The organism is Gimesia sp. (genome assembly GCF_040219335.1).
In the GTDB taxonomy this organism is placed as follows: Bacteria; Planctomycetota; Planctomycetia; order Planctomycetales; family Planctomycetaceae; genus Gimesia.
On record NZ_JAVJSQ010000026.1, the window covers coordinates 173,015 to 230,685 of the forward strand.

General features: G+C 54.5%; 54 protein-coding genes (2 of these 54 running past the window's edge). 28 read left to right on the top strand and 26 right to left on the bottom strand.

Annotation, left to right across the window (positions count from 1 at the left end; translation table 11 throughout):
* A protein-coding gene (locus RID21_RS20700) for a mechanosensitive ion channel domain-containing protein (RefSeq protein ID WP_350192154.1) crosses the window boundary here: on the top strand, positions 1-1,177 show its 3' portion. 263 nt of this gene lie to the left of the window's left edge; the window shows 1,177 of its 1,440 coding nt (coding positions 264-1,440); its start codon lies beyond the left edge, outside the window; the stop codon is at positions 1,175-1,177.
* A 25-nt stretch (positions 1,178-1,202) separates the two neighbouring features.
* Here the strand turns inward: RID21_RS20700 and RID21_RS20705 are convergent, their stop codons facing one another.
* The 4 genes from RID21_RS20705 to RID21_RS20720 all read right to left on the bottom strand — a co-directional run bounded on the left by RID21_RS20705 (position 1,203) and on the right by RID21_RS20720 (position 4,452).
* Entirely contained in the window at positions 1,203-1,409 is a 207-nt protein-coding gene (locus RID21_RS20705) for a hypothetical protein (RefSeq protein WP_155365700.1), read from the bottom strand.
* A 95-nt stretch (positions 1,410-1,504) separates the two neighbouring features.
* Positions 1,505-1,771, bottom strand: a complete 267-nt coding sequence (locus RID21_RS20710) for a hypothetical protein (protein ID WP_350192156.1) — start codon at positions 1,769-1,771, stop codon at positions 1,505-1,507.
* A gap of 18 nt (positions 1,772-1,789) precedes the next feature.
* The gene (locus RID21_RS20715) at positions 1,790-3,151 is read right to left on the bottom strand and encodes an NAD(P)/FAD-dependent oxidoreductase (RefSeq protein WP_350192158.1); all 1,362 of its coding nucleotides are present in this window, start codon (positions 3,149-3,151) and stop codon (positions 1,790-1,792) included.
* Between the two features lie 68 nt (positions 3,152-3,219).
* Entirely contained in the window at positions 3,220-4,452 is a 1,233-nt protein-coding gene (locus RID21_RS20720; RefSeq protein WP_350192272.1) for a hypothetical protein, read from the bottom strand.
* Between the two features lie 345 nt (positions 4,453-4,797).
* Between RID21_RS20720 and RID21_RS20725 the strand changes: the two genes are divergently transcribed.
* Positions 4,798-6,252, top strand: a complete 1,455-nt coding sequence (locus RID21_RS20725) for a sulfatase-like hydrolase/transferase (protein WP_350192160.1) — start codon at positions 4,798-4,800, stop codon at positions 6,250-6,252.
* A 10-nt stretch (positions 6,253-6,262) separates the two neighbouring features.
* Here RID21_RS20725 and RID21_RS20730 read toward each other — a convergent pair whose 3' ends face one another.
* Entirely contained in the window at positions 6,263-6,931 is a 669-nt protein-coding gene (locus tag RID21_RS20730) for an RraA family protein (protein ID WP_350192162.1), read from the bottom strand.
* Between the two features lie 7 nt (positions 6,932-6,938).
* Positions 6,939-7,697: an IclR family transcriptional regulator gene (locus tag RID21_RS20735; protein WP_350192164.1), complete on the bottom strand. Its 759-nt coding sequence runs from the start codon at positions 7,695-7,697 to the stop codon at positions 6,939-6,941.
* A 157-nt stretch (positions 7,698-7,854) separates the two neighbouring features.
* Between RID21_RS20735 and RID21_RS20740 the strand changes: the two genes are divergently transcribed.
* A complete protein-coding gene (locus RID21_RS20740; RefSeq protein WP_350192166.1) occupies positions 7,855-9,327 on the top strand; it encodes a M81 family metallopeptidase in 1,473 nt (490 codons plus the stop codon).
* A gap of 29 nt (positions 9,328-9,356) precedes the next feature.
* Complete coding sequence (locus RID21_RS20745; protein ID WP_145190350.1) at positions 9,357-10,574, top strand: mandelate racemase/muconate lactonizing enzyme family protein; 1,218 nt, start codon at positions 9,357-9,359, stop codon at positions 10,572-10,574.
* Positions 10,575-10,590: 16 nt separating this feature from the next.
* Here RID21_RS20745 and RID21_RS20750 read toward each other — a convergent pair whose 3' ends face one another.
* A complete protein-coding gene (locus RID21_RS20750) occupies positions 10,591-12,288 on the bottom strand; it encodes a formate--tetrahydrofolate ligase (protein WP_350192168.1) in 1,698 nt (565 codons plus the stop codon).
* Between the two features lie 217 nt (positions 12,289-12,505).
* Here RID21_RS20750 and RID21_RS20755 point away from each other — a divergent pair, with 217 nt between their 5' ends.
* Together RID21_RS20755 and RID21_RS20760 are read left to right on the top strand one after the other, a co-directional pair.
* On the top strand, positions 12,506-13,471 hold the full coding sequence (locus RID21_RS20755; RefSeq protein ID WP_350192170.1) for a mannonate dehydratase: 966 nt from the start codon (positions 12,506-12,508) through the stop codon (positions 13,469-13,471).
* A gap of 278 nt (positions 13,472-13,749) precedes the next feature.
* Complete coding sequence (locus RID21_RS20760; protein WP_145043301.1) at positions 13,750-14,133, top strand: hypothetical protein; 384 nt, start codon at positions 13,750-13,752, stop codon at positions 14,131-14,133.
* Between the two features lie 102 nt (positions 14,134-14,235).
* On the opposite strand, the gene RID21_RS20765 is transcribed toward RID21_RS20760, so the two are convergent.
* The gene (locus RID21_RS20765) at positions 14,236-15,543 is read right to left on the bottom strand and encodes a Gfo/Idh/MocA family protein (RefSeq protein ID WP_350192172.1); all 1,308 of its coding nucleotides are present in this window, start codon (positions 15,541-15,543) and stop codon (positions 14,236-14,238) included.
* Between the two features lie 177 nt (positions 15,544-15,720).
* The gene (locus RID21_RS20770; RefSeq protein ID WP_350192174.1) at positions 15,721-17,451 is read right to left on the bottom strand and encodes a response regulator; all 1,731 of its coding nucleotides are present in this window, start codon (positions 17,449-17,451) and stop codon (positions 15,721-15,723) included.
* Between the two features lie 416 nt (positions 17,452-17,867).
* Between RID21_RS20770 and RID21_RS20775 the strand changes: the two genes are divergently transcribed.
* From RID21_RS20775 to RID21_RS20790, 4 genes are all read left to right on the top strand, one after another.
* Complete coding sequence (locus tag RID21_RS20775; RefSeq protein WP_350192176.1) at positions 17,868-18,764, top strand: diacylglycerol/lipid kinase family protein; 897 nt, start codon at positions 17,868-17,870, stop codon at positions 18,762-18,764.
* A gap of 39 nt (positions 18,765-18,803) precedes the next feature.
* The gene (gene kdsA / locus RID21_RS20780; protein ID WP_350192178.1) at positions 18,804-19,646 is read left to right on the top strand and encodes a 3-deoxy-8-phosphooctulonate synthase; all 843 of its coding nucleotides are present in this window, start codon (positions 18,804-18,806) and stop codon (positions 19,644-19,646) included.
* A gap of 160 nt (positions 19,647-19,806) precedes the next feature.
* Positions 19,807-21,522, top strand: coding sequence for a hypothetical protein (locus tag RID21_RS20785; RefSeq protein ID WP_350192180.1), 1,716 nt, complete (start codon positions 19,807-19,809; stop codon positions 21,520-21,522).
* Positions 21,523-21,565: 43 nt separating this feature from the next.
* Positions 21,566-22,606: a bile acid:sodium symporter family protein gene (locus RID21_RS20790; RefSeq protein ID WP_350192182.1), complete on the top strand. Its 1,041-nt coding sequence runs from the start codon at positions 21,566-21,568 to the stop codon at positions 22,604-22,606.
* A 26-nt stretch (positions 22,607-22,632) separates the two neighbouring features.
* On the opposite strand, the gene RID21_RS20795 is transcribed toward RID21_RS20790, so the two are convergent.
* A complete protein-coding gene (locus RID21_RS20795; protein WP_350192184.1) occupies positions 22,633-23,250 on the bottom strand; it encodes a helix-turn-helix domain-containing protein in 618 nt (205 codons plus the stop codon).
* A gap of 133 nt (positions 23,251-23,383) precedes the next feature.
* Between RID21_RS20795 and tdh the strand changes: the two genes are divergently transcribed.
* Both tdh and RID21_RS20805 read left to right on the top strand, forming a co-directional pair.
* Positions 23,384-24,415, top strand: coding sequence for an L-threonine 3-dehydrogenase (gene tdh / locus RID21_RS20800; RefSeq protein WP_350192186.1), 1,032 nt, complete (start codon positions 23,384-23,386; stop codon positions 24,413-24,415).
* A gap of 45 nt (positions 24,416-24,460) precedes the next feature.
* A complete protein-coding gene (locus RID21_RS20805) occupies positions 24,461-25,645 on the top strand; it encodes a glycine C-acetyltransferase (RefSeq protein ID WP_350192188.1) in 1,185 nt (394 codons plus the stop codon).
* Here RID21_RS20805 and RID21_RS20810 read toward each other — a convergent pair.
* From RID21_RS20810 to RID21_RS20830, 5 genes are all read right to left on the bottom strand, one after another.
* Positions 25,642-26,538, bottom strand: coding sequence for a hypothetical protein (locus tag RID21_RS20810; RefSeq protein ID WP_350192190.1), 897 nt, complete (start codon positions 26,536-26,538; stop codon positions 25,642-25,644). The two genes, RID21_RS20805 and RID21_RS20810, sit on opposite strands and share 4 nt — an antisense overlap.
* The gene (locus RID21_RS20815) at positions 26,535-27,191 is read right to left on the bottom strand and encodes a MotA/TolQ/ExbB proton channel family protein (protein WP_350192192.1); all 657 of its coding nucleotides are present in this window, start codon (positions 27,189-27,191) and stop codon (positions 26,535-26,537) included. The genes RID21_RS20810 and RID21_RS20815 overlap by 4 nt, the downstream gene beginning before the upstream one ends.
* Positions 27,192-27,439: 248 nt before the next feature.
* On the bottom strand, positions 27,440-28,648 hold the full coding sequence (locus RID21_RS20820) for a 2,3-bisphosphoglycerate-independent phosphoglycerate mutase (protein ID WP_350192194.1): 1,209 nt from the start codon (positions 28,646-28,648) through the stop codon (positions 27,440-27,442).
* 148 nt (positions 28,649-28,796) lie between these two features.
* Positions 28,797-30,128: a glycosyltransferase gene (locus RID21_RS20825; RefSeq protein WP_350192196.1), complete on the bottom strand. Its 1,332-nt coding sequence runs from the start codon at positions 30,126-30,128 to the stop codon at positions 28,797-28,799.
* 37 nt (positions 30,129-30,165) lie between these two features.
* Positions 30,166-30,909: a type 1 glutamine amidotransferase gene (locus tag RID21_RS20830; protein WP_145190398.1), complete on the bottom strand. Its 744-nt coding sequence runs from the start codon at positions 30,907-30,909 to the stop codon at positions 30,166-30,168.
* 494 nt (positions 30,910-31,403) lie between these two features.
* On the opposite strand from RID21_RS20830, the gene RID21_RS20835 reads away from it, so the two are divergent.
* On the top strand, positions 31,404-31,967 hold the full coding sequence (locus tag RID21_RS20835) for a protein tyrosine phosphatase family protein (protein WP_350192198.1): 564 nt from the start codon (positions 31,404-31,406) through the stop codon (positions 31,965-31,967).
* A gap of 6 nt (positions 31,968-31,973) precedes the next feature.
* On the opposite strand, the gene RID21_RS20840 is transcribed toward RID21_RS20835, so the two are convergent.
* The 7 genes from RID21_RS20840 to RID21_RS20870 all read right to left on the bottom strand — a co-directional run bounded on the left by RID21_RS20840 (position 31,974) and on the right by RID21_RS20870 (position 37,689).
* Positions 31,974-32,339 (bottom strand): hypothetical protein, encoded by a 366-nt coding sequence (locus RID21_RS20840; RefSeq protein ID WP_350192200.1) that lies wholly within the window; start codon positions 32,337-32,339, stop codon positions 31,974-31,976.
* Entirely contained in the window at positions 32,299-32,634 is a 336-nt protein-coding gene (locus RID21_RS20845) for a DUF7710 domain-containing protein (protein WP_350192202.1), read from the bottom strand. Before RID21_RS20845 ends, RID21_RS20840 begins: the two co-directional genes overlap by 41 nt.
* Before the next feature lie 123 nt (positions 32,635-32,757).
* On the bottom strand, positions 32,758-33,408 hold the full coding sequence (locus RID21_RS20850; protein ID WP_350192204.1) for a class I SAM-dependent methyltransferase: 651 nt from the start codon (positions 33,406-33,408) through the stop codon (positions 32,758-32,760).
* Between the two features lie 30 nt (positions 33,409-33,438).
* A complete protein-coding gene (locus tag RID21_RS20855) occupies positions 33,439-33,738 on the bottom strand; it encodes a Rho termination factor N-terminal domain-containing protein (RefSeq protein ID WP_350192206.1) in 300 nt (99 codons plus the stop codon).
* Between the two features lie 436 nt (positions 33,739-34,174).
* A complete protein-coding gene (locus RID21_RS20860) occupies positions 34,175-35,512 on the bottom strand; it encodes a DUF1501 domain-containing protein (RefSeq protein ID WP_155365673.1) in 1,338 nt (445 codons plus the stop codon).
* 288 nt (positions 35,513-35,800) lie between these two features.
* On the bottom strand, positions 35,801-37,207 hold the full coding sequence (locus tag RID21_RS20865) for an MBL fold metallo-hydrolase (protein WP_350192208.1): 1,407 nt from the start codon (positions 37,205-37,207) through the stop codon (positions 35,801-35,803).
* A gap of 32 nt (positions 37,208-37,239) precedes the next feature.
* Positions 37,240-37,689 (bottom strand): protein tyrosine phosphatase family protein, encoded by a 450-nt coding sequence (locus tag RID21_RS20870; RefSeq protein ID WP_350192210.1) that lies wholly within the window; start codon positions 37,687-37,689, stop codon positions 37,240-37,242.
* A 305-nt stretch (positions 37,690-37,994) separates the two neighbouring features.
* Here RID21_RS20870 and RID21_RS20875 point away from each other — a divergent pair, with 305 nt between their 5' ends.
* Positions 37,995-39,260, top strand: a complete 1,266-nt coding sequence (locus tag RID21_RS20875) for a tetratricopeptide repeat protein (protein ID WP_350192212.1) — start codon at positions 37,995-37,997, stop codon at positions 39,258-39,260.
* Here RID21_RS20875 and RID21_RS20880 read toward each other — a convergent pair.
* A complete protein-coding gene (locus RID21_RS20880) occupies positions 39,257-40,306 on the bottom strand; it encodes a CobW family GTP-binding protein (protein ID WP_350192214.1) in 1,050 nt (349 codons plus the stop codon). The two genes, RID21_RS20875 and RID21_RS20880, sit on opposite strands and share 4 nt — an antisense overlap.
* A gap of 72 nt (positions 40,307-40,378) precedes the next feature.
* Positions 40,379-41,836, bottom strand: coding sequence for a guanitoxin biosynthesis MBL fold metallo-hydrolase GntH (gntH, locus tag RID21_RS20885; protein WP_350192216.1), 1,458 nt, complete (start codon positions 41,834-41,836; stop codon positions 40,379-40,381).
* Positions 41,837-42,290: 454 nt separating this feature from the next.
* Between gntH and RID21_RS20890 the strand changes: the two genes are divergently transcribed.
* The 5 genes from RID21_RS20890 (at position 42,291) to RID21_RS20910 (ending at position 46,097) form a co-directional block, all read left to right on the top strand.
* Complete coding sequence (locus RID21_RS20890) at positions 42,291-42,836, top strand: DUF3239 domain-containing protein (RefSeq protein ID WP_350192218.1); 546 nt, start codon at positions 42,291-42,293, stop codon at positions 42,834-42,836.
* 36 nt (positions 42,837-42,872) lie between these two features.
* Positions 42,873-43,256: a VOC family protein gene (locus RID21_RS20895; protein ID WP_350192220.1), complete on the top strand. Its 384-nt coding sequence runs from the start codon at positions 42,873-42,875 to the stop codon at positions 43,254-43,256.
* Between the two features lie 57 nt (positions 43,257-43,313).
* The gene (locus tag RID21_RS20900) at positions 43,314-43,988 is read left to right on the top strand and encodes a DUF4253 domain-containing protein (protein WP_350192222.1); all 675 of its coding nucleotides are present in this window, start codon (positions 43,314-43,316) and stop codon (positions 43,986-43,988) included.
* Positions 43,989-44,217: 229 nt separating this feature from the next.
* Positions 44,218-44,982, top strand: a complete 765-nt coding sequence (locus tag RID21_RS20905) for a DUF3050 domain-containing protein (protein WP_350192224.1) — start codon at positions 44,218-44,220, stop codon at positions 44,980-44,982.
* A gap of 92 nt (positions 44,983-45,074) precedes the next feature.
* Positions 45,075-46,097, top strand: a complete 1,023-nt coding sequence (locus RID21_RS20910; protein ID WP_350192226.1) for a carbon-nitrogen hydrolase family protein — start codon at positions 45,075-45,077, stop codon at positions 46,095-46,097.
* Positions 46,098-46,182: 85 nt separating this feature from the next.
* Here RID21_RS20910 and RID21_RS20915 read toward each other — a convergent pair whose 3' ends face one another.
* Positions 46,183-47,805, bottom strand: a complete 1,623-nt coding sequence (locus RID21_RS20915; RefSeq protein WP_350192228.1) for a mechanosensitive ion channel family protein — start codon at positions 47,803-47,805, stop codon at positions 46,183-46,185.
* Positions 47,806-48,017: 212 nt separating this feature from the next.
* Between RID21_RS20915 and RID21_RS20920 the strand changes: the two genes are divergently transcribed.
* The 8 genes from RID21_RS20920 (at position 48,018) to RID21_RS20955 (ending at position 56,655) form a co-directional block, all read left to right on the top strand.
* On the top strand, positions 48,018-48,755 hold the full coding sequence (locus RID21_RS20920; protein ID WP_350192230.1) for a class I SAM-dependent methyltransferase: 738 nt from the start codon (positions 48,018-48,020) through the stop codon (positions 48,753-48,755).
* 185 nt (positions 48,756-48,940) lie between these two features.
* Positions 48,941-50,710 carry an AAA family ATPase gene (locus RID21_RS20925; RefSeq protein ID WP_350192232.1) on the top strand — a complete coding sequence of 590 codons (1,770 nt, stop codon included), beginning with the start codon at positions 48,941-48,943 and terminating at the stop codon, positions 50,708-50,710.
* A gap of 33 nt (positions 50,711-50,743) precedes the next feature.
* Positions 50,744-51,337 (top strand): hypothetical protein, encoded by a 594-nt coding sequence (locus RID21_RS20930; RefSeq protein ID WP_350192234.1) that lies wholly within the window; start codon positions 50,744-50,746, stop codon positions 51,335-51,337.
* 271 nt (positions 51,338-51,608) lie between these two features.
* On the top strand, positions 51,609-52,934 hold the full coding sequence (locus RID21_RS20935) for a Gfo/Idh/MocA family protein (protein ID WP_350192236.1): 1,326 nt from the start codon (positions 51,609-51,611) through the stop codon (positions 52,932-52,934).
* Positions 52,935-53,048: 114 nt separating this feature from the next.
* Positions 53,049-53,663 carry a hypothetical protein gene (locus tag RID21_RS20940; protein ID WP_350192238.1) on the top strand — a complete coding sequence of 205 codons (615 nt, stop codon included), beginning with the start codon at positions 53,049-53,051 and terminating at the stop codon, positions 53,661-53,663.
* Positions 53,664-53,835: 172 nt separating this feature from the next.
* The gene (locus tag RID21_RS20945) at positions 53,836-54,186 is read left to right on the top strand and encodes a hypothetical protein (protein ID WP_350192240.1); all 351 of its coding nucleotides are present in this window, start codon (positions 53,836-53,838) and stop codon (positions 54,184-54,186) included.
* A 507-nt stretch (positions 54,187-54,693) separates the two neighbouring features.
* On the top strand, positions 54,694-55,530 hold the full coding sequence (locus tag RID21_RS20950) for a hypothetical protein (protein ID WP_350192242.1): 837 nt from the start codon (positions 54,694-54,696) through the stop codon (positions 55,528-55,530).
* 63 nt (positions 55,531-55,593) lie between these two features.
* The gene (locus tag RID21_RS20955; protein WP_350192244.1) at positions 55,594-56,655 is read left to right on the top strand and encodes a MamS/MamX family magnetosome protein; all 1,062 of its coding nucleotides are present in this window, start codon (positions 55,594-55,596) and stop codon (positions 56,653-56,655) included.
* An 89-nt stretch (positions 56,656-56,744) separates the two neighbouring features.
* Here RID21_RS20955 and RID21_RS20960 read toward each other — a convergent pair whose 3' ends face one another.
* Positions 56,745-57,209 (bottom strand): hypothetical protein, encoded by a 465-nt coding sequence (locus RID21_RS20960; protein WP_350192246.1) that lies wholly within the window; start codon positions 57,207-57,209, stop codon positions 56,745-56,747.
* Between the two features lie 314 nt (positions 57,210-57,523).
* Between RID21_RS20960 and RID21_RS20965 the strand changes: the two genes are divergently transcribed.
* Positions 57,524-57,671, top strand: partial view of an acetylxylan esterase gene (locus RID21_RS20965; RefSeq protein WP_350192248.1) — the beginning only. The gene runs 1,175 nt beyond the window's last position; 148 of the gene's 1,323 nt are visible here — the first part of the coding sequence; its start codon is at positions 57,524-57,526; its stop codon lies beyond the right edge, outside the window.

A 57,671-nucleotide genomic window follows, 5' to 3' on the forward strand; every position in this document is an offset into this window, starting at 1 on the left:
CACGGGAACGACTGACGATGAAAAGTACCGCACCTGGGCCGGAGAACTGGCGCGGAACACTCAGGATGTCGTGGCGGTGGTCAACCGGATTCAGGTAAGACAGCCGCCCCTGTGGGACATGAGCGCGTCATTTTTGCCAATGCGGGAGATACTGCGGAACACGGTGCGCGCGATTCCGACTATTATCATGGCACTCTTAATCCTGCTGCTGACCTGGCTGAGTATGCTGCTCTGCGGCTGGGTGGCGGATTGGACATTGCTGAGTCGCGTGGATAACAAGCTGTTGAAAGGGGTACTGCGAAAAGCACTGCTGTTGATTGTTCTCCTGTTCGGCATTTACCTGGTGTTGCAGATCTCCGGTCTGACGCGACTGGCGACTACCGTGATTGGTGGGACCGGGCTGATTGGTTTGATCATCGGGATCGCCTTCCGGGACATTGCAGAAAACTTCCTGGCCAGTATTCTGATCAGCATGCAGAATCCGTTTCGCTATGGTGATCTCATTGAGGTCGAAGGGGTTGAGGGCTTTGTTCAACGGGTTAATACCCGAGGTACCCTGCTGATGACGCTGGAGGGCAATCACGTTCAGATTCCGAACTCAATCATCTACAAGAGCAAGATTGAGAACTTCACCTCGAATCCCAAGGTCCGGCTCGACTTCCTCATTGGAGTCGGATACGACGTGCCGCTCATCGAAGCGCAGACACTTGCGAAAACGACGCTGGGACAGCACCCGGCTGTGCTCGACGATCCTGAACCTCTGGTACTGGTCGAAAACCTGGCAGCCTCGACCGTGAATCTGCGACTGTATTACTGGATCGACGGCCATAAGCACAGCGTACTCAAAGTCAATTCCGCGTTAATGCGTCAGGTCAAGACGGCATTCGAAGAACAGGGATTCTCGATGCCCGACGACGCGCGCGAAGTCATCTTCCCGCAGGGAGTACCAGTTCAGATGCAGGAGGCGGAACAGGACCTCCCCATGGAGCCGGCTCCCGCGCGACTGCCTTCCCGACCGCGGCCCGTCAACCTGATGGACGAAGAGACGGTATCGGAGGCGGAAGGGGAACTGACCAACGAATACAACGACATCAAACGCCAGAGCCAACAGGCCCGCGATCCGGAAGAAGACTCAACCGATCTGTTGGCGGATACGCCTAAGCAGGATGTGGAGTAACCCGACCGCCGAGCAGGATAGCAGTTCAGTTGCGGTACAGAGCATTGGCCAGGAGACCGAAGGCAAAGGCGGAGGCCAGCAGATAGATTCCCCCTGCCCCCAGATTCTCAGTCATGGCAATTAAGGCACCCACAATGCCCAGAAACCCGGTGACAATCGATCCAAAATAAACCATGCCTGCGGTAGCGGTGGCTTTTTGACGGAGTTCAGTTTCCTGATTTGTTGTTTCCATGAGCGTGTCTCCTTAGATTAAATAGTCTTGAGACGTCAGTAACAGAGCCACTGGAACTTTCGGCTCTCCAGCAACATTACAGGCAGCAGTTTTTCTCATCCAGTTCCACAATACCAGGCGCAGCCGAGTGCGCACACCAGGATCAGCAGGGAAATCGGAATTCTAAAGACATACACAAAGTCAGCCAGGCTCAACCAGATGAGGACTCCGGAAGGAACTTCCATCCCATAGTTCTGTTCTCTTGAGAGGTCTCCACCGCGCTGCTGCAGTTCCTGTCGAAATGCATGCCTGACCACCCAGCGGAACAAAAAGATTCCCAGGATCAACAGGCCGGCCACGACGAGTGCCATCAGGTAATTCACTATTGTCCTATACCAGGATTACTGTTCCTCGTCCTGCTTGCGTTGCAGCAGGCGTCGGTGTTTTTCCTCTTCACGTTTCTGTCGTTCCGAGTACAGGCGTTTGATATGTACCTGGGGATCGCCGGTAATCAGTCGTGAGCGGCGAGTCTTCCAGATGTAGTTCCAGAGCCAGTCCAGCATGACTTTGAAGCGGTTACGGAACCCGACGAGAAACATCACATGCAGGATATTCCAGGAGATCCAGCCCAGGATACCGCTGTAATGTACCTTGCCGATCGCAGCGATCGCGTTGCCCCGGCCAATCATCGCCATGGAACCTTTGTCGTAATAGCTGAATGCGGGACGTTCTTTAGGCGGATTGCCCTCGAGTTCCTGCTTAATGATCTCGGCAACAAAGCGGCCCGTCTGGATCGCGCCCTGGGCGACGCCGGGAACCGGCTTTCCGGTTTTGGCATCGGTCGCATGGGCCGCATCCCCTACGACGAAGACTTCGGGATGACCGGGGATTGACATGTCCGGATTGACGACAATCCGGCTGCCGCGATCGGTCTCGACGTCCAGTTCTTTAGCCAGGTCCTGTCCCTGAACGCCCGCCGCCCAGAATACGTTCTCGGCGGGAATGGTCTCGTCGCCGATGACGACCCCTTCCGAAGTGACGTCGTTCACATGCACCTGCAAATGGATCTCGACGCCCATTTTTTCGAGTACTTCCTGAGCTTTCTTGCCCAGATCTTCAGGCATGGGGCCCACAAGTCGTTCCCCGCCATCAACGAGAATCACGCGGGCCATATCACAGTGGACATTGCGGAATTCTTTGGGCAGTGTTTCGGTGGCGACCTCTTTCACGGCGCCTGCCAGTTCGACGCCCGTCGGTCCGCCCCCCACGATAACGAAGGTCAGCTTTTTGCGGCGGGACTCTTCGTCGGCCTCCCATTCCGCTTCTTCGAATGCGAGGAAGAGACGGCGACGGATTTCCAGGGCATCGTCAATCGTTTTGAGACCGGGTGCGTGCACACGAAATTCGTCATGTCCGAAGTAGGACTGCTGGGCACCGGTGGCGATGACCAGGTAATCGTAGTCCATTTCACCCCCATCAAACTGCACGATCTTATTATCGAAGTCAATGTTGGTGACCTTGCCCAGGGCTACGTGCACGTTCTTCTGTTTCCAGAGGATCTTGCGGATTGGCGCGGCGATATTCGCGGGATCGAGTTCTCCGGTTGCCACCTGGTACAGCAGAGGCTGAAACAGGTGGTAATTCCGTTTGTCGATCAGATCAATCTCCACCGCGACATTCTTGAATGCCTTGGCGACGTTGATGCCCGCGAAGCCTCCGCCGATGATGACCAGCCGTGGCAGTTCCTTAGAAGTCTGATTCATAAAGTTCTCAATTCCTGGTGTGAGTAGAGCAGCGCAGAATTCCGGGGGATGTCAGGGCGGAGTGTCTGTCAATCGAAGACGTGCCCGTGATCGTAGCGCTCGTCCTTGCCTGCCGCTGCGGTCAACGCAGCCACATTGGACTTGGTGAAGAAGCCCTCGTAGGCATGGCAGCGTTCCACATATTCGGTAATCAGAATCGAATACTGTGAATGCTTGGAGAAAATCTGTTTCAGGTTGGGTTCATCCAGACATTCCCCGACCACGTGAGCCAGGAAGGGAATGCCTTTGTCTTTGAGAGTCTGGACGACGTAATCCACATTTTTCTCACCAGACTTATGATCGCCGTCGAGTACTTCATATGCCACGTGGTGCAGGCGACGTCCGTAATTGCGTACGAAGTCTTCAGTAGGCATCGGCAGATTTTCGAACGAATTCACAAAGGAAGGTGTGTTGTTGGCCGTGAAGACCTTGGCGGGCGACTTTTTATCATTGTCGACGTAGCCATTCCGGGTCACGTTCGTAGACGAGTTCATCTCCGAAATATTGTATGCCCCCCAGAAGTAGTGATTGGACATCGTCAGAAATTCCAGGATGGCATCTTCCCGCTCGCCAGCCAGAATACGGGTTGCCAGGTGATCGACCCCCAGAACCAGCTTATTCAGCTTATGGGCTTCACCGAAGGCGAGTACCTGGTTCAGCGAATCCATCACTTCAGGTTCGAGTTCGAAGGGGGTTCCCAGTTGGAGCACATCGTAATCGTCGATGTTCTCCTGCGTATAACCGACCCGGTTACAGGTAAAATCGGAAGGGAAAGTGAAGACGAAATGCGAGTCAGTGAAGAACGGGTTCTTGGTTTCATGATGATAATTGAAACGGACGCTGTGCGATTCGAGCGTGCTCCGCGTTTCGTTCACATCTTTAGTACTGAAGATTTCGCCGATGTAGCGGGCGTTCGGCTTTTTGCTGGAGAGGGGATACAGCCGATTGAACATGGTGATTTCGTCGGCGTAATCCTTGTCGCGTGGCTCCAGAACAAACATCCGCGGGTAATCGGGGTGCGAGGTGAGCACGTAGACGTTGTGTGTATTATTCTTGAAGGCCGCTGAAAAACGATAGGGGCCCATCAGGTAAAGTTCATGCAGGTAAGGCAGCACTTCTCCGGTTTCAACCTGCAGCACGATCCCCCGCATCGTTCCGAGCAGATCTTCGATCCCGCTGGCCTTGCGGCGTTCGAAGATTTTCATCCGGTATTCTTCGAAAAACTCAGAATTCTTTTTATCGCCGCCCGGCTGATAGGTCATGGGATCAATGCTCACGGATGCTTTCCTTTTCTGAAACCTGAAATGCGTGGTTATCTTCCTGAACTGAACGGGAGAAAAGAACCAGGGAGAGAATGTGTCAGCCCGGGACATTCTTCCATGGCAGATGCTATGTTACCCTGTCCGATTCGAATTGTAATCGCTGTTTTCTTAACTTTTCGGGTCCGTTCTTAATTATTGGATTCTTCACAGAGGCCGAGTTCCGGGATACGGATGCTAAAGCAGAAACCTGAAACGCAAATCCGGAATGACAGGCGTCGACTCAGCGACTATGCTGGGGTTACTGTAGCAATTCATGCGTTTGAGGTGTAGGGGGATTTGAGAACCATGCCACGTTTGATTGAATTGAGAATTCAGGCATTCCTGTACTGCCTGCTGCTGGTCCTCGGCGGCTTCACTTGCTGCCGGACATCGCTGGCGGAAGACTCCCGACGCCCGAATATTGTGATGATCATTTCCGACGATCAGACCTATCGCGATTTCGAGTTCATGGGAAACAGGCAGATCAAAACTCCCCAGATTGACCAGCTGGCAGCCCAGTCGGCCCGGTTTGTCAACGGCTATCTACCGACGAGCGTCTGCAGTCCGTCACTGGCGACATTGCTGACCGGCCTCTATCCGCATCAGAGCGGTATTCATTACAATCACCCTCCGCCAGGCAATAGTGCCTTCAACCGGATGACCTCCCGCAAGGAGTACGAGCAGACCCGCAACCCGGCTTTTCAATTGATTCAGTCCGTCGATACGCTGCCGCGGCTGCTCGCTGCCCACGGCTATCGTTGCCTGCAGACCGGGAAGTTCTGGGAAGGCCATTACCGCAATGCCGGCTTCACAGAGGGGATGACGATTTTCGAACCGGTCCCGGGGCAGACCTTTGGCGGGAACCGCAAGCTGGCAAACGGCACTCTCGCGGCTCACGGTAATGGAGACTGGGGACTCAAGATCGGTCGCGAGACGATGCAGCCGATCTATGATTTTGTGAAAGACTGCGAAAAAGACTCTACCCCCTGGCTGGTCTGGTATGCCCCGTATCTGCCGCATCAGCCCCACGATTCACCTCAGAAGTATTTCGATCTTTATCGCGATCAACCGGGCGTGAAGAAAAATGAAATCGCCTACTATGCCAGCTGCACGGAGTTCGATGATACAGTAGGAGATTTAGTCCACTTCGTCGAAAAAGAAGCGGACGTTAAAAACACTTTGTTTCTGTTCGTGATCGACAACGGCTGGACTCCGGGCGAGCGCCCCATGCAGCCGCGAGAAAATTATCACCACACGAAAGCCAGCAAACGATCTCCGTTTGAAGACGGACTGCGCTCGCCGATCCTGATCCGCTGGGATGGCGTGACCCAGCCTGCGACGCTCACAGAACTGGTCAGCAGCATTGATGTGGTACCAACACTGCTCAACGCGGCCGGCCTTAAAAAAGAGGCACAGCGACTGCCCGGCGTGAACCTGTTACCGGCTGCGGAAGGCAAAGCAGCGTTACCAGCTGACCGCGCCGTGTATGGGGCGATTTTTCCAGGCGATGCGAGTTCCTTAAAGCATCCGGAGCGGGATGTCGCCCATCGCTGGGTGCGCCAGGGGAATCTCAAGCTCATCACGTCACACAACGCGAACGCACAGGGGAAAACCTGGAACAATTACACGCGAGGCGATGTGCTGTATGATGTGGTCAAAGATCCGGGTGAAACCAATAACCTGATTGACGATCCCCAATTCAAAGTTCCGCAGCAAACATTACGCGAGCTGCTGAACCAGTGGTGGAATCCGGAATCGTAACGGCCGTCGATCAAAGGATGCCGTATTTGGCGAAGGCTTCGGTGGCGGACATGCCGGCCTTGATGCTGTCGCGGAACGTGTTTTCTTCGTGTACCTTCTGCCAGGCGAGACGAATAACTTTGTCTTCGACTTCCTGAGGGACGACCACAATGCCATCCACGTCAGCGATCACCAGGTCACCGGGGGAGAAGTTGACACCTCCGATCTCGACGGGAATGTCGAGGTCGATAATCCGCTGGCGGTCTTTGCTGTCATAAGGGGATGTGCCGACGGCCCAGACGGGGAAGGACATATCCCGCATCTGACGGACATCGCGAACGGCGCCATCGATGATCGCGCCGCAGCAGCCCCGGTGTTTCACGGCGGTGGAGAGAAGTTCCCCCCAGATGCCCGACCGCATCGAACCGCTGGCAGCAGCGATGAAAATTTCATCCGCGTTAATCGAATCGACGCCTTTGAGTTCCAGTTCGTAAGGGCTGGGGTCCGCATGGTACATGTCGGCCCAGAGGCTGGTTTTACAGCGGCCCACGACGACATCCTCGACCGTCATCGGGAAAAGTTCCTTGCGGGGAGACTGGTTGGTCAGGCCTATAGAATCCAGGGCATCACAGACGATGGCCGAATAGAGGGATTCCCGCATCATGTCCAGCGTGATTGTTTCAGGGGTCGGATTATTCATGGTGTGCTCATCTGTTGAATTCGAGTTTTTGAGAAATCTGTTCGGCCGTTCGCAGCACGGCTTTAATGAAACGCTTTAAGGCCTTCGTATCGGCACGGGCAGTGGGAACGCTGAGACTGATGGCGGCGACGATGTTCTCCTGCTGATAGACGGGGGCACCGATGCAGGTTACGCCGACATCGTTCTGATCCTGTTCAACGGAGTAACCGTCCTGCTGGGCCTGCTGATGAATTTTGCGGAGCTGTTTGACATCGGTCACGGTCTCTGTGGTTCGTGCCAGCAGACGGGTGCGGTTAATCAGAGCCTCCCATTCCGCATCGGTGAGTTGCAGTGTGATCGCCCGCCCCAGTGAAGTCGAATAAAAGGGATCGACACTGTCCGGCTCTACAATCCGCCGCAGGGGATGTGTGCTCTCCAGTACCCGCAGGTAGCGAACATTGGTGCCTCGCAGGACACCTAAATTGACGGTCTCTCCCGTCTCCGTATGCAGCTCCCGCAGACAGGGGTCCGCGATTTCGATCAGACGATCTTCCAGTTCGCCGGAGGCGAGCCTTCTGAGTTTGGGGGTGATTTCATAGACGCCTTTTTCGACGCGACTCACATATCCCAGGTCAACGAGTTCGCCGAGGATGCGGTGCACAGTTGGTTTATGCAGCCCCAGATCCTGTACGATTTCCAGCAGCGTCCGCGGTCCGGCGGCGGTCGCTAAAACTTCGAGAACCTGAAATGCTTTGCCCAGCGAAGAGGCTTCTTTAGTGGCAGGCATATTGAGTGGCGTCTCATCTCTGGAGTACACTGACCTGGTTACAGGGAACGGCTTGCATCCCCCACTGCGTTTCATTATAGTGAATGCACCGTTCCATTTTAAGATACGACATGGAATTTTTATTGAGTTTCACTAATGTGATCTGGAGGAACCTGAGATGCGTGTCGGAATCCTGGCCTTACAGCACGAATCAAATACGTTCATCCGGACCGCGACCACTCTGGCCGATTTTGAATACGATGTTCTGGCGACCGGCGACGAGATCTATCCGATCTTTAAAAGTTCGGCCCATGAAATCGGTGGTTTCTACGCGGGGCTGGCTGAGACAGAACTGGAAGCGGTACCGATCTTTGTGGCGCGGGCCTTGCCGGGAGGAACGATCACGGCGGAAACCGTCAACACACTGATCAACCAGATGCTCGCGGCGCTGAAGCAGGCAGGCCCTCTGGATGGTCTGCTGGTCGCACCGCATGGTGCAGGAGTCAGTGAAAGTGAACGTGATCTGGATGGATACTGGCTCTCGCTGGTTCGGGATGCCGTCGGTCCGGATCTTCCCATCATTTGTACGCTGGATGCCCATGCGAATGTTTCCCAGAAGATGATCGATGCCTGTAATGCGACGATCGTTTACCGGACAAATCCGCACATCGATCAGAAGGACCGGGGAATTGAAGCGGCACGGCTGATGGACCGGACTCTGAAAGGGGAGGTCAAACCAACGCAGGCGGCCTGTTTTGTGCCCGTGGCGATTAACATCGAACGCCAGCATACCTCCTCTGAACCCTGTGACTCGCTGTATTATGTCGCCAACAAAATGCTGGAGACGCCCGGAGTGCTCTCGAACAGTATTATCCTGGGTTTTCCTTACGCGGATGTCGAAGAGATGGGCTCGGGCTTCATTGTGGTGACTGACGATCATCCCGCTCAGGCCCGGGAACTGGCCGACGAACTGGGACAGACGCTGATCAACCGCCGCGATGAATTCAAAGCGCACCTGATTGGCATTGAAGACGCACTCGACCGGGCAGAACAGATGGAGGGGCCGGTCTGTTTCCTGGATATGGGCGATAACATCGGCGGTGGTTCTCCGGCGGATGGGACCACGATTCTGCATGCAATTAAAGCCCGCCGGGGTCCCACCAGCTTCGCCTGTCTGTACGATCCTGAGGCAGCACAAACGGCGATTGCAGCCGGACCCGGAATTCATCTCCCCGAACTGGCGATGGGTGGAAAAACAGATGACTTGCATGGTGCCCCCCTGGTGGCGAATGTCACCGTCATCAGTGTGCATGATGGAGACTTCACGGAAGCGGAAGTCAGGCACGGAGGCAAAACTGAATTCCATATGGGACCGACGGCCGTGGTCCAGACTGATTTCGGACTGACGCTCATGCTCAACAGTCACCGCACGCCTCCGTTCAGCCTGGGGCAGTTAACGTCCTGTAATATCCATCCGGGCGACTACCAGATTCTGGTCGCCAAGGGAGTTCAGGCTCCACTGGCCGCTTATCGTCCGGTCTGCCCGAACCTGATTCGCGTCAACACACCGGGCGTCACTTCAGCCGATATGGAACACTTCGACTACCACTACCGTCGCAAACCTTTGTTCCCGTTTGAACCGATCAATTAACCGTTTGCACTGCTGCTAAAGGAACTCTGATGCAGATCACGAAAATAGAAACTTCGATTGCCGAATCGATCATGCCTGGTCTGCTGCTGGTGCGCATTCATACCAGCGAAGGCGTTGTCGGATGTGGCGAAACCTATTACGCACCGCATGCAGTAGCAGCGATGATCCACGACTGGATGTCACACTACTTGATGGGGAAGAATCCCCTCGATATCGAGGCTCACTGGCGATTCCTGTATGAGCGGGCAACGAACTTCGGCTCCCGGGGAACCGAGCTGCGGGCGATCTCCGCGATTGACCTCGCGCTGTGGGACATCTTCGGCAAGGTCACATCACAGCCGGTCTGGCAGTTGCTGGGTGGCTGTGTGCAGGAATCGATTCGTACCTACAACAGCTGTGGCGGCCCTTCCTATGGAGGCACCACCGAAAAAGAGAGCAAACACACCTGGCCGGGTTACGGTTCGGTAGGAAACCAGGGCCCATTGAATGACTACTGGTCCGCCGTCAATGAACCGGTGGAACTGGCGCGGTCGCTGCTGTCAGAAGGTTATCAGGCTCTTAAAGTCTGGACGCTGGACTTTGCGGCGCACAAGACGAATGGGCCTCTGCACATCACACACGAAGACATCACACGTGCGCTGGAACCGTTTCAGAAAATCCGGGATGCGCTGGGAAGTAATATCGAACTGATTATCGACGGCCACGGGTTCTTTCAACTCGCGCCCGCACTCCGCATCGCGAAACGATTGCAGGAATATGACATCCTCTGGGCTGAAGACCTGCTGCGGATTGACTGTGTGGATACGCTGAGCGACTTCCGCAGCAAAGCAGGAATTCCCGTTGCGGTGAGTGAAATGTTCAACGGCCCGGACGACTTTCGACTGGCACTGGAAAAACGGGCCGCTGACTTTGTGATGATCGATCCGACGTGGGTGGGCGGCATATCGCAGACGCGAAATATCACCCGTCTGGCGCAGTTCTATAACATTCCCGTGGTCATGCATGACTGCACCGGACCTTTGACTTTGCTCAACGGCGTGCACGTCGCCGCGAGTTCGAATAATGTGGCCTGGCAGGAGAGTCTGCGGGCCCACCTGCGAATTCTGTATCCTCAACTGATCGACACACCCATTGAAGTCGAAGCGGGACGGATCAAGATTCCACAGAAGCCGGGTCTGGGAGTCGCCTGGCTGCCTGAGCTGTTCACGCCGGGAACGAACCAGTATCGCGCGACGACGCTGACTTAGTCACTCGGGTTGTCCGTCAATGCAGGCCGATGATTTTACCGGCATCGTCGATGTCAATTCGCAGTGCCGCCGGGTCCGAGGGCAGACCGGGCATTGTGCGGATTTCGCCGCTCAAGGCATACAGAAAACCAGCGCCCGCAGAGAGACGCAGATCTCGAACCGGGAAAGTAAAGCCGGTCGGTCGTCCCAGGAGGTGCGGATCGTGAGAGAGCGAGTACTGCGTTTTGGCGATACAGATGGGAAGGTTGCCGTAGCCCAGATGTTCGTACTCCGACATACGTCGGCGGGCCAGCGGTTCGAATTCGACGGAGGCAGCCCCATAGATGCGAGTCGCGATCGTTTCGATTTTTTCCGCGATCGGCATTTCCAGAGGATAGAGATACTCAAACTGATTCGGCAGTTCAGCGGCCTGGACGACCGCTTCGGCCAGTGCGAGGGAACCTTCGCCTCCTTCACTGAAGGCGCGTGTGATGACGGCCGCTGTGGCTCCCTGTTCGAGGGCGATTCTCTGAATCTCCTGCAATTCGCGTTCGGAATCATCGGGGAAGGCATTGATGGCGACGACGGTAGGCAGATGATACTGCTGAATAATATCCAGGTGCGCCTGCAGATTGACGGCCCCTGCGCGGAGGGCCTCCAGATTCTCCTCCAAAAGTGGGGGCGGCAGCGGTTTCCCCGGATGCACGTCGAACTGACCACTCTGCAGTTTCAGAGCCCGGGCGGTACAGACGAGGACTTCCGCAGCCGGCTGCAGTCCACTGGCGCGGCATTTGATGTCGAAAAACTTCTCTGCACCACAGTCCGCACCAAAACCACTTTCCGTGACGACGTAATCGGCGAGTCGCAGTGCGATCTGGTCGGCGATGATCGAACTGTTGCCGTGGGCAATATTACCGAAAGGTCCTGCGTGCACGAGAAAGGGCGTCGATTCACAGCTCTGAACCAGATTGGGTCTCAGGGCATCAATGAGCAGGGCGGCCATCGCACCGGCGCAGCCCAACTGTTCGACAGTCACCGGCTGGCGGTCAAAAGTCATGCCGACGACGATGCGTCCCAGGCGCGTGCGGAGATCGCGGGGATCGCTGGCCAGGGCGAGGATTGCCATGACTTCCGAGGCGGCGGTCAGATCGAAGCCGGTCTCGCGAAGCGGGGCCTGCGGCGGCTGATCCAGTCCGCTGATAATGTGAGCCAGTCCTTTATCGCAGAGATCCAGGGCCCGTCGCCAGGTGATGGTCTTCGGGTTGATTTCGGGAGTTTTTCGTCGGGCAACGTGGTTATCGATGATGCTGGCCAGCAGGTTGGTGGCCGAGGTGACAGCGTGCATGTCCCCCGTGAAATGCAGGTTGATATCGGCCTGGGGCTCGAGCGTGCAGTTTCCACCGCCGGCACCGCCTCCCTTGATGCCGAACACCGGCGCCAGAGAAGGTTCACGAAGTGTACCGACTGTGGTATGCCCCAGTTGAGAGAGGGCCATCGCCAGACCGATGGTGGTCACCGTTTTGCCTTCCCCCAGTGGCGTGGGATTGACAGCGGTGACACCAATGTATTTTCCCAGGGGACGCTCGGTGAATTTGTTCGCGAGTCCATGCACCAGTTTGGCCTTGAGGCGTCCGTACGGTTCATAGTCGCCAGGCGTCAGACCGAGATCTTTGGCAAGGGAATCGATGTCTCTGAGAATCGGTCCGTCGGGGCTCGAAGGGGTAATGCGATGCATCTGAGAGTGCCTGTCAGAAATTGGTTTGCTGTTTGATTCAAAAATGAATGCAGAATTTTACTCCAGAGTCTGCATCAGTGAAAAGCCAGAAGCTGTTAATTCTGTACGACGGTGATTGTGAAATCAGTAGATTAATATGAAAATGAATTCTGGATGACAGACATAAAATAATGCGTTTGCCGTGAACCTCATCCCAGCTGAAAAAAGAAAGCATCACATGCAATTGACATCGGTGGTCACGCCATTTACTGACGAGAACCTGACAATGCTGGCCCAGATTGGAGTGACGCATGTCACAATCCGCTATCCCGGACCAGGGCGGGAGCTTCTGCAGGCATTGTGTGATCAGGTAGCAGGACAGGGATTGAAGATTGCCGCCATCGAAGGTTATCTACCAATCGAAAATATCAAACTGGGGAACGAACGGTTTGACGCCGAGATCGCGGAAATGAAAACGCTGCTGCGCGATATGCAGGCGGTGGGAATTCCGTTTGTGTGTTACAACTTCATGGCGGGAACAGACTGGGTACGGACCAAACTGGATGCCCGTGAGCGGGGCGGGGCACTGGTGACCGGCTTTGATGTCGATGAAGCTGAGCAGGCCGTTTCACTGTCGGAGACCACGCGGGATCAGGTATCCAGCCCGATCACTGCGGAAGAACTCTGGACCAACCTGGAACGGTTCCTCAGGGAACTGGTGCCGGTGGCAGAGGAATGCGGCGTGACGCTGGCGATGCATCCGGACGATCCGCCGCTGGAGACGTTCATGGGCAAAGCACGGATTATGAACTGTGTCGAAAATTTTGAACGGCTGGTGCAGTTGGTTCCCAGTCCGGCAAATGCGATCTGTTTCTGCCAGGGAACGTTCGCCGAGATGGGGGTGGATATTCCGGAGACCATCCGGCGGCTGGGTCCGCATATCAGGTATGTGCATTTTCGCGATATCAAGGGAACCCGCGAGCGGTTTGTGGAGACGTTTCATGATAATGGCCCAACCGACATGTATGCCGCGGTGCAGGCGTACCAGGAAATCGGTTTTACGGGACCGATCCGTCCGGACCATGTGCCCCAGCTGGTGGGAGAAGAAGCGGGAGAGCCCGGGTATACGATGCTGGGGCGGCTGCATGCCTTCGGTTATCTACAGGGATTGATCGAGGCAGCCCGGAAAGCTGGAAATAGCTGATTTCTCGCAGGGGAACCATTTGGGGGTGGCTGAACATCACATCACGGTCTGTTGATCTGTTAGAAAAATGAGGGGTGGCTGGTGGATGTCTTCGCCGTATCCTGTATAATCGATAATGCAGGGCTAACCTGTGCAGTTCAACATCTGCGAGAAAGTGACAGGGATGTCAGCACCGGATGCAGGAGGCTTCGCCTTGCCTGTTGCTGTTCCATGAACCTGAGCCGCGCCGGCTCGGCAAGTTTAGAAACACGATGTCCTTCACTTCAGGAGTCAGTCTCATGAGAATTCGAATGCTGTCTGCAATCGCCGTAATCGCGGCCTGTTTTGCCATGCTGCCACAAGTTTCCGAAGCTGGCGGCCGGGTGACTTACTATAGTTCTCCGTTTGCTTATGTCGGTCCGGCTCCGGTTTACGCGGTGCCTGCTCCGGTGACCACAAGTTACTATGTGCCCGCAATGACCGCTTACTATGCCCCCGCTGTCGTGCCCGCTCCGGTCGTCACTCCTGTGTACTACCAGCCGGCTCCGGTTGTCGTCGCTCCAGTAACGACAACGACTTATTATGCTCCTGGCGCTTATTACGCCCCTGGCAGAGTCGTTTACAAGACACGCGGCCCTCGGTTTTTAGCTCCCAACTATAAAACGGTTGTGAAATACAGATAAGCTGACGCGATCTGATCTTCGAAATTAAAAGAGCCTGCTGAATCGATTCCAGCAGGCTCTTATTTTATATGTTCCGAATGAAGCAGATTCGTTTACCTTCGTCTACAGTGTCCAGCCTTTGCGGTATTCTCGTTTGAGGTATTGGTCGGCTTCGGGGGCGTTGGTGACCTTGAGGTTTTCGGCGTCCCATTCCAGTTTCTTTCCGCCGAGACGGTAAGAGACGTTGCCCAGCAGTACGGTTTCGGTCAGTGGTCCGGCGTAGGCAAAGTTACTGCCGGTTGGTGTGCCGCTGCGGATGGCGTTGAGCCATTCGATGTGATGGCTTTCGGGGCGGGTCAGATAAGGCTTGACCGGTTTGGCTTCTTTGCCCGCTTCCATGAAGACCTTGTTGGTGCCGTAGTCGGCGAGCAGGCGACCATCGTCCCCTTCGAAGAGGACCGCGCTGTTCTTCCCATAGACTTCAGCGCCTTTGGGTTTCCAGCCGCCGTGATACCAGGTCATGTGAACCGGGGGCAGATCGTCGCGTTCGGTGAATTCATAATCAACGCGCATGAAGCTGGGACAGTCGTTTTCGCCTTTGTGGCCTTTCTCACCAACCCCGACCACGGTTTTGGGGTACTTGAGTTTCAGGGCCCAGAAGGGCAGGTCCATGTAGTGACAGCCGAAGTCGCCGAGTTGACCGTTGCCGAAGTCCCACCAGTAACGCCAGTTGAAGTGGAAGCTGGTTTCGTTGTAGGGACGGAAGGGAGCGGGCCCGATCCATTGATCGTAATTGACGTAGGACGGGGGATTGTTTTCTTGGGAGCGTTTGCCTTCGATGCGCACGCCTCCACCGACCCAGACATGCACGCGACGCACGGGACCAATTACGCCGGACTGGACCATTTCGACGACTTTGCGGTAGTTGTCGGTGGCGTGAATCTGATTCCCCATCTGGGTCGGTACGCCGGCTTTGGCGGCCAGGTCGGTGAGGACGCGGGCTTCGTAGACGGAATGGGTCAGCGGTTTTTCACAGTAGACGGGCAGCCCATTGCGGAGGGCCATGGCTGCGGCGGGGGCGTGCATGTGATCGGGAGTGCTGACGAGTACGCCGTCCAGGTCGTCCCGGTCGAGGGCATTGCGGTAATCATCGTAAGTGTCCGCGTGCGGAAATTCCTTGGAGGCCTTCTCCAGCCGCTGCGCGTCGATATCACACAGGGCGACGAAGTTTTCGGATCTGGTGCCCGTGATATTCGCATAAGCGCGGTCGGCGACGCCGATGGTCGCCAGGTTCAGTTTCTCATTGGGGCTTTTGCTTTTGTTCGCTGCTGCGAGAGAGGGGAGAGTGAGGGCAGACGAAAATGCGGGGACCGCGGTTCCTGCGATGAGTGCTTTCTTGAGAAACTCGCGGCGGTCGACAGAACGGGACATCAGCAATTCTCCTTGAGTGAGAAGTCATCCGGTGGGAAGCAGGAATATCAAGCGAACCAGAGCCGGGGCCGGTCTATATATTAACTTTTTTAATATAAAGCCGGGGCGCGTTGAAATCGAGACTGTTATGGGAAATCGGAATATTTTGGGAGAGAAGCAGCGGGATGCGGAGACGGATCAGTTGGAGGTTTCCGAGGTGATGTCTTCGGAAATACTGACTGCTTTTTCGACGCCTGTAATCAGCTGATCGAGGCGGAAAGGTTTGTAGAGGACGCATTTCAAGCCGAGCTGGCGGGCTTTGACGATCGAGTGCGTGGGATCGTAGCCGAAGCCTGTCATCAGGATGACGGGCAAATGCTCGTGGATTTCACGGATCTGGGCGAAGCATTCGTACCCGTTCATATCGGGCAGGCGGATGTCGGCAATGACCACATCGTAGTGGAAGCTGCGGACCATCAGAAATGCTTCTTCACCGTTATGGGCGGTCTCGACTTCACACCCCAGCCGACCCAGCAGTTCGTGGGCGGCCCGCCTGACAGTGGCGTCACTGTCGACGACAAGAACCCGCTTGTTGAGCAGTTTGGGGTTCACCTGTCGCATGGTAGGCACTTTGTGGTGGTGTGGAGTCTGGGGAGCAATTTCGTCTCCCACCTGTTGAATCAGTTGCTTAATATGGCGAGTGTCTTTAAGGATACGCTGCAATCGCTCGCACACATTAGGCTCGTGTCCAATGTACCGCTCCAGAATCCAGGCAGTGTCGTTGAGGATCTCGTCGACCGGATCGACGACCCCACGCATGATTAACTCGGTACTGGCAGATGCAGTGGTCATCTTTTCGACCACCAGCAGTTCCAGTGTATTAAGGGCAATCGCGACTTCGCGACTGAAGAGTTCCAGGAAGTGCAGATCGTTTTCGTCAAAGGCACCGGCATGCGGACTTTCCACATTGAACGTTCCCAGAACTTCGTCGTGCAGATGCAGGGGGACGGTCAGGGAGCTGCGGGCATCCGGGGCACCGGTCATATAGAGTGGGTCGTGGGTGGTGTCTTCACAAAGGTAGCTTTTACCGGTCGCGGCAACGAAACCAGTCACGCCGTTCCCTTCGGGTTTGGCGTAGAGCGTCCGGTTTGTAGCGACCTGCTCCATACCGACGGCGAGCAGGACATCCAGTCGTTCGGTGGCTTTGTCCAGAATGCGGATTTCGACGGTTTCGAATTCGAGGAGATCCTGGGTGTAATGCAGAATCTTGGCTTTGAGCAGTTCGATACGGTCCTCGGTCGACATCTCGTAGATTTCTTCGGGTGAGAGGTCGCCCAGTTCCAGACCGGCCTGGTAGATTGCATTCAGTTTCTGACGCTGCAGAACTTCCGAGGAGATATCTCGTACGCTGGCTACCAGGTAGGCGGGTTCCTGTTTACTGGTATTGTCGGGCTCAGTGATAACCGGCGTGACTTCCACATCGAAGTAGTTCTTATCGCCCACACGCAGACCACTCTTGGCCAGTTTGCGTGTGGAGAAGGCAGTATGGAAGGGACTGAAGTCCGGTCCCAGAATTTCGGGTGCACCGAAGGCATCATAAAAGGAATGCCCAATCAATGATTCGCGTTGATCGCAGAGATGATTCAGGCGCTGGTTGGCCCAGATGATGCGCAGATCCGCATCGAGCACAACAACAGCGTGGGGCAGGTATTCGAGCAGTGAGCCAGACTGGATGAGTGCGAGCGGAAGGGTACCCTCAGTCGCAGGCACTACCAGCGCGGAAACATTTCCCTGGTCAAACTCCGCAATCCCCTGTGCCAGATTTTCCGGGGTCACCACCAGATAGTCTTCTGAAGAGAACTGCTGCCTCAATTCAGAGGTCTGGTCGTCTGAAGGCCCACAGAAAAGAATTTTTTGCGGATTGGTCACTATGAAAACAGCCTTTGTCCACTAAGACACTTGTTGCCTGACTTTGAGTTGTATCATGAGCGAGGACACCTGTTATATTCTCCAATTTACCGGATAGGCTTACTGGAACACAAGTAATCTCAATCTTTTATTACGTATTTCTACTCATAAATGATAGAACATGATTTTCGGTTTTCAGGCTTTGCTTCAAAATATTACGAAAGCCGGAAACAATCGAGGGACAGTACCTATGAAATCGGCTTTCCGTCAGCCAAAATTAAGAAGCAAGGTAGCGAATCTTCTATTTTTAGAAAGTTCTTCGCAGATTTGAAGAGTTTTTCTCAAGTATTCTGACCTGAAACACAGACAAACCCGCATTTCCCGTTTACCTGACCTGATCCTTTCGATAACGACCGCCACTTTGAGAACGACTGACAATGTCTGAAGCCTGGGCCGCCATTCAGAGAAATCCGATTTCCGGAAAGGGCGATCGTGCTGCGCTGATCATGGAACTGGTACAGCATCTGAAACAGCGGGGCATCCGGCCGCGTCTGTTTTCCAACCGGGAGCGGATGCAGACATATGTCGAAGAACGCACGCGTGACACGCCGCCGGTATGCATCGTCGCGGCGGGGGGAGACGGAACGGTGCAGGACGTAGTCAACCGCTATCCCGACCAGCGGATTGCGGTACTGCCTCTGGGCACCGAGAACCTGCTGGCGCGTTACCTGGGTATTCCCAAGTCAGGGGCATTCGTAGCGGAGATGATCAAGCAGGGCGTGTGTCGGGAGATTGACGTCTGCCAACTCGATCAGCGGAAATTCGTGTTAATGGCGAGTATCGGCTTTGATGCCGCGGTTGTCGAAAACCTGGCGCAAGTGAGGAAAGGGAATATTTCCTACCTGAGTTATCTGAAACCGATCCTCAGAACCCTCTACGATTACCCGTTCGAATCGCTGCTGATCAGCATTGATGACGGAGCCGAGGAAGAGACCGCCTACCACGCAATCATTGTCAATATTCCCGCCTATGGTCTGAATCTGAATTTTTCGCCGGACTCGGTCGACCATGATGGCATGCTGGACCTGATCCTTTTTCGGAGGCGGGGTGTTTTCAGCATGCTGCTTTACTCGTGGCAGATTGTCCGCGGGACGCATCTGACATCGAAACACGTTCAGAAGATTCAGGCCCGCTCGCTGCGGATTCAGTCCACCCGGCCGGTGCCGATTCAGACCGACGGCGATTCCTCCGGGTTGACGCCAGCCGAAATCAGGGTGATTCCCCGGGGTCTGAAGCTGATCGTCCCTTGCCCCGCTCCATCGATTGAACCATAATTCGTAAAAATCTCCGACTCCCACTGAAAGGATTCTCCCGTGGCTCAAAACCCCGTAACGATTGGCAAGCTGCAGTGCGGCACTCAGTTACCGCTGTTGTTCATGGCCGGCCCCTGCGTGATTGAAAGCGAAGAACTGGTGCTGAGCACCGCGGAGCGACTGGCCGAGATCGCCGCCCGGGATAATCTGTCACTGGTTTTTAAATGCAGCTTCGATAAAGCAAACCGGACCAGCGTCGACAGTTTCCGTGGACCAGGGCTGGAAGCGGGCCTGGAGATTCTGGCGAAAGTCAAACAGGTGACGGGTCTGGATGTGACGACCGACATTCACGAACCGGGTCAGGCGGCTCCGGCGGCGGAAGTCTGTCGGATCCTGCAGATCCCTGCCTTCCTGGCACGACAGACCGATCTGCTGGAAGCGGCTTCCAAGGCGGCCCTCAAACATGGGGGTGTGGTGAATATCAAGAAGCCCCAGTTCGTGGCTCCTGAAGACTGTATTCATGCCGTCAAGAAATGTGAGGCTTTTGGACAGGAACAGCTGCTGCTGACCGAACGGGGCACGACCTTCGGCTACGGGCGGCTGGTGAATGACATGCGCTGTATTCCCATCATGCAGCAGATGGGGCCGCCGGTCATCTTTGATGCGACTCACAGCGTGCAGACTCCGGGAGGCAAATCGACCGGCGGACAGCGGGAGATGATCCCCTACCTGGCCCGGGCTGCGGTTGCCTGCGGTTGTGACGGGATCTTCGCCGAGACGCATCCCGATCCTTCACAGGCGCTCAGTGACGGCCCGAATATGCTGCCGCTGGAAGAGTTTGCCCGTTTTGCGCTGGATTTGCAGCGGTTTCGTACCCTGGTGAATGAAAACAGCGCCCTTTAAGACATTCCATCTGCCCGGGAATCGGTTATAGTATAGATAACAGACAGTTGAATGATCGATCTTCTGTCGGCTCATCACCTGTGAATGCACCGCATCTTCAACACCACATTTCCATCAGTAACAGGGTGGAAATGTACGATACTACGAAACCACAACTGCTATGATTCTGACTTCTCTGCTCCGCCATGATTCCGGAAAACGCCCGTCTGTTCTGGCCGGCGTCAGTCTGTGCTGCCTGTTGCTCAGCTGTCTGATTTCGCTTCCGGGTTGCAAAGACAACACGAAAAAGAAAGGCGGCGGAACGAAAACCAGTGCCGCCAATCCGGCAGCGGAACAGGAAGATCCGGAGTGTCACAGTTATATCGATAATGCGATTAACATGATGCAGCCGGAACGGATGGGAATCAGTTCGACGCTGACAGGGGCTCTCTCCCTCTTGAACGAGTGGGCCGGTATGTGCGGCAAGTTCGACTCTGAGCCTCCGACCCTGAAAGATTCTCAGCGAACGTTCCTGAAGAAATACCTGAGCGAAGAACAGCTGGCAAAGCTGGAGCTGACCCGCTTCACGGAGATCGACGGAAAATTCATCAGAGATTCACAGCTGTTTAATGGAATGGTGACCGCGGCGATCGAGGGCAAGAAAAATGACCGGGATCGCGCTACCGCTGCCTTTTATTACTGCATGAACAACATCGATCTGGTTCCCGATGCGAAGAATGCGCTGCCGCTCGGACCGTATGAAATCTGTGTCATTGGATCCGGAAGTGCGAAGCAGCGGGCCTGGGTCTTCATCGACCTGATGCGTCAGTTGCGGATTGATGCCGTGCTGTTCGAAGCAGCGAAACCGGCCCCGTATAAGCTGCTGGTCGGAGTACTGCTGGAAGACAAGATTTATCTTTACGATCCGGTACTCGGCATACCGGTCCCATCACCCGAGCAGCCTGCGGATACAATTCAGATTCAAATTCCCGCGACGTTTGCCGAGGTCCAGAAGGATCCCGCGCTGCTGAAAAATCTGTACGGCAAATATGCCGAGAGTCGTTTCTCTGCTGAGGAACTGAAAACGGCCCAGGTTGAAATCATTGGTCGCAGTTGCGAGTGGGCATCACGCATGCGTCGCCTGGAAGACTCGCTGTCGCGGAAACAGACATTCGTGCTGTATCGAAACCTGGATCCCCTGGAAGGGGACCCGGGATTCATCGGCCACGTCCAGTCGATCGGCAAAGGAATTTTGAAAGAAAACCCGCTCGTGGTTTCGGAATACGCCGATCAGGAAATCGACAAGAGTGAAGCGGTCACCGGTGAAGAAGCCAAGAAACTGGCGATGGTCAAACTGCCGTTTCGCGCTCCGGTGCCTTATGACGTCAAAGGGCGCAAAGAAAATGCCCAGGGATTCTTTGAAGTTCCCTGGGGCAGCCCGACCAAGAAGCTGCTCAAGACCCGCATTACACAGTTGATGGGGAATCAGTCGGCGGCGATCAAAAGTTATGTCTCGACTCGACTGGAGGAACGCTTCCCCGTGGATCTGGTTGTCCCGCCGGATATCCGGCAGATGCACGTTCTGGCCGCTCAGAATGCAGCCTACTTCATGGCGATTGGACAGTTCATCCAGGGTGAGTATTCGAGTGCAGCGCGCTCGTTTGACACCTTCCTGCGACACCGGTTCTATATTCACCGTGACGGTCAGGGAAAGTGGCTGGGACGCTCGCTGTCTGTGATGTTTCACATGGCGATTGCGGATGCAGAATCGGACAAGCTGAACAGTGCGATCTTTTCGCTGTCTGAGAACGAGAAACACAGCCCCGAAGCGATGCAGCCCGCGTTTGCTTATTTCAGTGAACGCTGGAAGACAATCCGGGATAACAACAAAAAGTAACCCCCTGCTGCTCACCCGCCCCATACGAACTGAAAACTGAGTCATGCTTGCCTTTTTTCGACGCCGCTGGTTTCTGCTCTGCATTACGGTTGTAATCGCCTGCGGCGTCTATGCCGGTCACGAAGGATCGCAGGAAACTCTGTCACACCTAAAGCAGTTCATTCGCCCTTCGTGGCTGACGGCGATTGTGTTGTTTCTGATGTCACTCAGTCTCAACTCCGAGCATCTGCTCTCCTCGATCCGCAAGCCGGGACCGCTGTTTCTCTCGCTGGCGACGAATATTATGCTGCTGCCGCTGATCGCCTGGGCGCTGCTGCCGCTGCAGCTGACTCCCGATTTTCAGGTCGGGTTGATCATTATGGCCTGTGTGCCGTGCACTCTGTGCGGGGCTTCAGTCTGGACCCGGCGGGGCGGGGGCAATGACGGCGTGTCCCTGATGGTAACGATGATCACCAACGGGGCCTGCTTCCTGACCGTCCCCTTCTGGATCCTGTTGATCACCTCCCGCGAGATTGAATTCGACCGCTTCGCCATGGTCACCAAGCTGTTTTATGCAGCAATGCTGCCGGTACTGTTCGGCCAGATCCTGCGGATGAACAAGACCATCAAACAGTTTGCCGATCGGATTACTTCGCGACTGGGCACCGTGGCACTGATCTTCGTGCTGTTCATGGTACTGCTGGCTGCGGTGCAGACCGGTTATGGCATTCAGACTTCGGAAGTAGGCATCTCACTGGCAGCGGTGGCGGTGGTCTGGATCAGCTGCATCGTGGTGCATGTGGGAGGTTTTTTCACCAATCTGCTGCTGGGTAAAACGTTTCGATTTCATCCGCGGGACCGGATCGCCAGTGCGATTGCAGGGAGTCAGAAGACATTGCCGATCGCGGTCTTCGTGGCGACGGATGCATCGATGTTCGGCGACGCCGGTCTGCCCTCTGCTGTCTTTCCACTGTTGATGTTTCACACGTCGCAGTTCTTTATCGACACGATCCTGGCTGATCGACACCGTGAGAAGTACATGACCTCGTCGGAACCAGAGCCCGTGGAAACGGAACCGCAGCCTGTCTCTGCCTGCGAGCAGTAAGCTGACTTCCCGGGTGCTGTCAGCGTTCAGTTCTGATAGATAACGACCAGGAACAGGAAGGCTTCGCCGCGGCCCGCATTTCTGATGGTGTGCGGCACATCGACCCGATAGCTGGCGGAATCGCCAGGGCCGAGGACCGTTGTATCGTCGCCGGACTGCAGTTCAATTTTGCCTTTTTCGACAGTCAGAAATTCGCGCGTCCCCTTAAAGTGGGGCGCGCTTTGCAGCTTCCCGTTGGCGTGCAGTTGCACTTCGTAAAACTCGACGTCCTTTTCGAGGTGCAGCGGAGAGAGCGTGCGGATACGACACTCGTCATCGGAACGATAATGGAACGTGCGATCGTCGGCCCGGATGACTTCTATTGATGAGGTGGAGATCGGCGCTTCTACCAGTTCGCCCAGGGCGATGCCGAAGGCCTGTGAAATCCGCACGGTGACGGCCAGCGTGGGATTGGCTTCGCCCCGCTCGATCTGACTCAGCATGGAACGACTGACACCGCAGGCGGCCGAGAGGGAATCGAGTGACCAGCCCCGCTCTTTCCGCAGGGTGCGTACGCGCTGCGAAAGCTGCCCGCTGATCTCATCGGGGGAGAGCTCAGCCGTTGGTTTGCTGGCGGTCTGTTTTCCTGGCGAAGGCACAGTCATCTCTTTTTCCAATATACCGGATTATGACTCTTGCAAAATGGATTTCCGTTTTCTATTATACTGGATAATCAGGCATTATAAAGGATTCAGTCAGCTGATCCTCCAAAATATTTCTGCACACCGGGGTGAAATCATGAAGGCACTCGTAAAGAAAGAGTCAAAGCCGGGTCTCTGGCTGGAAGAAGTCCCCAAGCCGACGATCGGCATCAATGATGTGCTGATCAAAGTCGATCGGACGGGGATCTGCGGCACCGATGTCCATATCTACAAGTGGGACGACTGGGCACAGAAGACGATTCCGGTGCCGATGGTGGTCGGCCACGAATTTGTAGGCGAGATTGTGGAAGTCGGCTCGAACGTGGCTGACTATGTTCCCGGCGAAATCGTCAGCGGAGAGGGGCACGTGGTCTGTGGTCGCTGTCGAAACTGTTTCGCGGGACGGCGACACCTGTGTGCTCATACGCGGGGTGTGGGAGTGAATCGTCCGGGTGCATTTGCCGAATACATTTCGCTGCCGATGACCAACATCTGGCATCATGACGATTCGATTAACCGGGATGTGGCTTCCATTTTCGACCCCTTCGGTAACGCCGTCCACACGGCCCTCTCGTTTGACGTGCTGGGAGAAGACGTTCTGATTACCGGGGCAGGACCGATTGGTGTGATGGCGGCAGCTGTCGTTAAGCATGCGGGAGCCCGGCATGTGGTCGTCACTGACGTGAACCCGTACCGACTGGAACTCGCGAAAAAGATGGGGGCGACTCTCGCGCTGGACGTGCGGGATAATACGATTGCCAACGCCCAGAAAGAACTGGGGATGACCGAAGGCTTCGATGTGGGACTGGAGATGTCAGGGAACCCGGTGGCCTTTCGGGATATGCTCAACAACATGTGCCACGGCGGTAAGATCGCGATGCTGGGGATCCCGGAAAAAGAGATTGCCATCGACTGGAACATCGTTGTGTTCAACATGCTGACGCTGAAAGGGATCTACGGTCGCGAAATGTACGAGACCTGGTATAAGATGACAGTCATGCTGCAGAGCGGGCTGGATATCAGTCCGATCATTACACACCGTTTTCATGCCAGCGAATTTGAAAAAGGGTTCGAGGTAATGCTGTCGGGCCAGTCCGGCAAAGTGATTCTCGACTGGAATGAGATGTAAGACAGAATACGTCACGACGCCACAAACTTTAGCAGGATAAATCCCATGTACGGATCGATCAAACAGGAACTGGAAAAGACGCTCGCAGAAATCAAGGACGCCGGTCTGTATAAGTCGGAGCGGATCATCACCACGCCGCAGGATGCACACATTCGCGTGGCAGCCGGTGAGCCGGTGTTGAACATGTGCGCAAATAATTATCTCGGACTGGCCGAACATCCAGAGGTGATTGCAGCAGCACACGAAGGTTTAGACCAGTGGGGCTACGGTTTGTCCTCGGTCCGGTTCATCTGTGGGACCCAGTCGATACACAAGGACCTGGAGCAGAAACTGAGTACGTTCCTGGGGACGGAAGATACGATCCTGTATACATCGTGCTTCGATGCGAACGGTGGGCTGTTTGAAACACTGCTCACAAAAGAGGATGCGATCATTTCGGATGAGCTGAATCATGCGAGCATCATTGACGGCGTGCGGCTCTGCAAAGCGCAGCGGTTCCGCTACAAGAACAACAACATGCAGGATCTGGAAGAACAACTCAAGGCGGCACAGTCGGCCCGGTTCCGCCTGATTGCCACCGATGGTGTATTTTCAATGGACGGATACATTGCCAATCTACCGGCGATCTGTGATCTGGCGGATAAGTATGATGCACTGGTGATGGTCGACGATTCACATGCGGTTGGCTTCATGGGAGCGCACGGCAAGGGGACGCATGAATTCCACGACGTAATGGAGCGGGTTGACATTCTGACGGGAACGCTGGGCAAGGCACTCGGTGGTGCCAGCGGTGGTTACACCAGTGGTCGCAAGGAAGTGATCGATCTGCTGCGACAGCGGTCGCGTCCGTACCTGTTCTCGAATTCCGTCGCTCCACCGATTGTGGCTGCGTCGATCAAAGCCATCGACCTGCTGACCGCTTCAACGGAACTCCGCGACAAGCTGGAAGCGAACACGAAACATTTCCGCGCAGGAATCTCGCAGGTCGGCTTTGATGTGCTGCCGGGCGAGCATCCGATTGTGCCCATCATGCTGGGTGATGCGTCGCTGGCAGCCCAGGTCGCGGACGCGTTATTGCAGAAGGGGATCTACGTGATCGGGTTCTCTTATCCCGTGGTGCCTCAGGGCAAGGCGCGGATCCGGACCCAGATTTCCGCGGCGCACTCGATTGAAGATCTGGATTTCGCGATCGAGAAATTCAAAGAGGTCCGCGAAGAGTTGGGGATTTAACGGGACTCGGCCGGCGGTTGCTTTGTTGTATCAGTCGGCTGCGGGACAAAGCCCATCACCGCGTATTCGAAGCGGGTGCGACCACTGCTGTCGGCCCGCATGCGTTCGGCGACCAGGGGCAACCCCTGTGTGGCGGCGAAACGGACAGAGGCTTTGGCATCTCCGTAGGAGAAGAGAATGATCACCAGGCTCTTAGGCTGCGGGGTTGTTTTGTAGACAGCATAAAAGCGATCGACGAACTCTGCCTGCGATTCCGCCCGGAAACTGGCTGACTTGTCACCAATCTGCAATTCAAAGACGCCATTCTCGGTCAGATAAAGATCCCAGATGTCACTGCGTTTGGTGAGTTCGTCGTAGGTCAGGAAGTGCCGCACGACATCTTCGCCGCGAGCCTCGGCCAGTTCCTTGAGCTGTTTTCTGACGCGTTCCCGTTGTTCGCGGGTTTCCGGGGAATCGGGAGTCCCCTTGGATTTCAGCAGCGGATCCAGCGTGTCTTCCGGTAGCTGGAACAACTGTTGTACGAGTTCCCCGACCCGGTCGCGCTGATCACGCAGGCGTTCGATCTGCTCGGACTGTTCCATCTGCGTTTTTTCTGACTGCTGCTGCAGCAACCGCATGCTTTCCTGCGTGACGGCATTGGCTTCCCGGGCCTTCTCGATCGCCTGGAGTGCTTTGGTTTTCTCTGCGGAGAGTCGTTTTAACCGCTCCGCTTCCGATGCCTGGAGTTGCTGCAGATGCGTGAGTTGTTCTTCCGCCTGGGTGACTTTGGTCTCGGCGCGTTGTTCGATGCGGGCGGTCGTCTCCTGCGTGTCCATGAATTGCGCAAAGATGACAATCAGGAGCAGGTCGAGCAGGGGTGTGAGTTGGAAAGTTAAGCGACGGCGGCTGATCATGATTTCGCGGCACTCCCCTCTGCGAATGCCAGTTCCCGTTTGGCGCGGACGACGGTATCGCGGACATGTTGCCGGTTTTCGACCAGGCCGAGAAACGAGGTTTCCAGAATACTGTTGATAAACATCAGCAGTATGGCAGCAGCCAGGCCGACGAACGTGGACCAGATGGCATCACCGAAGTGACTGACGATGGAACTGATGGCGGAACCGTTTTCGGCTCCGGTATTCGCCTGCAGAGCCGCGCCCATGGCGAGGATCGTTCCCAAGACCCCGGCGAGGGGGTAGGCCTCGATCATCGTGCGACAGATGTTGTAGCAGGTCTCGAAGAAGTGCGAATTGAGATAGCGGCGTTTTTCATCGAGAATATGCACGCGTTCGGAGAGCACCTTGCGGTCAGCCGGATTGGCGCCCGGTTCAATGGTTTCGTTGACGTCTGCGAGAAAGGCTTCGATCTGATCGGAGAGGTGACCGGTGGAATCGAGCAGGCTACGGTGCTTGAGTCCGCGGGTGAAGTCATCCAGGGATGAGGCGATGCCCCGCAGATCGCGGCGGGACCAGACCCAGAGTACAAAGAAGAAGAACAGGTGCGCTCCACAGGCCAGAATGATGATGAAGGTGGAGAGTCCTGAAAGCTGGCTTAAGTACTGCGACATCAATGACACCCGGAGTTGAAGATAGTTGAGTCCCTGTTCTGTGTCCGACCTGGCGCACGGTCCCTGTCTAACAAACGTTATTATTAGCAGGATCGATCAAAATCATCTGGTTTCCTTGATCTTTCCTGTCGATCGGCGACTGCAGTCCATTTTACACTCCAGTCACAACGAATATAACGAAAAAGGATGCCGCCTTCCGCAGAAGAGGGCATCCTTTGAGGTTCTGGTTTTACTGATTCCGACTGGGATCAGGCACCATATTTTTCCAGGCGACCGGCGTGCGCCATAGCCATGGACATCAGGTACTTGGCTTCAAACTGTCCCAGTCCGCCTTTAATGCACTCGGCTTCACCGAAGCTCTGGCAGCCATCAAATCGGGCGTTTTCCGCAGACAGCAGTACAGGCACGGGGTGCCAGCTGTGCGATTTCATTTTGGACGGTGTGCTGTGGTCGCCGGTGACGATGAGCACATCCGGCTTGAGTGCCTTGATGCGGGGGATGCAGGAATCGACTTCTTCGGTCTTGGCGACCTTGGCAGCGAAGTTACCATCTTCGCCGGTGGAGTCGGTGTATTTGTAGTGCACGAAGAAGAAGTCGTAATCGTCCCAGATCTTTTCGAGGCAGTCCATCTGCGATTCGAGGGTCTGGCCGGCATCTTTGACGTCCATGCTGACCAGGCGGGCCAGCCCACGGTACATCGGATAGACGGCAATGGCAGCGGCACGGGTGCCGTAGACTTCTTCGAAGGTGGGGATCTCCGGCATCTTGGCGATGCCCCGCATGGTGAGCAGGTTGGCAGGACGATCGTCTTTGAGGATCTCGCCAGCCTGCTTGAGGAATTCCTTACAGATCTCGGCGGTCTTCTGAGAGGCTTCGTTCTGTCCGACTGGTTCGAGAGGAGGTACGCCGGTTTTCTGAGGATCGGTATCGTTGATGTCGCCGCCCAGGCCTTTGGCCCGCAGGACGATCACCAGGCGGTATTCTTTGACCGGACGGACGAAAACTTCGACGCCGGGAATTTCGATCTGATCGAGTTTCTTGCAGAGCTCGACTCCGATATCGCTGGCGATGCGACCGGCACGACGGTCGGTGATGTTGCCATCATCGTCGAGCGTACAGAAGTTGCCTCGGATGGCGACGTCATCGGGACCGAGTTCAAAATCGATGCCCAGCGCTTCGAGTACACCGCGACCGATGTTGAACTGCAGCGGATCGTAACCGAACAGTCCCAAGTGACCGGGGCCACTCCCGGGAGTGATGCCAGGGAGCACGGGAATGCTGCGTCCCAGGGTTCCGTTTTTGGCCAGTTCGTCGAGGTTAGGGGTGTTGGCTGTTTCCAGTTCGGTTTTTCCGCCCGGTTCCAGGGGGAGTCCGCCCAGTCCGTCAGAGACGAGCAGAACAATCTTGGAATCATTTTTCTTCTGCAGTTTTTTCATTAACGCATGCAAATCAGCCATTGAAATACTCAAACCTTATATTCGTATGTTTATATATGATGGAGCGGGTCTGGCCCGTTCCGCACGATTTCCGATAGAAGCTATACCATAGCGGAATCCGGGGAAATTGTTAAGCAGGACGGCGGGTCATTCAGCAGCCAGCGGGCAATTAGCGCGGGTTCTCGGCGGGAGTCGCAGCGGCGAGGCGATCGCGGAAAAACTGCAGGCTTTCGGTGGCCATCAGCTCAGAGTTGAAGCACTGGCGCACGCGTTCGTAACCCTGTTGTGCCAGTTGTTTACGGTAATCCTTGTCCTGGTACAGACGTTCCCAGGCCTCGACGAGTGCCAGGGTATCTCCCGGGGGAACGAGCAGTCCGCCGGCGGTCTGTTCGATCAATTCCGGAAAGGCACCGTGGGCGGGCTGGACGACGGGGACGCCGTTCGCGAGGGCTTCCAGCACGAAGATCCCCTTGGGTTCGTGGTATTCGGTCGGCACGGAGAGGACGGAGAGGCTTTTGTAGAAGTCGACTTTTTCCTCGTGCGAAGCGGGGCTGCCCCAGTAGCGGTAGGCGTCCTGAAGTTCATCCAGGGGCGCGGTGGTCTCCCTGAACCAGGCTTCGTTTTCTTTACCAAGAAAGCCTCCCACCAGCAGGCGGCTGTCGGGATGGCGCTCGTGGAAGATCTTGAAGGCTTCGACGGCGTTTTGCAGGCCTTTTTCTTTACAGATACGGGCGAAGAAGCCGATGGTGAAAGGTTCTTCGATGCTGGTCTCCGGCGTGCCGTCATAGCCATCCAGATTGATGCCGAGCAGGACTTTGCGGAAATGGTCGACGGGCACATCCAGGTAAGCGGACATGAAATCGCGGTAGTAATCACTGTGTACGAGAACGCCATCCAGTTGTTGCACGTTCGAGCGGATCAGTTCCAGCGAACGGCTGCGGTAGGGTTCTCCGAGTTCTTCCAGAAAGACATCGTCTCCCTGAAGAATGCAGAACAGGGGTCCCTTGAAATGCTGCTTGATGGTCCTGATGGTCCCCGAGAGCAGGGCGTTGCTGAGGCAGATGACATCGGGCTTGAGCGTCTCACCGAGGAACCGGGCGAGTTCTTCAATTTCGACACCTTCGGCTCCCTGTTCTCCTTCCAGCAGATTGACGGTCAGGGCGCCCAGTTCGTGGGCGTCATTACTGACCCCGAAACTGGTCGCGAGGTTAATGATCCAGGGTGTGTCCAGCCAGTGTTTGAGGAAGCGGGGCAGAGCGCGCCAGATGCGGGAACGGTAATTCAGATAGACGTTGATCCCTCCCAGGAAGACCGGGGAGCCGGTCATGTTTTCTTCGTCGACGCGAATGGGAGTGTAGGTGGGGACGAGGGTTGCTTCGGCCCCCTGCAACATCATGGCTTTGGTCCAGGTGTTGTCGTGCATGCATGCACCGCAGAACATCCCTGCTCCTCCGGAGGTGATGATGGCGACATGCAGTTTCTTGTCTGGCGGTGGGGTCATAAACGGTGTACCTGAGTAATTACGGGCGGGAAGAGGATCAGGTCTGGTTCAGATGCCGGGGGGCGATCTCCTGCACGAAACGTTTTAACAGAGCCATGGTTTCGGGTGTATCGTGAATCGAGTGGCGGAACTCATCGAGGGAGAGTCCGGCGATTTTCTCGACATATTCGGGGTAGGTATTAAGGCGGCCCAGGAACGATTCCCGGTCGAGTTCAGGATGGAACTGAGTGCAATAAATGGGGCGATCGAGGAAACGATACGCCTGATTTTCCACACGATCAGTGGAGGCGAGCAGTTCGGTTCCCGGAGGTAGTTCAACGACCGTATCTTCATGACCCATCAGACCTTGCAGAATATCGCCTGCGGGGCCGAAGATGGGATCAGCCTGTCCTGCAGCGGTCAGGTTGACGTGATGGACACCGATTTCTGCCCGGTTGAGATCGTGGACCACGCGGCCTCCCATGGCGCGGGCCATTGCCTGGAATCCCCAGCAGGAAGCGAACGTGGGTTTACGGAGATCGTGCACAACCCGCAGACTTTCCAGGGCAATCTCCAGCCAGCGACCTTCTCCTGCGGCGGAATAGTGACCACTGCCGCCGATGAAGACGACATCATGAGACACGAGATCGACTTCCGTTAATGGACCGCCGAGCAGATCGAAGACGGCGATCTGGCTGGTGTCGACATCCAGGGAGCGGGCGAAACAGTTGACTTCCTGCTGTTTCATCGGATCGTCTGAATTGCGAACCTGTAACAGGAGGTAGCGAAGTTGTTGCAGCATTACAGTCCGTTCATTTCCTCACGTTGTCCCGCGATAGGGAAAACGGTAATCATGTATTCAGAATTCTAATGGCGCTTAAGCTCACTGCCGCTAATCTGACAGCAATTTTATCTTACAATTCCCTTGCAGGAAATGATATCAAGGTCGTCAGAATCTCGGATTTTGATTCAGCGCAGACCTCAGGAATCAGTGATAGTTCATGTATGAACAGATGCCAAATCAGATTTTTTACGAGGAATTCATTTTCGTTTTATATATCGCTTGACAAAAATGACGATTCTGGCGATATTCACTATACACAAATTGTTTTTATCTCGTGCGTCATCTCCCAGGAGGATATATAAGTTTTCCTTTTTTTGAACCTCTTCGATGCATGAATTATTCAACGCCAGTCAGCTCGTCTTGACTGGCGTTTTTTTGTGTCCATACGGCGATTCTGTTAGAATGATCTGATCCTTACCTGATCCGACCTGTTTTACTGACTGGAATCAACCATGCGATGCTTTCAAACCGCTCCCCTGCTGCTGATATTCTGCCTCGCGACTTACCCGACGACTGTCTGGGGTGACTCCAAAACAGAGGCCGCCTCCCGAATGCTGCAGGCGGAGGAACTGGGACAGATCTCTCCCCTGCACCGGAGTGGCCAGATCTACCTCGCAGGTCAGCCGGGAGAAGAAGATTTCAACCTGATTCAGAAAGCGGGCGTTAAGACGGTGATTAATCTGCGTCCTTCAAGGGAGCTGAAATGGGACGAAGCGATGTACCTGAAGATGCTGAATCTGGATTATGTGCAGATTCCCTTCAGGGCGCCGGAATCATTGACGCCTGCGATTTTCGACCAGTGCCGCAAACTGCTGAATGACAAATCGAAGCAGCCTCTGGTTCTGCATTGTGCATCAGCCAACCGCGTGGGAGCAATCTGGCTGACGCATCGTGTGCTGGACGACGGCCTCAGTTTCGAAGCGGCCCTCGCAGAAGCCAAACAGGTCGGACTGAAAACCCCGGGTTACATCGAGCAGGCCAGAGCGTATATCGCCCAGCAAGGGAAAGCGGAGTAAGCGGAATTATTGTGTTTGTATCTGAATCTGCCCCGATTTGAACATCAGAACCGGCTCCTCAAAATCTGCATCAAAGATGCGATAATTGACCTGCTCCCACTGATGCGAGCGGGCGTTTTCTGCTGTCAGTGAGGAAAACTGCAAGCGTCTTATCCCCATGTCCGGCAGCCTGCATTCTGCGACCTGTTCCAGAGAAAGACAGGCGACCAGGTTCGTCGCCAGATCGGATTCCAGTATCAATTCAATGTCTGGATAAGGTCCAGCAGACCACTCCATCACAAAACGAGCGACGTTCGTAAACTCGTGCCAGGGAAAGTCTACAAGCAGTGTATCATTGATCTCGAACGTCTGGCCGGCCTGCAGGGTAATCATCTTCGCTGCCCTCTCTTCCCTCAATTCCCATTTCGTAATGGAAATGCTCCTGGCTCGCGCTGGTGAAGCGGCTGATAAACCGGGGGCTGGACTGATAATCCCTGGAAGGTTTGAAAATTCCTTCCGCGATAGCCCAGTCATAGACGCCTGTATCGAGAGGATACTTAGTCAGAATACCTGAAAGCTGATGTTGGGCGATGAAGTCTTCCGCTTTTTCTTTTGTGGAAAATACACCACAGCAAAACTGCGCTGCAGTCCCATGAAATACCCACACCGCATCATTTTTTACAGCCATAATAAGTCCCGAAACGATACCTGGCTCCGGATTTCCAGATGTTGAACATACCGGAAACCAGGACACGTTCCAGAAAAACAGGTTCACACTGTAGCAATGAGGGGCAGTCGGCCCCGTAAGTGGTCAGGCTTTGATCGACCTGGCGTTGTGACTGACATGGTGGCATTCCAGTACCGACTTTTCCCAGACGAAGATCTCCAGGGGTGGCAGATTCCACAATACCATCGAACGTTTCTCGGGAGGACCGAAGTATTCTGTTGCCAGATCACAGACACTGCTGCGGAACTGGTATGTCACGAAAGCACCGCCGGGGGAGAGTTGCTGATAGATGGATTCCATCAATGTGCGTCCCTCTTCCGGCGAGAGGACTGAGAACGGAATCCCCGAGACGATGGCATCAGCCGAGGTAAAGTAGTTCCGCTTCAGAATGGATTCCAGATCGAGGGCAGAACCGATCTCGACGATCAGACGCGAGTCTGCGATCTGCTGGAGCGATGCAGCGAACTCTTCGACCACTTCCACACAGAGCAACTTGGACTGATCAGACATAGCCTGCAGCAGGGCCTTTGTCGTCTCGCCGGTTCCCGGTCCGAGTTCGATAACGGTTTTGGCGTTACTCAGACAGGCAAGTGAGCTCAGTTTGCGTTGCAGGTAACTGGAACTGGGAATACAGGAAGCCACCTGCAGCGGGTTCTCGAAGAAGCCACGCAGAAAACAGGGCAGGGTCGAAGTGATCGATGTAGTGTCCTCACCTGGCGAACGTGAAATATCCATGATGTAATCCTGACTGAAGAGGTGATTCGGCTAGCGTTTGTCACGAATGGCTTCGATCAGCTCAGCTTTATTCAGCTTGCTGCGGCCCTGAATGTGATGCTCTTTCGCGAGATTGTAAAGTTCATCTACAGTGCGGTCTTCCAGACGTGTGTGAGGGTTACCGGTTCCCTGAGTGGTCTCCTGGGGCGTTCTTCCCTCTTTCCGCCGTTGTTTATTGACTGTGCGCGCGGCGATCTCTTTCGCCTCGGAACTGGATTTTCCTCGCTCAAGGGCACTCTCTCTGATTTTCTTGTACTGCTTTTCATCTTTTTGTGTCCAGGTGGTCGGCATGGTCTCAGTTCCTGGCGGCCGGTATTAAAAAGAAAACTGAAGCGAGTTCCCCCCCCATTCTCATTGGCATGGCCCGCTCGAGAGCCATACCCGATATAGAAACTCGCTCCAGTTTTTATCGGAGTTAGATAGAGTGAAACCAGTTGCATTTCCCGTGCCAATACCACTTCACGGCTGAGCAGTAATTTAAGCCCTTCACGCCTGAAATACCGCGGACAAGGCAGGAAAGCGTGATGAGAATTTTTTCCGGCTCAGCCAGGTGGCTGGATTCCGAAATGAAAGGGAAGCAGCTTTAGAATCTGACACGGTTGCTGAGCGACCAGCGTGGTCTCTGGCAAGCCACAATCAGCAGTGATCTGAGACATAACGCGAAGCGAAACAGAATCGCAGCCAGGTGGAAGAACTGCTCACTCTGACGAGCTCTAAGCGATTGCTATTAGACGATTTCCGGCATTGGGAGATAGCCGCTGTCGACCAGATACTGGGGACGACCGGCGTGATCGGGCAGGGTGACCCGCTCGATGTCGATTCCCATATTGTGGTAGAGGGTCGCAAAGACTTCCTGGAAGTGGACAGGACGGTCATCCGCTTCGCCGCCAAGACGATCAGTGGTGCCAATCACCTGGCCAGTCTTCATTCCACCACAGGCGAGCAGTGCGTTACAGACGCGGGGCCAGTGATCCCGACCGCTGTTGTTGTTGATCTTGGGAGTCCGTCCAAATTCGCCCCAGGCGATGACGGTCGTGTCTTCGGCAAGTCCCCGCTGATGCAGGTCTTCAATCAGAGCGGTGATGGCCTGATCGAAATCGGGGAAGTTCTCTTTGGCCCGTTTGAAGTTGCTGCCATGCCAGTCCCAGAAGCTGTAACTCAACGTCACCATGCGGGCCCCCGCTTCAACGAGTCGACGGGCCAGCAGGAACTGTTCGTTCAGACGAGGGGCGGCGTCCCCCTGCTTGCGCGAAGTCCCTTTGCCGTAACGTTCCCGAACCGCGGGATCTTCTTTGGAGACATCGAGTGCTTCGACGAGTCGTCCGGAGGAGAGAACGCCGAATGCCTGTTCGTTAAAGGCGTCCAGGCCTTCCATGGAGCCGCTGTTATCTGCATCGCGGCGGAACTGATCGAAACTCGTTAAGAGTTGCTTTCGATCCTGCAGACGGTCCAGGGTAATTCCATTGAGGGTCATATCCCCCTTCATTTCCCCGTTCGGATTGAAGGGAGTATGTGAGGTGCCCAGGAAACTGTTTTTTCCGAAGTTGTAGGGCGTGTGCTGCATCTTCGGCGAGAGGTTCACATACGCAGGGGCCGTTGCCCGCGGATCGCCTTTGAGGCGCGAGAGAGCAGAACCGATTTCCGGCCATCCACCTGCAGGCTGATTGCGATCGCTGTGTCCGGTCATACATTGAAACGAAGCGTGTTGACCAATAGACCCGACGAGTGAATTCACGAAGATACTTTTATCAGCGAGACTGGCCAGGCGGGGCAGATGCTCACAGATTTTGATGTCCGGTACATTCGTGGAGATCGGGTTGAACTCGCCTCGAATTTCGGAAGGCGCATCCATCTTGAGATCGTACATGTCCTGATGCGGCGGTCCACCCGGGAGGTAGATCATGATGATCGACTTGTGTGATTTCCCGGTACCCGACTGTTGTTCTGCCCGCAGAAGTTGTGGGAGCGTCAGACCGCCGAATCCCAGCGCGCCGACCTTGATGAAATTGCGGCGTGAGACGCGATTGCAGAATCGGTTGGCAGCTCCGTCGAAAATATTCAGCATTATCTACTCCAGGGCGGGGTCAGCAGTGCGTCCAGTGACGCCAGGCAGGGTATGGTCAGTCTGGATGGAAAGCGTTTCAGTTTCCCATCTTATCTCTGATCGGCGGAGTTGTCCACGTTGATCCATCAAGATCCATTCACATGAGTGGATTCCCTGGATTTTCGTCCCGGGCTGCCTTCGCAATTAATAAAACAGGATCAGGCGGACCGTATCCGTGCCACCGGTTGAAACCCGCCTTTGTCGAGCCGACGGAACGGAGCCTGGACCAAGAGCACAAGCTCTTTAATTTCAGGCATTTAAGGGCAGGTCTGCGGCTTTCCAGGCGGACATACCCCCGAGGACGTTTGCCACATCAGTGAAACCGGCGCGGCGGATGAACGAGGAGGCGATCGATGCGCGATAACCAGAGCCACAGACCACCGCCACCGGTTGTTCCAGGGGGATTTCCTCAAAGCGTTCCTGCAAAGCACCGCCGTGAATGTGGAGTGCCCCTTTGATGTGACCGGCTTCCCATTCCCGTTCGGTGCGAACATCCAGCACCGTCAGCGGGTGCTGCTGCCGCAGTTTGTGATGCAGGTCCCGGACTGAAATGGTCTCCAGCATTTCCAAAGGGAATCCCGCTGTTTCCCAGGCATTGATGCCCCCTTCGAGATAGCCCTGAATGTCGTCGAAACCGACGCGAAGCAGATTGGTGACGACTTCTTGCACCTGAGATGGCTGATCGACGACGAGCAGAATCGGACGGTCATAAGGGAGAACCCAGCCCGCCCAGGTAGGCAGATTTGATCCCATAGGAATGTTAATAGAATCCGGGATGTGTGCTGCCGCGAACGCCTCTTTGGAACGGACATCGACAATCAGGCAATCCTGACACTGTCGCTCTGCAACCTGTTTCGCCGACCAGCGTTTCTGTCCCGGGAGTTCCGGTCCGATGATCGCCGGACCTTCCTTATTGATTCGTTTCATGCGACTGAAATAGGAAGGGGAGAGCGGCATGTCCTGCAGCAGGTCTTCGATCCAGGGTTGTTCGTCCTGCTTCTGCAAGACACTGCTGAAACGCCTTTCAAAACCCAGTGTGGACGAACGTCGCGAGCCAATCGCTTTTCCACACAGAGAACCGGCCCCGTGTGCAGGAAAGATTTCCAGGAAATCGGGCAGGGCCTCGATTCTCGTAAACACGCTTTCATAAAGTTGGTGCGCGAGCTTCTGTTGTTCGGCTTCGCCCAACAGATCCGGACGTCCGACATCGCCTACGAACAGAAAGTCCCCTGTAAACATGCACCAGGGCGTATCCGGGCTGCGGGATTCGTCGAAGAGCAGTATGGCGATGTGTTCGGGTGTGTGACCGGGAACATGCCGAAACTCGAACCGAAGCTTCCCTAACGACAGCGTGTCGTCTGCTGATACATGACGATCAGCGAATGATTGAGTCCAGTCCGCAGCGCCATACGCTGAACAGTAAATCTGCGGTTGATTGTTCAGTCGCGCTTTCAACTCACATGAGCCGGAAACAAAGTCGGCATGCACGTGGGTCTCGATAATATATTCAATGTGCAAATCTTGCTGGCGGGCAAATTCAATGAAGTCATCGACATCGCGGGGCGGGTCAATCACGACCGCGGCCCCGCTCTGATCATCACCGATCAGGTACGAACTTATCGCCAGCCCCGGCACAAACCGTGGATAAAAAATCATGATGAGTACTCTCTGCGGATTGAGTGTGACGCTTATTTGTCGTGCGTATCAACGTAGTGCTTGACGAAGTCCTTGAGTTCAGGTTTGTCACACTGGAAGCCCATCTCTTCTGCTTTCTGCAGGGTCTGTTCGCCGGACATTCCGTTTTCGACGGCGCGTTTCATCATGGCCATCGCACCGGCGCGCTTACCACTTTTACAGTGAGCGAAAATCGGTTTGGGCAATGCCTCAAACTGCTCACGAAATTCGTCGACCTGTCTATCGTCCAGCATGTTCATGGAAACAGGAATGTGGCAGTATTTCATTCCCGCTGACTCAACGGCTTTTCCTTCCGCTTCGGGTGTCAAAGGCATTCCTTCTTCATTGGCAGTGCGAAAGTTCACAATTGATTTGAAACCTTCGTTGCCGAATTCGTAAATTTCGTCCCGGTTCGGCTGAGGTCCAACGGTAATCTGATCACTGATTTGCATCGTGTTATCCATGTGTAGACTCCTCTTCTCTTGAAGGTCGAGTGATTCACTATCCGCTATAAAATCAGTCGCAAATAACATACCAGACATGCAAATCCAGATAAGTTCCTGCTTTTGCCAATCACTGAATGGATTGCTGGTTGATCAGCGTCCACAGTGCCTGCTGAGCCGACAGTGGAAAAACAATATTCAAAAAAATGCGTGATGTTCCTTCGGGAAAAACGCCTTACAATATGAGATGTCATTCCGCAGGAAGTACATTCACTGCGGAATGACTGATGTGCAATAGACTTACCACATTAACCAGGAGCCCTGTCATGCGTCGTTCGATTCTGAGTCCTGTCTGTCTGGGAACGCTGTTCCTGATGAGTCAATTCGCTGCTGCCGCCCCGCTGGCGGAGGAATATCTGACAACGGGAAAACTGGAGGAAGGGGCTCAGGCCCTGCAGAAACAATTGAAAGTGAATCCGGAAGATGACGAGGCGCGGTTTGGTCTGGGAGTGGTGCAGTTCTTTCAGTCGTTTGAGCATCTGGGAGGAACTTTGGCTCAGTATGTGGGAGGAAATTTGAATCGGTTTGGATTACGGACAGAAGATGTCAGACGCGGGCTGCCGGAACCAATCCAGGAGATTCTGTCTCAAGCTCCCGATTCCAAAACGGCCACCTATGCCGATACCCGTCAAATGCTGCAGACGTGGGTGGATGATCTAAACGCGGCTGAGAAAACCCTGTCTGCTATCAAAGATCCGAATGTGAAACTGCCGTTGCATGTGGGGCTGATCAAGGTTGATCTGTTGGGAATTGGTAAACCGGTCGAAGCACGATTCCTGTTGAGCAGAGCAGGCGTCTCTCAGCAACAGGCAGATGCGGAACAGTTTTTAATTGATTTTGATCGCGGCGATGCGGACTGGCTGGCCGGTTACTGCAACTTCCTGTGTGCCTGGGGCGAGGTCCTGCTGGCGATTGACGGACAGGAATTATTTAACTGTACGGCCCATCTGTTTTTTGAAAAGGTCGACACGCCATACCCCTTTCTGCTGGAAGAGCACGGAAATGTAGATAGCATCGTTGGTGTAGATCGACCGCTCGTCTCGGACATCCTGGCGTTCATCCACCTCTGGCGGTTTGAACTCAAGGAACCGGAGCGGATGAAAGCGGCGCTGGCCCACCTGGAAGATATGCAGCGGCATGCGAAATCGATGTGGAAGTTTTATCTGGCGGAAACCGACAACGAACGCGAATGGATTCCCAATCCACAGCAGACCGGCGTACTGGAAATCAAGGTTACGCAGGAGATGGTCGATACCTGGCTCGTCGTGCTGGACGAAGCAGGAGAGGTGCTGCAGGGGAAGAAGCTGATTCCCTTCTGGCGTGGCAAACCGGGGACACAGGGTGTGAACCTGCGACGGGTATTTACTGAACCGCGGAAGATCGATCCGTTTCTATGGTTCCAGGGAACCGCGGCGGCCCCGTACCTTGAAAAGGGTGAGATCACAGATTTCGCCGATCCAGAACTGTGGACTCGCATCAACCGGACATTCGGCCGTAATCGGTTCTTCACGCTGGCATTCTGGTTTAACTAATTGATTGGATTAGATGTTGTTTCAGCCAGGCAGCTGTCGAACAGTTCGGTCAATTCGCCAGGATCGAAGCCGGTACCGATCGCGACAATGCGGGTGCGGGGAGGACGTGTGCCCCAGTCGTCGAGAGGCGTCAGTTCGGTCCGACGGCCGACGGCCTGCAGCGCGTGTCGTTGCTCGGGAGCTTCTGAACAATAGACAATGCCTTTGCAGCGGTAGATTGAAGCGGGTAACTGTCGACGAACCATGGTCTCCAGTTTCTCAATGGAGAAGGGCTGGTCTGATTGATAGCTCCAGGTTGCGAACAGCTGGCTGGCGGTCTGTTGATCGCCGGCCAGTTCCGGATTCTGCTGTTGTGCTTCCAGGTGGGCCGGATCGAAGCGACCGACGGCCAGCAGGATCTCCAGCGGAACATCGCAGCGCTGTGCCTGCACAATGCGAATCCGCTGCAGATGTTGACCGATCCAGTCCTCGATGACTTCCAGGTGCGTGGGGCCGACGAGATCAACCTTGTTTAAAAGAACCATGTCGGCAAAACCGATCTGCCGGAGTTTGAGGGCCGTCAGTTCCTCATTTTCGGCATGCGTGAAAATGGCTTCGGCATCAACGACACAAGTGATGCTGTCCAGCCGGAGTAGTTTCTCGTAGCGCGCGTTCAGGAACGTCATCACGATGCCTTCGGGTTCCGCCACGCCGCTGGCCTCGAGAATCACGTAATCGATGACATCATCACGGGTCAGCAGTTGTTCCAGCGAGTTGACGAGGTCATCACGAATTTCACAACAGACACAGCCGTTGGTCAGATTGATCGTGTTTTCCTCAACGCCTTCCACCAGTTCGGCATCGATGTTAATCGAGCCAAAATCATTGACCAGCACGCCGACGCGGAGACCATGTTCTCCGTTAAGAATCCGGTTCAGGAGTGTCGTCTTCCCGGCCCCCAGGAATCCGGTCAGGAGTGTCACGGGAACGGGATCACGGCCTGGAATTTCAATGGGGGTCAGGCGTGGTCCCGGGGCAAGAATGGGGCGTTCGTCTGCTGGCTTCACGGTCTCTTTTCCTCTGCGCGAAACAGACCTGCTGCCGGGAGATCAGCGGGAGGTCTGGAAATCGGGTGTGCTTTACTGGCTGTCGTCATCCACTTTGATACCGCGGGCTTCGAGCATTTCCTTCGGATTGAGTGTAATGCCGGGCCACTTCTGCACCGGTTTGCGATAGGCATCGGGCGGATAGTATTTATGCGGGTCGATTTCCAGTTCGCGGAGGAACTCAGACTGCTGTTTCTCACGCGGGAGTCGAGGAGTGGGCAGTATAATTTCCGCCGGCAGTTTTTCGCCCGGTTTGAGCAACCAGCGGGGATCCATCGAGGCAGGGGCTGCGCCATCGGGGAGCAGGGCTTCGCGGGACCAGATGGCATCTTTGGTGACGTTAATCACCTGGACATCGGGGCCGGCAAACATGAACAGGCCATCCCAGTTGGAGCGGACTTCGGCAGTTGATTCGGCTTCGAGTGCGGGCCCTGCATATTCGTAATGGCAGATAGCGCCCATGCGAGGCTGTGTCTGTTTAAAGAGATAGCCGGCGGCATAATACATGGTGTGGAATATGTCGATCGTGTATTCCCAAAGTTCCGCGGGGGCTCCCAGTTTCATCGAAGAAAGCTGAGGCACATCGATGGTCCCTTCAGAGACGAAGACATCGACGCCTTTCCCGTATTTCGCAGAGAGTTCGTCGGGACGACCATCGCCGGTCCAGACAAAGGAGAGTCCTGCGTCTTCCCAGTCGAGTCGATAGGCGGAAGCACCATCTTTAACGTGGGAGCGGGGCCAGTGTCGGACGACGACGCCATCTTTGTTGTAGCAGATGCCGTTTTCTTCGCGCCAGTCAAACTCAGTGACTTCAATTTCCATGCCGTCGCCGATGGGGCAGGCGTTGAAGTTTTCCTCGTGCCAGCGGTTCATTTCCCGCATGTGTTTGACCATGTGCTTGATCCCCAACTCGGGGGTGCGACCGGAAGGTCCGTAAACCCGCAGCGGTGTATAACCGCCGGAGAATGCCCGGAAGGGATAGAAATAAGGCAGGTCAGCAAAGTGATCGGAGTGCAGGTGGCTGATGAAGATATCATTGATCAATGGCGCGGGAACCTGCATGGCAATGGCATTCGAAATACTGCCGTTTCCGAGATCAAAGAAAAAACGCCGGGGCTGGGCTTCGCCGGTTCCCAGTTCAACCAGGATCGAAGTTCCGGACTGCAACCGCGTGGGAGGCCAGGGAGTACTACCCAGGAACGAGATCCGCATTTCGTTCTTCGGAAGAATTTCCGTGCCGGGCATGAACACGTTGCGGTTCTTGATGGCCGGCCAGGGTTTGTAGTAATCAGGCAGGCTGATCCCGCCCCCCGGTCGTGCTCCGTACGGGTTTTTCATCTCACATTTACCGTCACTGTCTGCAGCAGAGGAGATACCGGGAACGGAGGCCGCCAGTCCAGCACCTACCGCAGCAGCGCTACCTTTGAGGAAATTGCGTCTGCCCTGGGAATTGTCAGCTGGCTGTTTCTGTGGAGTCTCGTCGGCAGTCAATGCTGTCTCCTCTCTGTCGTGTTGTGTGATGGTAATCGCGGTGAGAAAAGTCAATGAGGAGAAACATCGCAGGCTGGCTCAGTCGAGTTGTGTTTTGACGACGCAAATCGATGGGAGAAATACAGTTCCAGCTGAGCACCGTACCCATTGTTTCTAACGGTAGTATTCGATTGTATCGGCTGTTGGAGGAGAGCACCAAACGTTTCTTGGGGATTTAGAAGAATCCCGGACAGAACTTACGGAGCCCTGCAGCGCGTCTCTTCTGGCAGTTTTAATCAGCGGCTACGGGAACCGCCTGCTGAAAATCTCCTTCTCGCTTTCAATTCGAATTGATACAAGGACAGTACAGAGGTATACTCCACCCAACTCCATCACGAAACCTGACCGCGTACCGGTTCGGCCATCAGAATCACGCCGCAGAGAGACGAGCATAAAGCGAATACCGATGATTAAGGTGAACTATAAAGTCTTGCTCCGCTGTTATCCCGGGGAAGTCATTTTTTATGTGGTCGGTGTCATCGTGGGGTTGGCCCTGATGACGGTGCATGCTGCACTGGGCGGAGCGATCGCCGGTGTTTCGGTGATCGCCTGCATCATGAATCTGAATTCCTGGAAAGGTCATTTCGCGCAGGGTGCGTTGTTACCTGCAATTGTGGTGAACCCGGATAAGGGGTTGATTGCGGTCGTCGCGGACATGGATGCCCAGGGAGGCCGCCCGTATCCGGTGGTCAAGATCGTCAAGCGACCGATTAAAAGTGCGACCGGTGCTCCGTTCAAGAAGGGGTCGCGGCTGGCGACAGTCGCCACATTTCATAACAGCAATATCGTGAGCAACAAGCGCTGGACCGATTTCAATCCGATTGCCGTCAACTGTGCGACTGCCAGTCGAAAAATCATTAAACGGGCGATTAACGCCATCGATGAAGAAGAGTGGGAACTGCTGCTGAAAGTCGTGAAGAAGCTGGATCAACCTTACAAAGCGGGGATCTATCCACTCTGATGCCCCAGATCACCTGACACAGGGGAGGAAACGAGCATGCGACCACAGCCGATGATTGTTGTGAATGATGTCCCCGCCAGCAGTCGCTGGTATCAGAGTCTGCTGAATGTCGAAAGCGGACATGGCGGCGATGAGTACGAACAGCTGGTCCGCGAGGATGGCACGCTGATCCTGCAACTGCATCACTGGGACGTGCACGAACATCCCTTTCTGGGAGATCCCGAGGCATTGAAGGGGAACGGTGCCTTACTCTGGTTTGAAATTGATGATTTCACCGAGGCGGTCGCGCGGGCGAATTCGATGACTGCTGAGATTCTGGATGGGCCGCTGGTCAATCCAAATGCACAGCATCGTGAGCTCTGGGTTCGCGATCCGGACGGCTACACTGTCGTACTGGCGACGAAGTATGGCGATCTCTAAACTCCCTCTATGAAGTTTTTGCCGGATTCTTTTTTCTTTCAACAGGATTTTCACCGTATGACATTCACAACGATCAAGGTCTCCGGTGCGGAGGCAGTAGAACAGCTGAATGCGTTACGCGAACAGTATCCGCAAACCGGACTATATCCGTTTTTGATCGGGTCGGATGAAGAACGGCAGAGGATCACGGAAGCTGCTGAATTTAATCAGGAGTCACCCGAGGAAATTATCCTGATCTCGCAAAAAGTCAATCTGGACGAATGGGTGGCGGAACGTCGGGCGGAACTGGAAGAGTATGGATTTTCTGCCGATGAAATGCTGGGGGAATGGCCGGGGGACATATCCGAGAAGGGCTCCCTCAGCTTACACAAAGATGTTCTGTCGGGGAGAATTCATCCCGAAGTCTTTCTGGGACAGGTGCAGATCGAAAGTCCCTGGCAGCTTCCAGCGGCTTTAAAATATGGTGGCTGGAATGACTGCCCGGAACCGGAGGTTCAATGTGCCTTCCACCGTAAATGGCATTCCGAATATGGAGCGGAGATCTGTGGGGTCGCCGGGGATGTTATCGAATGCACAGTAGAGCGGCCTCCGCAAGATCAGGAATCTGCCCTGCGGCTGGCGTGGGAGCAGTACTGGTACTGTGCCGATATCGTGGATCAGGGGTGTGAAACTATCAATAATCTGGCCGCGACTCTGCTGAAATCTCCTTACTGGTTCTTCTGGTGGGATTAAGAGAAATCCCAGCGAAAGCCCTACCAGAACAGCCGGTGAGAACTATAATCGCGGGTGAGTTCGTTCTGGAAACGCGCTCTGTGAGGGGATCGTTGCCCACCTTCGGTGAGCAGGTAACAGACGTTTTCTGTTTCCGGTGGCAAGCGCCCTTCCGCTCAGATTTTTAATTCAATATACCAGCGGCTACTCCGCGCCGCTTAAATCTATATCTCCAGAGAATGGGCTGTCCATGTCACGGGAAATCACGTCTGAAATCATTGCTTCGTTTTCCGAACCACTGGAAACTCATCCGATTTATGAGTCGATGGCGACGCTGGAGGACCTGCAGCGGTTCATGGAACACCATGTCTATTCGGTCTGGGATTTCATGTCGCTGGTGAAGACGCTGCAGGGGATTGTGGCTCCCACGGGAGCGCCCTGGGTGCCTGTGGGCGATGGAAGTATTCGAAGGTTTATCAATGAGATCGTGCTGGAAGAAGAATGCGATGAAACCGCGGACGGCGAATTCGCGAGCCATTTCGAACTGTATCAGACAGCCATGAATGAAGTGGGGGCCGACACCGGACCGCTGAAGGAATTTATCGCCATCGTCAAATCGAGCGGGATCGAGAGTGCGCTGGCTCTCCCCTCTCTGCCCGAACCGTCGCGGCAGTTCACCACCAAAACCTTTGAGTTCATCGCCGATGGCGCGCCACATAAAATCGCGGCGGCTTTCGCTTTGGGGCGCGAACACATCATTCCCAGCATGTTCCGTGCAATCCTGAAGCAGACCGGCGTTTCAGAACAACAGGCGCCCGTGTTTCATTACTATCTGAACCGGCACGTGGAACTGGATGGTGACTTCCATGCCCCGCTGTCACTGCGACTGCTCAACGGACTATGTGGGGGAGACGAAGTCAAAATTCAGGAAGCAATCACAGCGGCGCAGGAGGCCATTCAGGCCCGGCTGCAGTTGTGGGACGGCGTGCTGGAGAGCATTCAGGCATCGGTCTGAAAATCTGGTAGCGACAACGACGTCGATGCTCTACAATCGGAGCGCCCGTTTGAATTCCCTTTCATTCCGTTCTCAACAGGTGGCGTTCCTAGATGACTTACCCTGCATTCAAAGCCGCTCTCGCGCATGTTGCTCCCGTATTTCTCGATAAAGACCGGACGGTCGAAAAAGCCTGCTCGCTGATTCGCGAGGCGGCTCGTAACGGAGCGCAGATCATTGTCTTCCCGGAGACTTACATCCCGGCGTTTCCGGTCTGGTGCGCACTGCAGGCCCCCATTCATAACCACGATCTGTTCTGCGAACTGGCGGCGAATACGGTTCAGGTGGACGGACCGGAGTTGGCGACGATTGCTGAAGTTGCCAGGGAGTGCGGGATCTTCGTCTCAATGGGCTTCAACGAAGGGACGCACGTCAGTGGCGGCTGCATCTGGAATTCCAACGTGCTGATCGGCGATGAGGGGACAGTTCTCAATCATCACCGTAAAATCGTACCCACGTTTTATGAGAAGCTGGTCTGGGCTCCCGGCGATGGGGCCGGCCTGGTGGTTAACCCGACACGACTGGGGCAGGTAGGGATGCTGATCTGCGGTGAGAATACGAATCCCCTGGCGCGGTTTACGCTGCTTGCCCAGGGAGAGCAGGTGCATCTCTCGACCTATCCGCCGGTCTGGCCCTCGCACGATCCTGCGGTACACGAGAACTATGATCTGAAAAACGCGATTCTGATTCGCGCGGGAGCCCACGCCTTTGAAGGAAAACTGTTCAACCTGGTGGCTGCGGGCTACCTGGATCGTGCAGCGCACGATCAACTGGCCAGCCGGGATAAAGAGGCGGGCCGCATTCTCGATGCGAGTCCGCGGGGGATTTCGGTGGCCATCGGTCCCAGCGGCACACCCATCAGTGAGATTCAACAGGCAGACGAAGGTCTGCTCTACGCGGACGTCGATCTGGCGTTGTGCGTGGAACCCAAACAGTTGCACGACCTGGTGGGTGGTTACAACCGCTTTGATATCTTCCAGCTGACCGTCGATCGCAGAGCGCAGCGGCCCGTGCGCTTCCACAACAATGGGGATGCTCCCGATACAGACGCGGATACGTTGACGTTCCATTCATGAAGTTGATCGCGTCAACAAAAAGTGCCTCTGAATCCGCTCATGAATCCAGAGGCATGCTGTGATTTTTCTTAAGTGGCTGCAAGTGTTACTTGCTGACCGTTTCGATTTTGCCGTTCCCTTTGGATGCATCTGTTGAGTAGACGTGAATATCCTGTTGAGGGAAGGGGATCGAAATGCCGGCCTGGTCGAAGCGGCGTTTGACTTCGCGAGTGACCGCGGTTTTCACGGCCCACCAGTCGGTGGTTTTGGCCCAGGGGCGACAGACGATGTTGACCGACGAATCGGCGAGGGCATGCGTCACCACGACCGCTTCGGGTTCGCGGAGAACGAGTTCCTGGTCTGCCAATACGTCGCGGATGATTTGTTCGGCCTGTTCGAAGTCATCACTGTACCCGATACAGAACTCAAGATCGACGCGGCGAACCTTGTTAGCGGTGATGTTGGTGATCACGCCGTTCCAGATCGAGTTGTTCGGCACGTGAATGGTCTGGTTGTCAAAGGTGCGGAAGTTGGTGGAAACGAGGTTCATCTGTTTGACGGTTCCCGTGACGCCACCGGCGGTGACGACATCGCCGACATCAAAGGGACGGTTAATCAGAATCATCAGACCGCTGGCAAAGTTACTCAAGGTTCCCTGCAACGCGAGACCGACGACCAGACCAGTGGCCCCGATGGCCGCGAGGACCGGGGTCATATCGACTTCGAGTGCCGTCAAGGCGACTGCAAAACCGACGAGATAGATCACGTTACGAATCGTGCCGCTGATCAGGTTTTCGGCGAGCTGTGTCAAACGGACCTTCCGTTCCAGCAGCCAGCTGATGACGGTCGAACCGATGCGGGCTACGACCCAGGTCAGAAACAGGATCATCAGAAATTTCCCGAGGTTCCAGCCCATCCGCTGGCCTCCTTCTTTTGAAACAAACCAGCCTTTGATGCCCGACCAGGCCGCGCTGGCATCGGAGGTATCGAGTTCGAGACCGGAGACGGCGGCGATGTATTTACGATAGGTTTCAACGTCTCCTCCTTTGGCGGCCAGTGATGTGAGGACCACTTCCAGACGGTCACTCAGTGCGGTGCGTTCGTCCTGCAATCGATTGATGTTCTGCAGGAATGCCGCTTTCATCGCTTCGGCGGATTGTGTAGTGGTGGCATTATCAGGCGTGCTTGTGCTGTCTGCTGTTGTTGCTGATTTTTCTTCCGTGGATGCAGTTGTTCCCTCTTCCGCTTTGGCGGGATCGGGCCTGGCTGCATCGACGGCGACATCCACGCCCAAAGTTTCCTGAGCTTGTTTCGTCAGTTCCTCTTCGGTCTGCCGGGCCTTTTCGTCGGCCATGTGCTGAACTGTTTCTGCTTTTTTCAGTGAATCGAGGGCCTGCTGATCATCGTTCGTGGCGATGGCTTCGTTGGTTTTCTTGACCCCCAGCCGGGCCGCTGCAATCTGGCGGGCCTTGTTGCGCAGCAGTTCAAACCAGGCATTGGCTTCGACCTGCAACTCGTCTTTGGTCAGGGGGCGCACCATGATGCGCAGTTGATCGAGGGGGACCAGAGGGTCGATGGTAGTGACCGGTTTTAACTCTTTTACCGGTGACGGCGGTTCTGCCTGTTTTGCATCCGCTTTCTCTTTGGTTTCCTGGGCCTGGATCTGTGCCCCCGATAGAAAAACAAAACAGAAGAACACGATAAACAGTAACAGCTTTGGCAATCTCACAATTAACTCCGAGGGTTGGAATAAAAAATCTGGTCGCGGGCCCGACTCTCCTGCGGGCACTCTAATGAATTCTGAGCGTCTTTGAGAGTGATTCTGATGAATTTTTCCAGAACACGGTGAATCCACTATCCCATCTTACGTTATATTTGTGCAGCCGTAAAATTTTTTGTGTCAAATCAACGGATTCCCATTTTTGAAAGTGACCTGCGCTCATGACGACGAATTACGACCCGATTGCAGAGCAGTACAAACGGTCCAAGCAGATGCCGTGGCGGACATTTGTGGAATGTTTTACGTTGATGGAACTGACGGGGAATCCCAGCGGTCTGTCCGTACTGGACATTGCCTGTGGTGAAGGTTTTTATACGCGAATGATTCGTCAGCGCGGTGCGGCCCGCGTGACCGGTGTGGATCTTTCCCAGGGCATGATCTCTCTGGCACAACAGCAGGAAGACGGGCACCAGCAGGGGATCGCTTATCTTGTGGGCGATGCACGTGAGCTGCCGGTTCAGGAAGAATACAACCTGGCGATCGCCGCATATCTGTTGAATTACGCACGCACGCGCGAGGAACTGCAGTCGATGTGTGACGGTATCGCGCGGGCGCTCAAGCCGGGGGGACGCTTCGTGACCGTCAACAGCAGCCCGGCGTTTCACTTTCCCGCGTCTCCCTCGTTTCGTCAGTTCGGCTTCGAAACCAAAGCGGTGGGCGACTGGCAGGAAGGAACGCCGATCACCTGGACGTTCCACCTGGAGGACGGTCCCTTCGACATTGAAAACTATTACCTGAGCGTCGCAACCCACGAAGCGGCTTTCCGCCAGGCCGGCTTTAGCGAAGTCCGCTGGCATCGGCCTCAACTCTCGCCGGAGGGCTTGCAGGATCAGACCGACGACTTCTGGTCGCTGCTGCTGGAGAACTCGCCGATTGCGTTTATTGAATGCGTGAAGTGATTTCAACACTGCGACACTCACATTCATAAAAGAATGATCCGCACAGGTCCCGCCTCCGTTCTGCTCGAGTACTGTTGCCATCAAGGCGTGATGAATCATGCTTGGCGACTGCAATCCTGTCGAGTATTATAGAGTTTTCCTTCGACAGTATGTCATCTTTACAGACAACGGAGCCCTGACAGCGCATGGACTACGCAGAAAAACTGGAATCAATGCTTGCGCTGATCTGTCATGACGTCTACCAAATCATTTCAGCGGAGCTCGATCAGGTGGATCACTATCTGGACTCCGGAGAATTATCGGGCCAGACCCGGGAACTGTTTCAGTTTGCCACTAGGAATCAGGGAGCGCTGCTCAAGCCGGTGATCAATGCGGCTGCCATGTGTGATGTGTTTTCCGTACTACGGGACAGTCTGCTGGTCGATAATCGCATGGACCACCGTGAACTGGGGCGCGCCGGGGAAATCCTGAATCGTTCACTGTCCCGTTACTGCTGGCGGGAAGACTATCGGCATTACCAGGACGCGACCGACTTGCGTCAGATGCGAAAGTTACTGGCTCAGTGGGAGGCAGACCCGTCCTGGCTGGGTGGTGACATTTTGCAGGGAGCGCTGGTCGATCCGTTCGGCGATTTTGTGATCCTGGCCTGTCTGATCAGTCGATCTACGCGTCCCTTCGAGACCTATCAAAAGATCCTGCTGCTGACCGCCAAACTGATTCTGGAAGCAGACGGAATCAGCAGGGAGGATCGGACATTTTTTGCCGACCTGAAAAAACGGCTCAAAACTGTTAAGCGCAAAATCAGCAGCAGTCTTCCAGCGTCTCCCGAACCATCCGCATCCGGAAAATCACAAACAGAGTCAACCGCGGCAGACTCGGAACAAATCCAGCCGGAAACAGCTCTGCAGCAGGGATTGCAGGAACTTGAGACACTGATCGGCCTGGATTCAGTAAAAGCCGAGGTCACGAGCCTGACCAATTTCCTGAATATCCGCAAACAGCGGATGGCACAGGGCATGCCTGTCGCTTCGCAGACTTTGCATTTTGTGTTTACTGGAAATCCAGGAACCGGCAAAACGACCGTGGCACGCATTCTGGCGAAGATTCTGTACGGTTTTGAAATCCTAAAGACGTCCCATTTCGTCGAAGCCGACCGGGCGACGATGGTGGGAGGCTATGTCGGCCAGACGGCGATCAAAACCAATGAAGTGATTGCCAGGGCGACTGACGGTGTGTTGTTCATTGACGAGGCCTACACGCTGGCTAAGAAAGGAGCAAATGATTTTGGTCAGGAAGCCATCGACACACTGTTGAAAAAAATGGAAGACCTGCGGGAACGAATGGTGGTTATCGTCGCCGGCTATCCGAGAGAGATGGCGGAGTTCATCGAATCGAATCCGGGCCTGGAGAGCCGCTTCAGCCGTTATATTGTGTTTGAAGATTACCATGTGCCTGACCTGTGCCAGATTTTCGAACTCATGTGTCGTTCCAATGCTTATGAGCTCACGCCTGCTGCCCGGGGGAATCTGGCCATCATTCTGAACCGGGTCTTTGCAGATCGGGACGAAAACTTCGGGAATGCACGGCTGGTGCGGAACGCTTACGAACGGACCCTGAGCAATCATGCAAACCGGCTGGCGACCAGCGACGCAGCAATCACCCGCGAGGCACTGGCGACGATTGAAGCAGTTGATCTGCCTTACGAGATCGCGCAAGGATTCCATCGGCCTTACGACCTCAGCAATTCCAAATGGCGGGTGCACTGTCCCCACTGTGAGAATGCAACAACCGCCAGCCTGCCTTTCCTGGGCCAGATCGTCACCTGCAACAATTGTCAAACCCGTTTCCGCTGCCCGTGGTGGAACCTGGATCGAGACACCGTGCCCGCCTTGAGCGGTTTTGAACTGTATGAACGGGAGAGTGATCTGAAGGGTTACGATGTGCAGGCGAAGTAACCATTACTTCTCGATTCATCAGGGGGAAACGTGATGCGGTGTGGAATCAAACAGGCGGTTGTATGCGTGCTGATTGTCATCGGCGTCACTCTGCTGCAGGGGGCTGAGGAACCCGTGTCCGTCAAAAGCAATTGGGCGGCGCAGCCTCAAGGAAAATATGAATTCCTGCAGGCGCCCCTAACAGAAGAGAAGGAAGCTGCCATTCGCCAGTCGCTGCCGTTTCGGCGGATCAAGTTGCAGCGATTCGGCTCGCCTGATGTTCTTAGCGGCGGTCGGGCTCTCAACGAGTACGCTGAATTCCATGTTGATGGGAAAGCGCTGCTGCACGCGATTTCAGGTTCGAACAGGGACGGCGTGTATACAGGAACGATTGACCTGAGAGACTATGCCCGGCTCTGCCTGCTGTATGAAGCGCTGCTTCGGGAAGCAGGGGCACCGGAGAAGTTCGGACACGAAATTCCGTCTTCCCATCCCGTCATCGCTGAGCTGACACTGACGTTCAATGGAACGAAGCCGAACAGAGTCCATCGCAACGATACCAACTTCGGCGACTTCAAGTTCTGGGTGTTTGAGAACGTGTTCGAGAATATTGAATCCGGGGTAACTTGGGAGCAGGTGGAAGAGTAACACCGGAATGATAATTTTCTTCATTCTGGACCGAATGGCGTTTCCTGGCAGCAATTATGATCGGCGGTAGATAAATTACCGGCAGCTAGCGTCTTGCCGCTCAGTTCATTTTCGTCCTCACACCAAACAGCTCAATTAATAACAGTTCTTATGTAACTAAAACGTGAAAAATCGGCAGGGGTAAAAAACTGCGGTCAAATTTTCTGACCTGTTTGACTATACTGAAAGCATTGAATTTCATCTGTAACGCTCAACCGAGAGGAGAAATCATATGTCCGCCCATCAGATTACCCGTCGCGAAGCGCTGCAGACGACTGCTGCCCTGGGAGCCGGCCTCTGGCTGGGAACGTCGACGCAACCGACGCGGGCCGCCGCGAATGAGAAGCTGAATGTCGCGGTGATTGGCGTCGGAGGACGGGGGGCAGCAAACCTGAGCGGCGTCGGCAAGACTGAGAACATTGTCGCGCTGTGTGATGTTGACGACAAGCGGGCGGGCAAAGCCTTTGAACGATATCCCCAAGCGAAAAAATACGCCGACTACCGTTTGATGCTGGACGACATGGAGAGCCAGATCGATGCGGTTGTGGTGAGCACGCCCGACCACACGCATTTTCATCCGTCGATGATCGCGATGATGATGGGCAAGCATCTCTATTGCGAAAAGCCGATGGCGCATTCGGTGTGGGAAGTCCGCGAGATGACGAAACTGGCGGCGAAGAACAAACTGGCGACACAGCTGGGAATGCAGCGACATGCGTTGTCGAACATGCACCGGGCCGTCGAACTGATCAAGTCGGGATCGATTGGCGATGTGAGCGAAGTTTACAGCTGGATCAGTTCCAGTCGCGGAATGCCTCCCGAACCGGTCAAGGAAGTTCCGCCGCCGAAAACTCTCGACTGGGATCTGTGGATCGGTCCGGCGAAGTTTCGGCCGTACGCCGTCAATTCCAAGGGAGAGGGCGTGCTGGCACCTTACAACTGGCGGTTCTGGTGGGATTACGGCACCGGAGAGACCGGCAACTGGGGCTGCCACATTCTGGACATTCCGTTCTGGGCCCTCGATCTGAAATACCCGACCCGCGTGGATGCCTCGGGACCGAAACGGGATGCCGAGCGGACGCCGACCGAAATGCTGACCAGTTTCGACTTCCCGGCCAACGACAAACGAGGGCCAATCAAGCTGCACTGGTCGCAGGAACGGGGCGGCCCGGCGATCCTGAAAGAGAAGGGGCTCAATCTGAAAGGGGCCAACACGCTGTTTATCGGCTCCAAGGGAATGCTGCTGACCGGCTTCGGTTCGCTGAAACTGTTCCCCGAAAATTCGTTCGCGAACTTTAAAGCTCCGAAACAGTTCATCCCCGATTCACCCGGGTTCTATAAAGAGTGGATCGAAGCCTGCAAGGGGGGCGAACCGGCCACCTGCAACTTTGATTATTCAGGACCGCTGTCCGAAACCGTGCTGCTGGGGAACACCGCCTACCGCGCGGGCGGCGGCTTCGACTGGGATGCTGATACACTCACGGCCACAGGCAATGAGAGTACGAAACCACTACTGCATTCAAAATTCCGTAAGGGGTGGGAAGAGTTTACGAGTTAGGATTAGCGCTGGGGATATAATAACATATTCAAGTTTGTTTCTAGCAATATTTTATTGACACAGCGATACTGAGTTCAATCCTAATAATTATTGTGTAGCTGGAACATTCGATTTATGAATAAAGAGTCATCCGACAGATTAATCCAAGTCTTAACAACCGCAATAATAATCGCAGTAATTATCATTGTATATTCACTTGGCAGGCAGCTAATTATTGCTATAGCTGACCACGACTCTGAGTATGCTGCCCCACTTATTGTTACCGCAGGGACAATAATTGTAACAGTTCTTTCCGTCGTCTTATCAAGATATTACGAAACACGTTCAGCGATAGAAAAGGAACATCGTGATAACAAAATCCCAGTCTATGAAGACCTACTAAAGTTTATGTTTAAGATATTCATGGGTACAAAAACCGGAAATCCAGTATCTGAGAAAGAAATGATAGACTTCATGTCTAAATTCAACCAAGTTGCAATGGTATGGGCTTCGGATGATGTTCTAAGTGCTTGGATAAAATTTCGATCAACATCTATGGATGAAGAACAGACTAAGAACAATCCAATTAGACTTATGGTTGTGTTTGAGGATTTAATTCGTGAAATTCGTAAAGACCTTGGTCATAAAAACAAAAATCTGACTAATGGAAAAATATTATCTTTATTTGTTAACGACATAGAAAAGTATTTCGATTCAGAGGGGAACATCTGCGAAATCAAAGATAGCTGATGGTAGTGACGAAGTCTTTTTAAATTCAGAAGTTATAAGCTCAACGATTTTGACAAATTCTAAGCACTTAATATAAATCATATTGGCAGACCTAAATGAACCTGGAAGGACATTTGCAATCAGATATTGACGATGTCGTTATTGACGTGCCTGTCCGTGCGGAGAAGCCGTGATGCAGGATTCAGAAGCCAGGCTGAGCTTGAAACATGAGGAATTGAACCGGGTCAGCCTGTTCTGTCCGCTCCTGTTAGCTCTTATTATCGTGGCGCGGAGTGGACTAGCTGTGGCGGGATATCGTTCCTGGGACGGGATTCCTGTCGCCCTCCTCGTACTGGGAATCCTGACGTTCGTGGCTTACTTTCAACTGAAGCTGACGACCGGTCTGGGGCTGCGTGAATTCTGGCACCAGTGTTCCCTCCCTGCTGACCAGAGGCAGAAGTTGACATTCATCGACGCCAGCCTGATTTTCATTTATATCATGGCATTGAATGGCTACATCATTTACCTGGCGATTCTCGGTTAACGCGTGGGGCGAGATTTTCGGCCGGGAGAAACCCTTCTGCCAGATCGTCATGTACTCTACGCGATCAGGCTGGTGGCTCAGCATTCAGCGTGGGGACTCTGACCGAATCTGCCTGATGAGACCTCTTTCCCTCCCGCTAAAATTTTCCGGCACTTCATTTTTTATAAATTGAGTGATGCGAAGCGGTGTTTTCAATCTGTTGATTTTTCATGATCACGGATTTGAATGATCTTCCCTGCCGGCATAGTGGTTGCACAATTTTCAAAACCATGCGAGCAATGCTGTGACTGTTTTGTTTTATCGTGAGTCACACCCGATTCTGCATGACTGTCGCTGATGGGTGACAGGATGTCGCAGTGATTCAGCCTGCCCGCTTCTGTGTTGAAGAAATCCTGCCGGCAGTGTCAGGCACTGCCCAGCATATCGGCTTAATTGTCGATCCCTGCTCTGACCTCAAATGCCAACCACAAGGGAGAGATGATGCTAATTCGAGGGATACGATGTTTGATGCTACTCGGTCTGGGGCTGGTGCTGCTGCAGCCGGATCCGGGTGGGTTGTCCTCGGCAGCGGCCCAGGAGACTCCGAGTGAAGGGTTGGGTTATAGCCCTTACTATCCGGCCATTCAACCTGAAGACAGTGATCTGTCTGTGAATTTCAATGAAGAGAATCAAGAGGGTGATCGGAAAATGCAAAACGATTCACGACGTGAGAACGCACGACGGGGAGCGAAGAATCCGCCGGATTATGTGAATCGGCCTGCGGAGCATCGACGCAGAGACGACAATCCCGACGATCAGTGGTTTGATGATGACTGGTGGTACGATGGGTCGGAAGAGAATCCGCCACGTGAGACGCCACGGCGAGACGATCCCCGTGGAGAGCGCCCACACAGAGATCATCCGCGCGGCGAGCATCCCCGGAGAGGACGTCCTCCGCGTAGAAATAACCCCCACAGAGACAATCCCCGCGAAGACTCTGCCTGGTTCGACGAAGACTGGTGGCACGATGATTCCACCTGGTTTGATGAAAACTGGTGGCAGGATCAACGGGAAGAATATGACTACCAGCTGGGACGCGAAGATGCAGACGAGTATCGCTACTACGACAACTACTATGGCGATAACGATCTGCCGCAACACTGGTGGGAGATGGACAATAACGGGCAATACATGCCCGAGCAGTTACAGGGATTAAATCAGCGCTATGAAGGTGAACCCGCTGATCGCCCTGAGAACAATATCTATACCGACTGGTGGGAAGATCATGGAGCCGGCTACGGATACCAGTATGGCCACTCCAATCTGTCCAACCAGTATTACACCGCTGATGACTGGTGGGACTGAGTCCCACTCGTACAACCTCATGAATTTTGAATCTGGAACAACGTTAAACAAAGGAGTTTTATAATGGTTTTGAATAAGCAGATGTTGCTGACTTCTGCATTCAGTCTGGCTGTTGCCATGCCACTGTCTGTGATGGCGGATGACAACAAGTCTTCTACTGAGAAAGATCAGACTGGTTCGTCCGCCCAGTCCCGGAGCGACCGGGATACGGACTATTCCGAAAAGAAACAGGACAAACACCAGGCAAAACATCAAGGGAAGAAGAAACAGCACTCGCAGGACCATACGCGGAACATGAGTCGCTATAAGCTGGACATGGACGGCTGGGTACATGTCGGCGTCGACTATGACCGCGATGGTTTTTATGACGCTGTTGAAACGATTTTTCTGTATGACCTGGAAAAAGCGCAGAATGAGAGCCGCAAACGCTCTGACAATATGAAAAAGCAGGCGCAGCGTGACATGCAGCGTCGCGGCAATCGTCGTCAGGTGCAGTTGAGTGGTGAGATTCAGAAGCTGCAGACCAAACGCATTATGTCGGCTGAGCAGAAGCAGGTGCTAGCCCAGATTGAAACGAAGGAAGGCCAGACACAGCGTGTCTTCCTTGGTCCCCAGGAGCAGGTCAGTCAGCTGAACCTCGACAAAGGGGATGACATTCAGATCAAAGGCGTGAAAGGTCGCGTGAATAATCAGTCTGCGATTATGGCACAGTTCGTGTCGTTTAATGGTCAGTCAATCCAGAATGAGCTGCCCCGTCAGCAGAAGCTGAGAAAGTTTAAAGGGGATATTGTCAGTACGCGGAAGACCAGCTTCCAGGGTCGCGAGGGAAAATTTGTTGTCGCAAAACTGGAAACACCGCAAGAGAAAATGGTCCAGGTCAATCTGGGACCTGCTGACAGCTTTGAGGATGTGGACCTGTCAGAAGGAACATCCATCAAGTTACTTGCCCGTCGTGGTACCATCAATGGTCAGGATGCGCTGATCGCACAACTGATCCGCGTTGATGGCCAGAGCATTGACGTTCGGGAACCTACCGAACGTTCGCTCCGTAAAACCAAGCAGAAATCACGGAGTGACAGCGAGAACACGACCGCGCAGAATGATCAACAGCCCCGCATCCGCTAGGCCTTGATCTGACAGTTCATCAGCGAACGGAAACGATGGCTCTCCTCGTGGGGGTCATCGTTTTTTTTTGCGCAGACAACTAAGTCAACTCAGTTCGAGGGAATCGGCACGACTTTGAGTTTGACTTCAGAGTCGTCGACGATGCTGAGAACATCGCGGCAGTACTCGTGGCAGTTGATGCAGGTATTCAGCGAATGCATGTAAGCATAGCTGGCACCATCGAGATTTTTTTCTTCTGCCATCTTCGCGAGCTTCATCGCCTGCTTGCGGAGTTCCAGACGATGATGGGCATAGACGGCATCATCGTGGGACGCCCAGTCGGTGGCGATGCAGATCTGGTTGAGGGTGTTCGCCCCGCTGTGGATCTCTTTGAAGTTTTTCGTCACCAGGCCGTTGGTAATTTTCTGACAGCTGGCAAGCTTGGCCAGCATCAGCGCGGCCTGCTGATCACCTGGATCTGCTTCAGTTTTACGGAGCTCATCTGAGGCGAATACGCCGCCGGCGATTAACAGAATTGCGGTGGCTAACAGTAACCAGCGTTGCGTGATGCTCATTTCAGATCCTCGAGTGCCTGAGGCAGGTTTCTGCCTGCTTTGCGTAATCCGTACAATCGGTCTGATTCCTATTATCGGCTCTGGAGATCCGATTTCTGAACCCGATCAGGGGAAAAGGAGCGAGAATGGGGCGGGATGTAGTTTTTACAAGGGGGGGCGTTGCAGTCTGGTGATTGGACCGTCGCAGGGTGATCTACAGGACGCACCAGGGGCATTTCGCATTGAATTCGTTTACCGTTCGGTGCCTGTTCTGTTAGAATCATTTTCTCTTAATTGAAAACATGTTCTACGCCCTCCCGATACAGGAACACACCATGCACCTGCGACTTCTGAAACATCTTGTCTCGTCCTGCCTGACCCTGGCGCTGCTGCTCTCACTGTCTGCTTCGGCTGTGGCTGCGGACAAATACGAATTGAAAGTGGTGACCGATCGCCCTGATGCGATCTACAAGACCGGTGAGA

Bases quoted from the DNA above. Each gene is read 5' to 3' on its own strand.
- RID21_RS20875 (WP_350192212.1), top strand. From the start codon at position 37,995: ATGCGTCGTTCGATTCTGAGTCCTGTCTGTCTGGGAACGCTGTTCCTG.
- RID21_RS20735 (WP_350192164.1), bottom strand. From the start codon at position 7,697: ATGCCTGCCACTAAAGAAGCCTCTTCGCTGGGCAAAGCATTTCAGGTT.
- RID21_RS20825 (WP_350192196.1), bottom strand. From the start codon at position 30,128: ATGACCCCACCGCCAGACAAGAAACTGCATGTCGCCATCATCACCTCC.
- RID21_RS20775 (WP_350192176.1), top strand. From the start codon at position 17,868: ATGTCTGAAGCCTGGGCCGCCATTCAGAGAAATCCGATTTCCGGAAAG.
- RID21_RS20860 (WP_155365673.1), bottom strand. From the start codon at position 35,512: ATGCTGAATATTTTCGACGGAGCTGCCAACCGATTCTGCAATCGCGTC.
- RID21_RS20765 (WP_350192172.1), bottom strand. From the start codon at position 15,543: ATGTCCCGTTCTGTCGACCGCCGCGAGTTTCTCAAGAAAGCACTCATC.
- RID21_RS20850 (WP_350192204.1), bottom strand. From the start codon at position 33,408: ATGGATATTTCACGTTCGCCAGGTGAGGACACTACATCGATCACTTCG.
- RID21_RS20720 (WP_350192272.1), bottom strand. From the start codon at position 4,452: ATGACCTATCAGCCGGGCGGCGATAAAAAGAATTCTGAGTTTTTCGAA.
- RID21_RS20935 (WP_350192236.1), top strand. From the start codon at position 51,609: ATGTCCGCCCATCAGATTACCCGTCGCGAAGCGCTGCAGACGACTGCT.
- RID21_RS20830 (WP_145190398.1), bottom strand. From the start codon at position 30,909: ATGCTGCAACAACTTCGCTACCTCCTGTTACAGGTTCGCAATTCAGAC.
- RID21_RS20725 (WP_350192160.1), top strand. From the start codon at position 4,798: ATGCCACGTTTGATTGAATTGAGAATTCAGGCATTCCTGTACTGCCTG.
- tdh (WP_350192186.1), top strand. From the start codon at position 23,384: ATGAAGGCACTCGTAAAGAAAGAGTCAAAGCCGGGTCTCTGGCTGGAA.
- RID21_RS20740 (WP_350192166.1), top strand. From the start codon at position 7,855: ATGCGTGTCGGAATCCTGGCCTTACAGCACGAATCAAATACGTTCATC.
- RID21_RS20820 (WP_350192194.1), bottom strand. From the start codon at position 28,648: ATGGCTGATTTGCATGCGTTAATGAAAAAACTGCAGAAGAAAAATGAT.
- RID21_RS20745 (WP_145190350.1), top strand. From the start codon at position 9,357: ATGCAGATCACGAAAATAGAAACTTCGATTGCCGAATCGATCATGCCT.
- RID21_RS20900 (WP_350192222.1), top strand. From the start codon at position 43,314: ATGACATTCACAACGATCAAGGTCTCCGGTGCGGAGGCAGTAGAACAG.
- RID21_RS20840 (WP_350192200.1), bottom strand. From the start codon at position 32,339: ATGATTACCCTGCAGGCCGGCCAGACGTTCGAGATCAATGATACACTG.
- RID21_RS20930 (WP_350192234.1), top strand. From the start codon at position 50,744: ATGCGGTGTGGAATCAAACAGGCGGTTGTATGCGTGCTGATTGTCATC.
- RID21_RS20755 (WP_350192170.1), top strand. From the start codon at position 12,506: ATGCAATTGACATCGGTGGTCACGCCATTTACTGACGAGAACCTGACA.
- RID21_RS20810 (WP_350192190.1), bottom strand. From the start codon at position 26,538: ATGATCAGCCGCCGTCGCTTAACTTTCCAACTCACACCCCTGCTCGAC.
- RID21_RS20785 (WP_350192180.1), top strand. From the start codon at position 19,807: ATGATTCTGACTTCTCTGCTCCGCCATGATTCCGGAAAACGCCCGTCT.
- RID21_RS20905 (WP_350192224.1), top strand. From the start codon at position 44,218: ATGTCACGGGAAATCACGTCTGAAATCATTGCTTCGTTTTCCGAACCA.
- RID21_RS20750 (WP_350192168.1), bottom strand. From the start codon at position 12,288: ATGCATCGCATTACCCCTTCGAGCCCCGACGGACCGATTCTCAGAGAC.
- RID21_RS20790 (WP_350192182.1), top strand. From the start codon at position 21,566: ATGCTTGCCTTTTTTCGACGCCGCTGGTTTCTGCTCTGCATTACGGTT.
- RID21_RS20845 (WP_350192202.1), bottom strand. From the start codon at position 32,634: ATGGCTGTAAAAAATGATGCGGTGTGGGTATTTCATGGGACTGCAGCG.
- RID21_RS20955 (WP_350192244.1), top strand. From the start codon at position 55,594: ATGGTTTTGAATAAGCAGATGTTGCTGACTTCTGCATTCAGTCTGGCT.
- RID21_RS20920 (WP_350192230.1), top strand. From the start codon at position 48,018: ATGACGACGAATTACGACCCGATTGCAGAGCAGTACAAACGGTCCAAG.
- RID21_RS20870 (WP_350192210.1), bottom strand. From the start codon at position 37,689: ATGGATAACACGATGCAAATCAGTGATCAGATTACCGTTGGACCTCAG.
- RID21_RS20940 (WP_350192238.1), top strand. From the start codon at position 53,049: ATGAATAAAGAGTCATCCGACAGATTAATCCAAGTCTTAACAACCGCA.
- RID21_RS20730 (WP_350192162.1), bottom strand. From the start codon at position 6,931: ATGAATAATCCGACCCCTGAAACAATCACGCTGGACATGATGCGGGAA.
- RID21_RS20795 (WP_350192184.1), bottom strand. From the start codon at position 23,250: ATGACTGTGCCTTCGCCAGGAAAACAGACCGCCAGCAAACCAACGGCT.
- RID21_RS20945 (WP_350192240.1), top strand. From the start codon at position 53,836: ATGCAGGATTCAGAAGCCAGGCTGAGCTTGAAACATGAGGAATTGAAC.
- RID21_RS20705 (WP_155365700.1), bottom strand. From the start codon at position 1,409: ATGGAAACAACAAATCAGGAAACTGAACTCCGTCAAAAAGCCACCGCT.
- RID21_RS20760 (WP_145043301.1), top strand. From the start codon at position 13,750: ATGAGAATTCGAATGCTGTCTGCAATCGCCGTAATCGCGGCCTGTTTT.
- RID21_RS20950 (WP_350192242.1), top strand. From the start codon at position 54,694: ATGCTACTCGGTCTGGGGCTGGTGCTGCTGCAGCCGGATCCGGGTGGG.
- RID21_RS20910 (WP_350192226.1), top strand. From the start codon at position 45,075: ATGACTTACCCTGCATTCAAAGCCGCTCTCGCGCATGTTGCTCCCGTA.
- RID21_RS20960 (WP_350192246.1), bottom strand. From the start codon at position 57,209: ATGAGCATCACGCAACGCTGGTTACTGTTAGCCACCGCAATTCTGTTA.
- RID21_RS20925 (WP_350192232.1), top strand. From the start codon at position 48,941: ATGGACTACGCAGAAAAACTGGAATCAATGCTTGCGCTGATCTGTCAT.
- RID21_RS20855 (WP_350192206.1), bottom strand. From the start codon at position 33,738: ATGCCGACCACCTGGACACAAAAAGATGAAAAGCAGTACAAGAAAATC.
- RID21_RS20865 (WP_350192208.1), bottom strand. From the start codon at position 37,207: ATGATTTTTTATCCACGGTTTGTGCCGGGGCTGGCGATAAGTTCGTAC.
- RID21_RS20715 (WP_350192158.1), bottom strand. From the start codon at position 3,151: ATGAATCAGACTTCTAAGGAACTGCCACGGCTGGTCATCATCGGCGGA.
- RID21_RS20815 (WP_350192192.1), bottom strand. From the start codon at position 27,191: ATGTCGCAGTACTTAAGCCAGCTTTCAGGACTCTCCACCTTCATCATC.
- RID21_RS20835 (WP_350192198.1), top strand. From the start codon at position 31,404: ATGCGATGCTTTCAAACCGCTCCCCTGCTGCTGATATTCTGCCTCGCG.
- RID21_RS20895 (WP_350192220.1), top strand. From the start codon at position 42,873: ATGCGACCACAGCCGATGATTGTTGTGAATGATGTCCCCGCCAGCAGT.
- RID21_RS20805 (WP_350192188.1), top strand. From the start codon at position 24,461: ATGTACGGATCGATCAAACAGGAACTGGAAAAGACGCTCGCAGAAATC.